Origin of the sequence: Campylobacter concisus (assembly GCF_002913225.1) — a bacterium.
In the GTDB taxonomy this organism is placed as follows: domain Bacteria; phylum Campylobacterota; class Campylobacteria; order Campylobacterales; family Campylobacteraceae; genus Campylobacter_A; species Campylobacter_A concisus_J.
On record NZ_PPAW01000023.1, the window covers coordinates 57,672 to 115,342 of the forward strand.

At 40.2% G+C, this 57,671-nt stretch carries 51 protein-coding genes and 1 tRNA gene (1 of these 52 only partly in view); 26 read left to right on the forward strand and 26 right to left on the reverse strand.

The window, feature by feature from the left end:
- A protein-coding gene (locus CYP26_RS05540) for an RNA polymerase factor sigma-54 (RefSeq protein WP_258031426.1) crosses the window boundary here: on the forward strand, nt 1-1,085 show its 3' portion. The gene continues 166 nt to the left of window position 1, outside the view; only the last 1,085 of its 1,251 coding nucleotides appear in the window; its start codon lies off the left edge, out of view; the stop codon is at nt 1,083-1,085.
- Here the strand turns inward: CYP26_RS05540 and CYP26_RS05545 are convergent, their stop codons facing one another.
- Complete coding sequence (locus CYP26_RS05545) at nt 1,086-1,853, reverse strand: hypothetical protein (protein ID WP_103630690.1); 768 nt, start codon at nt 1,851-1,853, stop codon at nt 1,086-1,088.
- A gap of 115 nt (nt 1,854-1,968) precedes the next feature.
- On the opposite strand from CYP26_RS05545, the gene CYP26_RS05550 reads away from it, so the two are divergent.
- On the forward strand, nt 1,969-2,703 hold the full coding sequence (locus tag CYP26_RS05550) for an imidazole glycerol phosphate synthase (RefSeq protein WP_103558067.1): 735 nt from the start codon (nt 1,969-1,971) through the stop codon (nt 2,701-2,703).
- Here CYP26_RS05550 and murG read toward each other — a convergent pair.
- Together murG and CYP26_RS05560 are read right to left on the reverse strand one after the other, a co-directional pair.
- On the reverse strand, nt 2,695-3,717 hold the full coding sequence (gene murG, locus CYP26_RS05555) for an undecaprenyldiphospho-muramoylpentapeptide beta-N-acetylglucosaminyltransferase (RefSeq protein WP_103630691.1): 1,023 nt from the start codon (nt 3,715-3,717) through the stop codon (nt 2,695-2,697). The genes CYP26_RS05550 and murG overlap by 9 nt on opposite strands.
- Nucleotides 3,714-4,874, reverse strand: coding sequence for a peptidoglycan glycosyltransferase FtsW (locus CYP26_RS05560; RefSeq protein WP_103567521.1), 1,161 nt, complete (start codon nt 4,872-4,874; stop codon nt 3,714-3,716). The genes murG and CYP26_RS05560 overlap by 4 nt, the downstream gene beginning before the upstream one ends.
- Before the next feature lie 91 nt (nt 4,875-4,965).
- On the opposite strand from CYP26_RS05560, the gene murI reads away from it, so the two are divergent.
- Entirely contained in the window at nt 4,966-5,754 is a 789-nt protein-coding gene (gene murI / locus CYP26_RS05565) for a glutamate racemase (RefSeq protein ID WP_103630692.1), read from the forward strand.
- 70 nt (nt 5,755-5,824) lie between these two features.
- Here the strand turns inward: murI and CYP26_RS05570 are convergent, their stop codons facing one another.
- On the reverse strand, nt 5,825-6,415 hold the full coding sequence (locus tag CYP26_RS05570) for a DedA family protein (RefSeq protein ID WP_103630693.1): 591 nt from the start codon (nt 6,413-6,415) through the stop codon (nt 5,825-5,827).
- Between the two features lie 335 nt (nt 6,416-6,750).
- Here CYP26_RS05570 and CYP26_RS05575 point away from each other — a divergent pair, with 335 nt between their 5' ends.
- Nucleotides 6,751-6,984: a hypothetical protein gene (locus CYP26_RS05575; protein ID WP_141090084.1), complete on the forward strand. Its 234-nt coding sequence runs from the start codon at nt 6,751-6,753 to the stop codon at nt 6,982-6,984.
- A gap of 83 nt (nt 6,985-7,067) precedes the next feature.
- Nucleotides 7,068-7,661 (forward strand): hypothetical protein, encoded by a 594-nt coding sequence (locus tag CYP26_RS05580; RefSeq protein ID WP_103630695.1) that lies wholly within the window; start codon nt 7,068-7,070, stop codon nt 7,659-7,661.
- Nucleotides 7,662-7,684: 23 nt separating this feature from the next.
- On the opposite strand, the gene CYP26_RS05585 is transcribed toward CYP26_RS05580, so the two are convergent.
- The 8 genes from CYP26_RS05585 to pbpC all read right to left on the reverse strand — a co-directional run bounded on the left by CYP26_RS05585 (nt 7,685) and on the right by pbpC (nt 22,413).
- Complete coding sequence (locus CYP26_RS05585) at nt 7,685-8,464, reverse strand: MetQ/NlpA family ABC transporter substrate-binding protein (protein ID WP_103630696.1); 780 nt, start codon at nt 8,462-8,464, stop codon at nt 7,685-7,687.
- A gap of 76 nt (nt 8,465-8,540) precedes the next feature.
- Nucleotides 8,541-9,323: a MetQ/NlpA family ABC transporter substrate-binding protein gene (locus CYP26_RS05590; protein WP_103630697.1), complete on the reverse strand. Its 783-nt coding sequence runs from the start codon at nt 9,321-9,323 to the stop codon at nt 8,541-8,543.
- 258 nt (nt 9,324-9,581) lie between these two features.
- The gene (locus tag CYP26_RS05595; protein ID WP_021086223.1) at nt 9,582-10,256 is read right to left on the reverse strand and encodes a methionine ABC transporter permease; all 675 of its coding nucleotides are present in this window, start codon (nt 10,254-10,256) and stop codon (nt 9,582-9,584) included.
- Nucleotides 10,256-11,212 (reverse strand): methionine ABC transporter ATP-binding protein, encoded by a 957-nt coding sequence (locus CYP26_RS05600; protein WP_103630698.1) that lies wholly within the window; start codon nt 11,210-11,212, stop codon nt 10,256-10,258. Before CYP26_RS05600 ends, CYP26_RS05595 begins: the two co-directional genes overlap by 1 nt.
- A gap of 30 nt (nt 11,213-11,242) precedes the next feature.
- The gene (locus CYP26_RS05605; RefSeq protein ID WP_103630699.1) at nt 11,243-12,229 is read right to left on the reverse strand and encodes a diaminopimelate dehydrogenase; all 987 of its coding nucleotides are present in this window, start codon (nt 12,227-12,229) and stop codon (nt 11,243-11,245) included.
- A 149-nt stretch (nt 12,230-12,378) separates the two neighbouring features.
- Nucleotides 12,379-15,000, reverse strand: coding sequence for a valine--tRNA ligase (locus tag CYP26_RS05610; protein ID WP_103630700.1), 2,622 nt, complete (start codon nt 14,998-15,000; stop codon nt 12,379-12,381).
- Between the two features lie 119 nt (nt 15,001-15,119).
- Nucleotides 15,120-20,243 carry an alpha-2-macroglobulin family protein gene (locus tag CYP26_RS05615; protein ID WP_103630701.1) on the reverse strand — a complete coding sequence of 1,708 codons (5,124 nt, stop codon included), beginning with the start codon at nt 20,241-20,243 and terminating at the stop codon, nt 15,120-15,122.
- A gap of 1 nt (nt 20,244) precedes the next feature.
- Nucleotides 20,245-22,413 (reverse strand): penicillin-binding protein 1C, encoded by a 2,169-nt coding sequence (gene pbpC, locus CYP26_RS05620; RefSeq protein ID WP_103630702.1) that lies wholly within the window; start codon nt 22,411-22,413, stop codon nt 20,245-20,247.
- A 65-nt stretch (nt 22,414-22,478) separates the two neighbouring features.
- On the opposite strand from pbpC, the gene CYP26_RS05625 reads away from it, so the two are divergent.
- From CYP26_RS05625 to CYP26_RS10175, 6 genes are all read left to right on the forward strand, one after another.
- On the forward strand, nt 22,479-24,512 hold the full coding sequence (locus CYP26_RS05625; protein ID WP_103630703.1) for an ATP-dependent helicase: 2,034 nt from the start codon (nt 22,479-22,481) through the stop codon (nt 24,510-24,512).
- A gap of 53 nt (nt 24,513-24,565) precedes the next feature.
- Entirely contained in the window at nt 24,566-25,762 is a 1,197-nt protein-coding gene (locus CYP26_RS05630; protein WP_103630704.1) for an efflux RND transporter periplasmic adaptor subunit, read from the forward strand.
- Nucleotides 25,763-27,691 (forward strand): MacB family efflux pump subunit, encoded by a 1,929-nt coding sequence (locus CYP26_RS05635; RefSeq protein WP_103630705.1) that lies wholly within the window; start codon nt 25,763-25,765, stop codon nt 27,689-27,691.
- A 1-nt stretch (nt 27,692) separates the two neighbouring features.
- Entirely contained in the window at nt 27,693-29,039 is a 1,347-nt protein-coding gene (locus tag CYP26_RS05640; RefSeq protein ID WP_103630706.1) for a TolC family protein, read from the forward strand.
- Between the two features lie 4 nt (nt 29,040-29,043).
- Nucleotides 29,044-29,535 carry a flagellar protein gene (locus tag CYP26_RS05645; RefSeq protein ID WP_103630707.1) on the forward strand — a complete coding sequence of 164 codons (492 nt, stop codon included), beginning with the start codon at nt 29,044-29,046 and terminating at the stop codon, nt 29,533-29,535.
- Between the two features lie 215 nt (nt 29,536-29,750).
- Entirely contained in the window at nt 29,751-30,005 is a 255-nt protein-coding gene (locus CYP26_RS10175) for a hypothetical protein (RefSeq protein WP_141090085.1), read from the forward strand.
- A gap of 460 nt (nt 30,006-30,465) precedes the next feature.
- Here the strand turns inward: CYP26_RS10175 and CYP26_RS05650 are convergent, their stop codons facing one another.
- From CYP26_RS05650 to CYP26_RS05665, 4 genes are read right to left on the reverse strand one after another with little or no spacing between them, the layout of a single operon-like run.
- A complete protein-coding gene (locus tag CYP26_RS05650) occupies nt 30,466-30,963 on the reverse strand; it encodes a SixA phosphatase family protein (RefSeq protein ID WP_103630708.1) in 498 nt (165 codons plus the stop codon).
- Complete coding sequence (locus CYP26_RS05655) at nt 30,960-31,772, reverse strand: ferritin-like domain-containing protein (RefSeq protein ID WP_103630709.1); 813 nt, start codon at nt 31,770-31,772, stop codon at nt 30,960-30,962. The genes CYP26_RS05650 and CYP26_RS05655 overlap by 4 nt, the downstream gene beginning before the upstream one ends.
- The gene (locus tag CYP26_RS05660; protein ID WP_103630710.1) at nt 31,759-32,334 is read right to left on the reverse strand and encodes a rhomboid family intramembrane serine protease; all 576 of its coding nucleotides are present in this window, start codon (nt 32,332-32,334) and stop codon (nt 31,759-31,761) included. The genes CYP26_RS05655 and CYP26_RS05660 overlap by 14 nt, the downstream gene beginning before the upstream one ends.
- Nucleotides 32,318-32,998, reverse strand: a complete 681-nt coding sequence (locus CYP26_RS05665) for an NlpC/P60 family protein (RefSeq protein WP_103630711.1) — start codon at nt 32,996-32,998, stop codon at nt 32,318-32,320. Before CYP26_RS05665 ends, CYP26_RS05660 begins: the two co-directional genes overlap by 17 nt.
- A 138-nt stretch (nt 32,999-33,136) precedes the next feature.
- On the opposite strand from CYP26_RS05665, the gene murA reads away from it, so the two are divergent.
- The 15 genes from murA (at nt 33,137) to CYP26_RS05740 (ending at nt 46,036) form a co-directional block, all read left to right on the forward strand.
- Complete coding sequence (murA, locus tag CYP26_RS05670) at nt 33,137-34,405, forward strand: UDP-N-acetylglucosamine 1-carboxyvinyltransferase (RefSeq protein WP_103567538.1); 1,269 nt, start codon at nt 33,137-33,139, stop codon at nt 34,403-34,405.
- A gap of 2 nt (nt 34,406-34,407) precedes the next feature.
- The gene (locus CYP26_RS05675; RefSeq protein ID WP_103630712.1) at nt 34,408-35,568 is read left to right on the forward strand and encodes a molybdopterin molybdotransferase MoeA; all 1,161 of its coding nucleotides are present in this window, start codon (nt 34,408-34,410) and stop codon (nt 35,566-35,568) included.
- A gap of 50 nt (nt 35,569-35,618) precedes the next feature.
- Nucleotides 35,619-35,693 (forward strand) — tRNA-Gly (locus tag CYP26_RS05680).
- 65 nt (nt 35,694-35,758) lie between these two features.
- Nucleotides 35,759-36,565, forward strand: a complete 807-nt coding sequence (gene flgA, locus CYP26_RS05685; protein ID WP_103630713.1) for a flagellar basal body P-ring formation chaperone FlgA — start codon at nt 35,759-35,761, stop codon at nt 36,563-36,565.
- On the forward strand, nt 36,562-37,113 hold the full coding sequence (locus CYP26_RS05690; RefSeq protein WP_103630714.1) for a UbiX family flavin prenyltransferase: 552 nt from the start codon (nt 36,562-36,564) through the stop codon (nt 37,111-37,113). Before flgA ends, CYP26_RS05690 begins: the two co-directional genes overlap by 4 nt.
- The gene (coaD, locus tag CYP26_RS05695; RefSeq protein WP_103630715.1) at nt 37,110-37,580 is read left to right on the forward strand and encodes a pantetheine-phosphate adenylyltransferase; all 471 of its coding nucleotides are present in this window, start codon (nt 37,110-37,112) and stop codon (nt 37,578-37,580) included. Before CYP26_RS05690 ends, coaD begins: the two co-directional genes overlap by 4 nt.
- A 1-nt stretch (nt 37,581) precedes the next feature.
- On the forward strand, nt 37,582-38,169 hold the full coding sequence (gene tmk / locus CYP26_RS05700; protein WP_103630716.1) for a dTMP kinase: 588 nt from the start codon (nt 37,582-37,584) through the stop codon (nt 38,167-38,169).
- Nucleotides 38,170-38,199: 30 nt separating this feature from the next.
- Nucleotides 38,200-39,426, forward strand: coding sequence for a histidine--tRNA ligase (gene hisS, locus CYP26_RS05705; protein WP_103630717.1), 1,227 nt, complete (start codon nt 38,200-38,202; stop codon nt 39,424-39,426).
- Nucleotides 39,423-41,258: a biosynthetic arginine decarboxylase gene (gene speA, locus CYP26_RS05710; RefSeq protein WP_021086180.1), complete on the forward strand. Its 1,836-nt coding sequence runs from the start codon at nt 39,423-39,425 to the stop codon at nt 41,256-41,258. Before hisS ends, speA begins: the two co-directional genes overlap by 4 nt.
- Before the next feature lie 11 nt (nt 41,259-41,269).
- Nucleotides 41,270-42,448, forward strand: a complete 1,179-nt coding sequence (locus tag CYP26_RS05715) for a pyridoxal phosphate-dependent aminotransferase (protein ID WP_103630718.1) — start codon at nt 41,270-41,272, stop codon at nt 42,446-42,448.
- Nucleotides 42,448-42,651 (forward strand): sulfur carrier protein ThiS, encoded by a 204-nt coding sequence (gene thiS, locus CYP26_RS05720; protein ID WP_103630719.1) that lies wholly within the window; start codon nt 42,448-42,450, stop codon nt 42,649-42,651. The genes CYP26_RS05715 and thiS overlap by 1 nt, the downstream gene beginning before the upstream one ends.
- Before the next feature lie 7 nt (nt 42,652-42,658).
- Entirely contained in the window at nt 42,659-43,510 is an 852-nt protein-coding gene (gene thiF / locus CYP26_RS05725; RefSeq protein WP_103630720.1) for a sulfur carrier protein ThiS adenylyltransferase ThiF, read from the forward strand.
- Nucleotides 43,511-44,275, forward strand: coding sequence for a thiazole synthase (locus CYP26_RS05730; protein ID WP_103630721.1), 765 nt, complete (start codon nt 43,511-43,513; stop codon nt 44,273-44,275).
- The gene (gene thiH, locus CYP26_RS05735) at nt 44,275-45,429 is read left to right on the forward strand and encodes a 2-iminoacetate synthase ThiH (RefSeq protein ID WP_103630722.1); all 1,155 of its coding nucleotides are present in this window, start codon (nt 44,275-44,277) and stop codon (nt 45,427-45,429) included. Before CYP26_RS05730 ends, thiH begins: the two co-directional genes overlap by 1 nt.
- A complete protein-coding gene (locus tag CYP26_RS05740; RefSeq protein WP_103630723.1) occupies nt 45,422-46,036 on the forward strand; it encodes a thiamine phosphate synthase in 615 nt (204 codons plus the stop codon). The genes thiH and CYP26_RS05740 overlap by 8 nt, the downstream gene beginning before the upstream one ends.
- A 717-nt stretch (nt 46,037-46,753) precedes the next feature.
- Here the strand turns inward: CYP26_RS05740 and mog are convergent.
- The 10 genes from mog to CYP26_RS05790 all read right to left on the reverse strand — a co-directional run bounded on the left by mog (nt 46,754) and on the right by CYP26_RS05790 (nt 57,669).
- Nucleotides 46,754-47,293, reverse strand: a complete 540-nt coding sequence (gene mog / locus CYP26_RS05745) for a molybdopterin adenylyltransferase (RefSeq protein ID WP_103630724.1) — start codon at nt 47,291-47,293, stop codon at nt 46,754-46,756.
- A gap of 13 nt (nt 47,294-47,306) precedes the next feature.
- Nucleotides 47,307-48,959, reverse strand: a complete 1,653-nt coding sequence (locus tag CYP26_RS05750; RefSeq protein ID WP_103630738.1) for an ATP-dependent metallopeptidase FtsH/Yme1/Tma family protein — start codon at nt 48,957-48,959, stop codon at nt 47,307-47,309.
- A complete protein-coding gene (gene mtaB, locus CYP26_RS05755) occupies nt 48,946-50,184 on the reverse strand; it encodes a tRNA (N(6)-L-threonylcarbamoyladenosine(37)-C(2))-methylthiotransferase MtaB (RefSeq protein WP_103630725.1) in 1,239 nt (412 codons plus the stop codon). The genes CYP26_RS05750 and mtaB overlap by 14 nt, the downstream gene beginning before the upstream one ends.
- Nucleotides 50,184-51,773: a mechanosensitive ion channel domain-containing protein gene (locus tag CYP26_RS05760; RefSeq protein ID WP_103630726.1), complete on the reverse strand. Its 1,590-nt coding sequence runs from the start codon at nt 51,771-51,773 to the stop codon at nt 50,184-50,186. Before CYP26_RS05760 ends, mtaB begins: the two co-directional genes overlap by 1 nt.
- Nucleotides 51,770-52,807, reverse strand: coding sequence for a 3-dehydroquinate synthase (gene aroB / locus CYP26_RS05765; protein ID WP_103630727.1), 1,038 nt, complete (start codon nt 52,805-52,807; stop codon nt 51,770-51,772). Before aroB ends, CYP26_RS05760 begins: the two co-directional genes overlap by 4 nt.
- Nucleotides 52,808-52,810: 3 nt before the next feature.
- Nucleotides 52,811-54,229 carry a COG3400 family protein gene (locus tag CYP26_RS05770; RefSeq protein ID WP_103630728.1) on the reverse strand — a complete coding sequence of 473 codons (1,419 nt, stop codon included), beginning with the start codon at nt 54,227-54,229 and terminating at the stop codon, nt 52,811-52,813.
- A 103-nt stretch (nt 54,230-54,332) separates the two neighbouring features.
- The gene (locus CYP26_RS05775) at nt 54,333-54,893 is read right to left on the reverse strand and encodes an ABC-type transport auxiliary lipoprotein family protein (RefSeq protein WP_103630729.1); all 561 of its coding nucleotides are present in this window, start codon (nt 54,891-54,893) and stop codon (nt 54,333-54,335) included.
- Complete coding sequence (locus CYP26_RS05780; protein ID WP_103630730.1) at nt 54,890-55,825, reverse strand: MlaD family protein; 936 nt, start codon at nt 55,823-55,825, stop codon at nt 54,890-54,892. Before CYP26_RS05780 ends, CYP26_RS05775 begins: the two co-directional genes overlap by 4 nt.
- Nucleotides 55,826-56,566: an ABC transporter ATP-binding protein gene (locus tag CYP26_RS05785; RefSeq protein ID WP_103630731.1), complete on the reverse strand. Its 741-nt coding sequence runs from the start codon at nt 56,564-56,566 to the stop codon at nt 55,826-55,828. It lies immediately after the preceding gene.
- Complete coding sequence (locus CYP26_RS05790; RefSeq protein WP_103630732.1) at nt 56,563-57,669, reverse strand: MlaE family ABC transporter permease; 1,107 nt, start codon at nt 57,667-57,669, stop codon at nt 56,563-56,565. Before CYP26_RS05790 ends, CYP26_RS05785 begins: the two co-directional genes overlap by 4 nt.
- Nucleotides 57,670-57,671 lie beyond the last annotated feature (2 nt).

A 57,671-nucleotide genomic window follows, 5' to 3' on the forward strand; every position in this document is an offset into this window, starting at 1 on the left:
GCGAAAAAAAGCGAAATTTTTTCGAGCAGGTTAGTAAAAACTCGGTTAGTGAGAGCATCGAGGCTTTAAGTATATATAAAGAAAGCCTCTATGAAAAGCTCGTTAGCCAGATAAATCCCCCACTTTTCCCCACGCAAAAGTCCCAAGATATCGCATATAAGATCATCGAGTGTTTAGATGATGAGGGCTATTTTTCTTACGATGATGAAATTTTTGTGGGTTTTAGCGAGAGCGAAGTAGAGCGGGTTAGGGCGAGATTTGCCTACCTTGAGCCATGTGGCGTGGGCGCAAAGGATGTGAAAGAGAGCTTTTTGTTTCAGCTAAGTGAGGCAGAGGCGAGTGATGAGATCATAGAGTGCGCAAGAAAGATCATCTTAAATTTTGAAAATATAGAGAAGCTTAGAAAGCTTAAATTTTACGACGATGCGCTAAAGATCATAAAGAAATTTAAAAATCCTCCAGCCATTGAGTATCTTGAAGATGAAAAAGAGGCGGTGCCTGACATATTCGTGCTAAGCACTAGTAGTGGCATAAGCGTGCAGATAAATGACGAGTACTATCCTGAAATTTCTATCGACACCGAGGGATTAGACGAGAAAGAGGCCTTTGTAAGCTCACGCATAAAAGAGGCAAGCGAGCTCATAGACGCCCTTGAGATGAGAAAATCAACGCTTTATAAGATAGGGCTTATGATAGTTGAGTATCAGTACGACTACTTTTTGGGTGGCGACATAAAGCCTATGAAGCTAAAAGACCTAGCAGACGAGCTAGGACGCAATCCTTCAACCATTTCAAGAGCAATCGCAAACAAATATCTAAGCTCTCCAAGAGGCACGGTCGCGCTTAAAAATTTCTTTGCAACTGGCTTTGACGAAGAGACTTCAAACGCTGCGATAAAGGAATTTTTGCTAGAGCTTATCAAAAATGAAGATCACAAAAAGCCACTTTCTGACCTAAAAATCCAAGAGCTCATCCAAGCTAAATTTAACATCCAAATCGTTCGCCGAACCATCACCAAATACCGCAAAATCCTAAACATCGGCAGCTCAAGTCAGCGAAAAAAGATCTATCATATAAACGGCTAGCTACCACTCATTTATGGCAAAAAGCAAGGCCTTTCGCATCTGGGTAAAAAGCTCACCGCTAAGCTCATCATACTCTTTGGCGCGTCTTTTATGCTGTGTCAAGCCTGCTGCGTCGTCGTTCCATGAGCCCATACCACCAAAGACATCAGCCGCACTTGCCGCAGTAAAAAGGGCTAAATTTAGCTTTGGCATAAGTGGAGCGTTTAGGATATTTTGCTCTATCTTTTCTGGCTCATTTAGCGCTTTTAGTCCTTTTCTAAAGCAGTCGCCAAAATTCTCACACTCTATCTCATCTGCAAATTTAGAGATCCTAGTTAGGATATCTTTAAACTCCAAAGTGTTATCGCTAAATTTTTGAATTTCTGGCATGCCATCTAGGCTAAATTCTTTATAGACTATCTCCCAGACATCCCAGCCCTTTTTATCTTCTTTAAAGCTCCAGCGGGGCACAAAGTAGCTCATCTTATCTTTATAAATGCAAAGAATCGACTTGTGGCTTACGTTTGAAAAGCCTTGCAGCGAGCGCTCCTCTGAAGAGACCGTCAAATTTGTGGTGTATCTCACGTCGCTTAGTCCAAGCTTTAAGGCGTGCTTAAACCACTCATTTATACTAGCTTGCTCTCTTTTTTCTGGCTCATCACCTAAGACATAGTCAAAAACTAGGCTTTTTATATATTTTTCGCTTTTGTAGTTTAGCTCTAAATTTGACTTTAATGCTTGCTTTATAGAGGCTACGATAATGCAAGAGTTAAAAACTTCACCATTCATTTTTGCTCCTTTTTTGAGATATTTTATTAAAAGAAGTATAAATATCTTTTTAAGAATTGCAAGCGAAAACTTCAGCTTTTTATAGTAAAATAGCCAAAAATTTCAAAGAGGCAAAATGGATTTTAATGAGATTGATAAGCTGATAAATACGCTTAAGAAAAACTTGGAAGTTATCGAAAACAACGGCGTTGTCGAGCCTGAGACAAAGATCGATGCGCTCACTTTTAATAAAAATGTCGAAGAGATCAAAAAAAGACTTTATAGTACAACAGACGAGGGCAGTTTTTTTAAAAATGTCTTTAACACTGAAGATTACTACGAAAACATTAGCTCATACCTCGAGCAGACAAACAAAAGCCTATACTACAAGATAGAAAAGGCTGGAGTGAGCCTAAAGACTAATCAAAATTTACAAGAGAGCCTGACAAACATCTCAAACATTATGCAGGTTTTAGTCGCTGAATATCAGATACAAAATAAAAAAAAGAAAAAGAGTATCTTTTCAAGAAGTGGCGATACAGCGATGATAAGAGGGCTACTTGCCGAGCTAATGGAACTACAAAATAGGATGAATAAAATTTTACATCTCGACTCTCAAATCGTCTCAAACGTCGTTTTGGAAAATTTTAAAACTATCTACACATTTTTTTATAACTGCATAAGGGTTGCCAAGCAAAGGGGTGACGAGCTACTTTTGGTTGAGATCGCAGGCATCACAGATAGGATCATCGAGATGATAAGACCAGTACTTTCAGGCAAGAGCCTAAAGACAAACGAGCTTATCTACCACTACCTTATTTACGAGCTACGAGAGCTAAAAGCCTACGCCATAGGCGAGGATCTAGCTTAAAATTTTATCCATTATCTCTTTTGCTCCGTTTGACAAAAGGATATCTTTTAGAGCTTTGCTGCTTTTGTTTAGATCAAAGCTCTCGATCATTTTTATGACTTCGTCTTTGTCTAAATTTTCGCCATTTTGCAGACAAATTTCAGCTATGCCTTTATCTTTTAGAAATTTAGCGTTATAAAACTGGTGATTGCCAGCAGCATAAGGAAATGGCACAAAGATAGAGGGCAGGGCATTTGCGCAAAGCTCCCAAAGCGAGCTAGCACCAGCTCTTGATATGGCAAGATCAGCCTCGCTCATCTTCTTTTCTATCTCTTTGCTAAAGTCAAAAATTTCTAAATTTGCCTCGCTAAAGCCAAGCTCATCATATCTCTTTTTCAGTTCATCAAGGGCGTTTTTGCCGCATTGATGAATGATCTTTATCCCTTTTTCTTTAAGATATGGGGCTAAATTTATGGCTAGCTCATTTATCGCCTTTGCACCTTGCGAACCACCTAAAAAGAGTATAGTTTTTAGCTCACCTCTTGTTCTTTGGCTATCAAAAAATTTCTTTGCTACAGGGTAAGGACAGGGCGAGAGCTCATCATAAGAGCTAAAAAAGCCCTTTGCGTATGGCTTTAAAATTTTATTTAGCTTACCAGTTACGGCGTTTTGCTCGTGTATGAAAAGCGGCGTTTTTGAGATGATGGCTGCTATGGCTGCTGGTGCTGCTGAGTAGCCTCCTACGCTGATGACTGCTTTAACGCCATTTTCTTTAAAAATTTGCTTGCATTTTAAAGCTAGGCTTATGATGTTTGTTAGTGATTTTAGCTTGGCTAGACCTCTTTTATTTACGACACCACTGCTTGGTAAAAAGAATTTCTTTGCAAATTTATCATCATTTTCAAACCAAAATTTATCCTGACCGCTAGTTGAACCGATGAAAATAGGCTTTATGCCTCTCTCATTTAGCTCTTCACAAAAGCTTCTAGCGATCGCTAAATGTCCGCCAGTGCCGCCACCACAAATAACTATCATAGTTTCGCCTTTTTACTAACCATCAAGACCATGCCGATGCCGATGCATATAGCAAGCACGGAGCTACCGCCATAGCTCAAAAATGGCACAGCGATACCTTTTATCGGCGTGATCGATGTGATGCCGTAGCTATTCATCAAAAATGAAAACGACAAGATAAGCCCAATACCAAGTGAGAATAGGTGATAGACCTTGTTTTCGCTCCTAGCTGAAATTCTAAATATCCTATAAAGTAGAGTGATGAAGATCGCTGTGATGCACAAAATGCCAAAAACACCGACCTCTTCAGCTATGCCAGCTAGCACAAAGTCCGTATGCACCTCGCTTAAAAAACCAAGCTTAAATATCCCAGCTCCAAGTCCCTCGCCAAAAAACTCACCGTGTTTAATTGCATTTAGTGAGTGAGAAATTTGATATGGCTCTGGTGCGTCTGCCACTCTAAGCACGTTTGCCACGCTATCTGGCAAGAAAGAAAGCACCATGTTTTGTATCGTGCCCCACCATGATTTTATACGTAAAATTCTGTGCTCTGAGCTAACTATCGCCACCGTCATAACAAAGGCAGCGCCAACAATGCCTATGCCAAAGAGCCTAACACTAGCCCCTGCAAAAAGAGCCATCGTCACAAAAGTAAGCGCCAAAACCACAACCTGTCCAAGATCATTTTGTAAAATAGCGATCAAAACAATGGCTACACAAAAAAGAATTAAATATGGAAAAAGTATCTTGATCTCATCCATCAAAGTTCTCTTGCCATCGCTAAATTTTCTAGTAAAACTCCATGCCAAAAAAAAGACAAAACCAACTTTGAAAAACTCAACAGGCGCAAGCGAAAAGCCTGGCAGTCTGATCCAGCGTCTAGCGCCGCCAGCATCAGTCACCATAGAAGCTGGCAGGGCATGCATAAGTATCATAGCGATGATGCAAAAGCCAAAAAGGCTAAACCCTATCCAGTTAAGCGCTTTGTCGGGATTTAGCCTAGAGAGCCACCACATGAGAAAAATTCCTATACAGCCGACTGCAAACTGGCGGATAAAAAAGTGAAATTCGTCGTAGTTGAAAAACAAAACTGTAAAAACTGGCAAGGATAGTGAGAAAATGATACTTATGGCGATCAAAGTCGCGCAAAGATAGAAAATAACCTTATCAACTGCCAAATTTAGCTCCAACTTTAAAATGAGCCAAAGTATAATAAAAAACGGCTTACAAAGATATTATTTGCTATAATTGCAGGCTTTAAGGATGGGCATGAAGATAGGTATATTTGACTCGGGGCTTGGCGGGCTTAGCGTCTTAAACGAAGCTTTAAGTAAGCTTAGCGGGCATGAATTTTTATATTACGCAGACGTGAAAAATGTCCCATACGGACAAAAGAGCAGGGATGAAATTTTAAAATTTAGCTTTGATGCGGTGAAATTTCTTATAGAAAATGGAGCAAAAGCTGTCGTGGTAGCTTGTAACACAGCTACAAGCGTGGCGATAAAAGAGCTTAGAGCAAATTTAAGCGTGCCGATCATCGGTATGGAGCCAGCTGTAAAAAAGGCCCACGATCTAAGCCACAATGATGCCCTAAAAACGCTTGTCATCGCTACTCCAGTCACGGTAAATGGCGCAAAACTAAAAGAGCTAATCACAAATTTAAACGCAAAAGATAAAACTGAGCTGCTAGCTCTGCCTCGCCTTGTAAATTTCGCTGAAAAGGCTGAGTTTGAGAGTGAAAACGTGAAGTCATATCTAAAAGAAGAGCTAGCTAAATTTGATCTAAGTAAATTTGACTTTTTGGTGCTTGGCTGCACGCATTTTAACTATTTTAAAGATAGCTTAAGAGAAATTTTACCTCAAAATATAAGCATAATAGACGGCAACGAAGGGACGGTAAAGCGCCTCATAAGCGAGCTTGGACTTCAAAATTCAAATATAAAATTAACTCCAAATATAAAATTTTTCTACTCAGGTGACGAGGTATATGAGCAAAGTGAGCTAGAGAAAATTTCAAGAAATTTAGCTCGCCTAGAAAAAATGAGAGCGATCAGCTAGGCTAAATTTAGCTAAAAATTTGAGCCAAATTTAGCAAAATACACTAAATTTTATGTATTTTTATATGTATTTACCTCTTTCTTTGCTTTACTATATAGATAGCACTTATTGCCGCAACCACAGTTAAAAGAGCGATCGTGATAGTTAGAAGTGTCTGTTTGTCTGGATTTGAACCTAGAAAATAGCCAACTCCAAGCAAAACCGCGCACCAAATCCCAGCGCCAAGCGTGGTAAATAGGCAAAATCTAAAAATATTCATCTTAGCTAGCCCAGCTGGCAGGCTGATATACTGACGAATTCCTGGGATAAGGCGTGAGTTGAAGGTCGAAATTTCGCCGTGTTTATTAAAAAATGCTTCAAATTTATCCATCTTTTCGTGGGTGATGCCGACAAATTTGCCGTATTTTAAGATGATCTCACGTCCAAAAAAGTAGCAAAGATAGTAGTTAAAAATGGCTCCAAGTAAGCTGCCAAGCGTGCCTGAGATAAAAGCAAGCGCTAGGCTCATCTCGTCTTTATGAGCTAGATATCCAGCTGGTATCATCGCCACTTCGCTTGGAAATGGAAAAAATGAGCTCTCTAAAAACATCATCACAAATATACCAGCATAGCCCCAGCTGCTCACGCTTGAAACGATAAAATCAATAATGTCATGTAGCATTCTTACTCCGAAATTTATCTTAAAGTGAGGTATTGTAGCAAAGTGCCGCTTAAGTATTTGAGTATATATAATATAATTTCAAAACATCAAATTTTAAGGATAAAAACGGCATTTGAAAATGCGATTATCGCAAAAGAGGATGATGAAAAAGTATGGCCTTACTAGTATTTTTCTCAAATACAATCCATCCGATAAGGGTTTGCCCAACCAAATAGTATTGGGTTATAGACAAGGAGCGAGACTGCTGGCTTATGGAGAGTGGTTTTTTTCATGATTCAAAGGTAGATCATGGAAATCTTTCAAAAAGCCTATGGATACTTTATTATCAAGGTGAAATGTTTGAAATCATACTAGAAAATGAGCTATACAATAAAACAATAGACCATGTATCTTATGATAAAGTATGGCTTTTATTAGACGTAAAGCCAATTGCTTATAGCGCATTGGTCGTTGAGGAAATTTTTGCGCTATTAAAAGAAATTCTTATTGTTTATGGGCTGGGTGGTGCATGGAAAGGGGCTTATTCGCCAAAGTACAAAGTGATACTATTAGATAAATTAGAAAGATGATTTTGACAAAATACAAAGATGTAGCTCTCTTTGAAGTGTATAATAGCCAAATATAAGTAAAAAATAGAGAGGATTGTTTAGTTGTGAAAACCATTTTATTTTGGCTATTTACAGAGATACAAAGCAAAGAACTTGGATTTGTTGCTATTAGGTGTAGCGCGGTTTTAGAAAACTTAATAAATTTTAGTAAGCTTAAATTTCTAATCGCTTTGCTTTGTTTATTTTGTTGTCTTAACATTAGTATCACAAACAAATTTGATTATTTTGTATATAGCTTGGCCTATTTGAGCATTGAGATATCATTACCATTGTTTATTCTTTATATTTTCATAGATAAAAACAGCATTCTAAAAGATATCAATACCTTAAAAATAGACTTAACACCACATCTTATGATAATTCTTTCAGGCTGCTTTTTGATATTTATATACATATATGCAAAAGAATATTTTTTATATTTTTTATTGATAACGCCAATATTATTTTTTGCTTTTGTTATTAGAAGCATAAATTTTATTTTATTTCATATACCAATTTGTGCCAAATTTTTCTCTGATTTCATTGAAATGTTTGTTTATAGAGGCTTTAAATTTGATGTTCTTATATATCCATTTTTATTGATTTTAATGATATTTTTGTATGACAAAGAAAATAAAAATTTAACTCAAAAAAGATAGATAGGGCGAAAGCTCGCCCAGTTTTAAAATGCAGGTATAACCTCGCCTTTGTAGTGAGTGATGATGAAATTTTTAGTATCAGGGCTAAGAACCGCATCAACTAAAGCTTTGATCTTAGGATTGTTCTCGTTACCAGCTCTTGTGACGATGATGTTTGCATAAGGGCTGTTAGCGTCTTCAAGTAAAAGTGCGTCTTTTGCCACACTCATGCCAAGATCAAGGACGAAATTTGTGCTAATAGCAGCGATATCGACATCATCAAGTGTTCTTGGGATCTGAGCACCCTCAAGCTCGACAAACTGCAAATTCTTAGGATTTTTAGTTATGTCATTTACAGTTGCAACTTTTACGTTTTTATCGATCTCTATAAGACCAGCTTTTTCTAAAATTCTAAGCGCTCTGTTGCCATTTGACGGATCGTAAGCGATCGCCACTTTTGCGCCATCTTTTAGCTCTTTGATATCTTTTATCTTTTTAGAGTAAAAGCCAAGAGGTTCTACGTGCACGCTTGCAACGCTTACAAGATGCAGGCCTCTAGCCTTGTTTTGCTCCTCAAGATATGGCAAATGTTGAAAGAAATTTGCGTCTAAGCTACCATCTTCTGTGGCGACATTTGGTATCGAATAGTCTGAAATTTCAGAGATAACAAGGTCATAGCCCTTATCTTTTAGCTTTGGTTTTACAAATTCTAAAATTTCAGCGTGTGGCACAGGTGAGACGCCAACAGTGATAGTGTAGTCTTTGTCGGCTGCGTGAAGGCTTAGAGCAACTAAAGATGCGGTTAAAAGTTTGATAAATTTCATTGTTTTTCCTTTTTTGGTTTGATTTAAAGCGACGCTAAAAAGGTAAAAGCTTTTACGTCGCTTTTTATAAATTTAATTAAAACACTGGGATGATAGCGCCGTTATACTTTGTCTCGATAAATTTCTTAACTTCTGGTGAGTTGATAGCTTTATCAAGGGCTTTAGTTTTAGGGCTGTTCTCATTGCCAGCTTTAACAACTACGTAATTTACGTATGGGCTATCTTTACCCTCGATCACAAGCGCATCTTTTGTTGGATTTAAATTTGCATTTAGCGCGTAGTTTGTGTTGATAACTGCGATAGTAACGTCATCAAGCGTTCTTGGCACTTGAGCAGCCTCGATCTCTTCAAATTTAAGTTTTTTAGGGTTATCAACTATATCAAGCGGAGTTTTTAGCGGGTTGTCATTTAGCTTGATAAGTCCAGCGCTAGCTACGATGTCAAGTGCGCGGCTCTCGTTTGTTGGGTCATTTGGGATAGAGACCACTGCGCCATCTTTTAGCTCTTTTATGTCTTTGATCTTTTTAGAATAAACGCCCATTGGCTCTAGGTGCACGCCAACTGTTTTTACAAGGTGAGTGCCTTTATTTTTGTTAAATTCTTCAAGATATGGGATGTGTTGAAAGAAATTTGCGTCAAGGTCGCCGTCCTCTGTCGCAAGATTTGGCGTGGTGTAGTCGTTAAATTCCTTGATCTCAAGTGTGTAGCCATCTTTTGCCAAAATAGGCTTTACAACCTCTAAAATTTCAGCATGTGGGATAGGTGTAGCACCGACGATTATTGTTTTTGACTTGTCAGCAGCATTTGCGCTAACGCTAAGGCCTAGGGCAACTAGAGAGGTAAGAAGTAGTTTTTTCATTTATTATCCTTTTTTAAAATTTGCCAAGCACCAAAAAAGGATAAATTTAAGCTAGAAGGTTAAATTTCTTTTTAAGTACTTAAGCTATTTCTAAGCACTTAAAAAGAAATTCTGTGCTTAGAGATTAGTCTTTCGACGACGCGTTTTTTAGTAGGCGGCACATCTGGCACATATCTGATTTCATCTTTTGTCCTTTCAGCTAAAATTAATTTGGCAATTTTAGGGAAAAAAGCTTAAAATCAGATAAAAAATGTGGCCTTATTTTTTTGAAATTTTATAGAGATAGTTGCCTAAAACTTGGAAAATTTGCACCATAATGATTAGAATAACCACGGTGTAGAGCATGATATCTGGGCGAAATCTCTGATATCCGTAGTTTATAGCGACTGATCCTAGTCCGCCACCGCCAACTGCACCAGCCATCGCTGAAAAGCCGATATTTACGATAAGCGTTAGCGTAAATGCTGAGATGATGCCAGGAAGCGCCTCGACAAACATAACACGAAAAATGATCTGAAATTTCGAGCTACCAAAGCTTTGTGCTGCTTCGATGATGCCTTTATCAACCTCTTTTAGAGCGTTTTCAATGAGCCTTGCCACAAAGGGAGCCGCTCCTATAGTTAGCGGAACGATCGCAGCTGTGGTGCCGATGCTTGTGCCTACGATCATTTTTGTAACTGGAAAGAGCACGATGATCAAAATGATAAACGGAAAGCTTCTAAGCACGTTTATAACGATATCAAGCACAAAATAAAGCTGCTTGTTTGGCTTTAGGCCGTCTTTGTCTGAAAGGATGAGCAAAACCGCAGGTATGAGGCCTATGGCAAAGGCGAGTAGGGTAGAGACTATGCTCATATATAGCGTCTCGCCGATAGCTGGCAAAAGTATCCTAGAGAAAACATCAGGAAATTTAGAAAAATCAATACCAAACATCAAGCCACCTCCCACAAAACGCCACTTTGCTTGATATAGTTAAGCACGTTTTCTTTATCTTTTTCATCTATGTTTATGACAAGCGAGCCAAGGACGTTGTCGTTTAGCTTCTCAAGCTTACCCCAGACTATGTTAAAGTCGATATTTAGGCTTCTTGCCATGTGTGTGATCACGCTGTTTTGAGCCACTTCTTTTGGGAAAAATAGCCTTATATTTGTGCCAGTGTTTGGCAGAATTTCCACTTCACCCAAAAACTCTTTCATCTTCTCATCTGGCTTTAAAAATAGCTCCTCTATGCTTCCAGAGCCTATTATCTTGCCACCTTCTAGTAGTATCGCGCGTTTTGCGATCGATTTAACCACCTCCATCTCGTGCGTGACGATGACGACGCTGATGTCTAGCTCTTTATTTATCTTCTCAAGCAGCTCTAAAATTTGATTTGTCGTGTTTGGATCAAGAGCCGAAGTCGCTTCGTCGCTTAGTAAAATTTTAGGATTTAAAGCAAGCGCTCTAGCGATGGCTACACGCTGTTTTTGGCCGCCACTTAGCTCGCTTGGATAGCTTTTTGCCTTGCTTTCAAGACCGACTAAATTTAAAAGCTCTCTCACTCTTTTTTCGGTCTCGTCACTTTTATATCCCCAAAATTTAAGCGGAGTAGCGACGTTTTCAAAGACATTTTTTCTAGCCATCAGGGCAAAATGCTGAAATATCATCCCAACATCTCGCCTCAAATGTCTTTGCTGCGTCTCATCTAAATTTTTTATCTCTTGATCAAAGACTTTTAAGCTGCCGCCTTGATAGCTCTCTAACCCGTTTATGCACCTTAAAAGCGTTGATTTACCAGCACCGCTGTGCCCCACGATAGCAAAAATTTCACCCTTTGCAACCTCTAAATTTACACCATAAAGGATCTGTGTATCGCCATAAAATTTGGTTAAATTTTCTATTTTTATCACTAAATTTTCCTTACTTTTAACTGCCTAAATTTATAAAATTTCTCGCCTTAGCTCATCAGCGCTATTTGGCGAAAGAAGTGCTGGGGCGATGTCAAATACGCTAAATGCGCCACTCTCACCACTTTGTGCCAAGCGATATGCCGCACGAGCGTAGGCTACTAGCACACTTGCGGTAAATTCTGGATTTGAGTCAAGTTTTAGCGAAAACTCGATCAAGTGTTTGTTCTCGCCATGCTCTCCGCTCACTCCGCTTCGCAGTACAAATCCCCCATGTGGGATACCGCCATGCTCTTTTTTAAGCGTCTCCAGATCGATAAAATGCACGCTTGTGTCGTAGTCAGCAAAATAATTTGGCATCGTTTTTATCTCATGCTCGATGCGTGCCTTATCAGCGCCATCCTCTGCCACTACGTAGCAATCACGCAGGTGTTTTTCCCTTGTGGTTAAATTTGGATTTTCCCCAGCGCGAACTCGCTCCAAGGCGCTATCTATGGGCACTGTGTATTGGCGAGCATCCACGACGCCCTCGATCCTGCGGATAGCGTCTGAGTGGCCTTGACTCACGCCTTTGCCCCAAAATGTATAGCTGCTGCCATTTTCAAGCACGCTCTCGCCAAATAGCCTATTTAGTGAAAATAGCCCTGGGTCCCAGCCAACAGCGATGACACCCACATTGCCACCTTTTTTAGCAGCAGCGTCCACTGCGGCAAAGTGCTCAGGTATTTTTGCATGCGTGTCAAAGCTATCAACTACGTTAAAATTTTGTGCAAATTCTGGCGTTTGCGTTGGAAGGTCAGTTGCGCTGCCACCACAAAGGACTAAAACGTCAAATTTGCCCTTGTGCGATAAAATTTCATCCACGCTAAATACTGGTGCACCACACGTTTTTACTTCGCTTGGACCTCTTCGGCTAAAAACGGCCACAAGCTCTAAATCCTTGCTATTTCGCACCGCAAGCTCGACGCCACGACCTAAATTTCCATATCCTAAAACTGCTATTTTTATTTTTTCACTCATTTTTGATCCTTTAAATTTTAAATTTACATGCAAGATAGTGCAGGGCGATAAATTTCATTTTAATAAGACAATATATTAGCGCCAAGGGTAGCGTAGCAACTACAAGCTGCCAAAGATAAAACGCCACCCTTCAACTTTTGCCGCAAAACCTACTCGCCAAGAGCCTTTAGCTCCTCGCATACTTTTTTAAATTTAGCCTCAGCGCTCTGCAAAGCCTCTTTGTTTGTCTCTATGACCTCTTTTGGTGCGTTTGCCACGAAATTTTGGTTATTTAGCATACCTGAGAGTTTGGCTATCTCTTTTTCGAGCTTTGTCTTTTGAGACCTTAGCCTTGTGATGATACCACTCATATCAAGCCCTTCAAGCGGGACAAATGCCTCTAAATTTTCGCTCACATCTCTTATTGAGTTTTCTATTTTTTCATCTACAAAGCCGATCTCTTCGCATTTTGCAAGCAGTTTGATGTACTCTTTTACCTCGTCAAGGTCTATTTTTTCATTAAATTTAACAAAGGCTTTTGCGATCTTTGAGTTGCCAAGATCGATAGTAGCTTTTGCACGGCGAATAGCTACGATTGCCTCGATAACTAGTTCAAATTTCTTCTCAACCTCTAAATTTCGCTCTTTTACCTCTGGATAGCTCATCACCATTATTGATTTTGCATTTTCAAGTTGTGCGCCGCTAAGCTCTTGAAATAGATACTCTGAGAGAAACGGCATGAAAGGATTTAGCAGTTTCATAGCCTCTTTAAATATGCTTCCAAGCTCTTTTACGCTCGCTTTATCAGCCTTGCTAAGCTCGATGCCCCAGTCGCAAAACTCGTCCCAAAGGAATTTATAAAGTGTGTTTGCAGCGTCATTGAAGCGGTAGGCGTCGATGTTTTCACGCACCTCTCTCACGCACTCGTTAAAGCGGCTATTCATATAAATTCCAAGTTTTGTTTGAAGCTTGATATCCTCTAAATTTGGAAATTTGCTCTCATTTAACATGAGGTATTTGCTCGCATTATAAAGCTTGTTGGTGAAATTTCTTACCTGCTTCATCTTGGCGTCGCTTAGTTTGATATCGCGTCCTTGAACGGCTAAAAGTGTGAGCGTAAAGCGCAATATATCGGCACTATACTCATTTATGCTATCAAGTGGGTCGATGACGTTGCCAAGGCTTTTACTCATCTTTCTACCAAACTCATCCTTCACAAGTGCGTGCAGGTAGATGTCGTCAAATGGTAGCTTGCCAAGGGCGTTTTCACCCTGAAACATCATCCTAGCAACCCAGAAAAATAAAATATCAAAGCCAGTGATGAGAAGGTTGTTTGGATAAAACTCGGCTAAATCGCCTTCAAACCACTTTTCATTTTTTAGCTCATTTTCATTGCCCCAGCCAAGCGTGCTAAATGGCCAAAGACCAGAGCTAAACCACGTATCTAGCACGTCTGGGTCTTGGTGGAAATTTTTACTTTTACACTTTTTGCACTCGCACGGCTCGCCCTCGTCAGCCCACATGTGACCGCACTCGTCGCAGTAAAATACTGGAATTTGATGTCCCCACCAAAGCTGGCGTGAGATACACCAGTCTCTTAGCTCTCTCATCCACGCGTTAAAGCTGTTTATCCAGTGCGGCGGGTAAAATTTAGCAAGACCCTCTGAGACTTTTTGTATCGCCTCGTCTGCGATCTCTTTTTTGACAAACCACTGCTTTGAGATGTATGGCTCGACGACGTTTTTGCAGCGGTAGCAGTAGCCTACTTGATTTTCGTAGTCCTCGATTTTCTCGACATTGCCAAGTTTTTCAAGCTCGGCCACGACGATATCTCTAGCCTCAAGTCTCTCAAGACCTGCAAATTTATCGCACTTGTCGTTTAAAATGCCCTTTTCGTCAAATACAGTGATAAACTCAAGGTCGTGCCTTTTGCCAACCTCGTAGTCATTTTGATCGTGCGCAGGCGTGACCTTAACAAGACCTGTTCCAAACTCCATATCAACGTGCTCGTCTGCGATGATCTCGATCTCTCTATTTATGATAGGTAACACCACTTTTTTGCCGATTAAATTTTTATAACGCTCGTCGTTTGGATTTACCATCACCGCCGTATCACCGAAATATGTTTCAGGCCTGGTGGTCGCAACTACAACAAATTCATTTGGATTGTCTGCAAAGTAGTATCTTAAATGATAAAGCTTGCCCTTATTTTCTTTGTGCTCGACCTCGATGTCAGAGAGTGCGCCATCGTGCGTACACCAGTTTATCATGTAGTTTTTCTGGACAATTAGCCCTTTGTCGTATAAATTTACAAAGGCTTTTTTCACAGCTTTTCTTAAGCCCTCATCCATAGTAAATCTCTGGCGTGACCAAGCCGGAGTGATGCCAAGTTTTCGCATCTGATGGACGATCATGCCGCCGCTTTTTTCTTTCCACTCCCACACTTTTTCTACAAATTCCTCACGTCCAAGCTCTTCTTTTTTGATCCCTTGTGCTAGTAGCTGCTTTTCTACGACGTTTTGAGTGGCGATACCAGCGTGGTCAAGTCCTGGCTGCCAAAGTGTCTTGTAGCCGTCCATCCTCTTGTAGCGAGTCATGATATCTTGAAGTGTGAAGGTTAGGGCGTGTCCGATGTGAAGCGAGCCAGTCACGTTTGGAGGTGGCATCATAATGCAAAATTTACGTCCATCTTTTTGGATATCTTTGTTTGCGTCTATCTCGAAATATCCGCGTTCTTCCCAAATTTTATAAAATTTATCTTCTATCTCTTTTGCATTGTAAAATTCTGCCACTTTTGTATCCTCTTTCGTTTAAAAAATGCTTAATGTTATCTAAAATTTGTTTAAAAAAATCTTTGCAAAAGTGGGGAAATATGGGCTTGGGGCGATTAAACGCCCCGGAGTTTAAATAGCTATTTAACGTTAAAGCTTCTTTGAGCTAGGTCGTAGTCGTTTTGTCTTTCGTTGTACATATTTTCAGTTGTGACTGCACCAAGAGAACATTTTCCGCCAAGTCTTACACGATAAGGCGTATAAAGCACGGCATCTTTTTCGTCGCTACTTAGCGTGTAAAAGCTTAGCACGCGGTCATCTTTTATGCTTTTATACTCAACTTGCAAGCTGTTTTTTAAGCTCTTGCTAAAGTTGCTTAAATTTTCATTTATCGGCTCAAAGCAACTGCTTACGATCTCGTTTATAACGCCGTTTTTAACCATTGTTTTTGAGTTTATCACCACTTTTGAGTAGATGACGTCATTTACTTTTAGGCTGTTAATATCTAACTCTTTGCCTTTTTCATCGACAAAAACGCGGTAGATATCAAGCTCTTTTGGCTCGATCTTATGCCTAATATCAAGCGGCAAGTAAGCGTAGCTTAATATAGTTGCGTAAAGCTTGTTTGAGCCTAGTGGAGCGATGCTAAATTCGCCATTTTTTGTAGTAAATGACGTGCTTAAAAGACCGTCAAATTCTTTACTTTCGCCGTTGTAGCTAAGCTTAAATTTATTATTTTTCTCGCCGTTATCTTTGCCAAAGTATGCATTTAGCGCTCTTAGCGTAAATGCACGCTCCTGCGTTGAGCTTAGCTCATTTAAATTTACTATCAAGAAATTTGCAAGGTCGTCTGAGTAGTCGTTTTTCTCAAAGTATTTTGCGTGCAAGTATAAGATAAAGGCGTTATCTCTTACTTTTGAGCTAAAATCAGATGGATTTTCTTCGCTTGTTTTAGCATTTTTGATATCTTTTAGCGCGACCTTTGCCTCGTCATTTAGGCCATTTAGCTTTAGAGCTGCTGCCATTAGGTATTTACTTAGTGCTGTTTTATTGTAGGCTTTGTCGTCGTAAATTTTATTTAAGATTGACCTATCAGCCATATTTGCACGTGAGCTTACATAAAGGGCGTAAAGTGTCTCAAGGTCGTTGTTTGTGTATTTTAAGAGAGAGTTTAGCGCATTTTGTTTGACGCCTTTGCTTACCTCATATCCAGCCTCGCTAAGATCAAGTAAAACATCAGTTGCAAAGATGCTTGCAAATGCATTTGTCTCGCCTAGATCGCTCCAGTAGCCAAAGCTGCCGTCTGGTTTTTGCATCTTAACTAGCTCATCTATGCCACTAACGATAAATCTCTTTTGGTCGCCCTTTTCAAGCTCATCTTTTGGTTTTAAATTTAAAAGCGCAAGCAGTCTTGAGCTCCTTTGCTCCGCACATCCATAAGGATACTCTACTAAATTCTTTGAAGCTGCCAAAAGCACGCTTGAGACCGAGCTTGACGCATCAACGCTCACATCGTGATAGCCTTTTGGAAGCGAAATTTTACTCTCTTTGTCAAAGACACTGCTCTTTGCGTAGGTGCTGATCGTATAAGGGCTAACGACATCTAGTAAATTTTGAAGCGTTTTTGAGCTATTTTTGTCGCTTACTGTTATATTGTATTCGCCAGCACCTGTTTCAAGGGCTGAAATTTTAAGCACAAACGCCTTGTTTTCAAGCGGCTTTAGGTTGGCTTTTTCTTGCGTTTTGATGTTTAAATTTTTACTTGTTACTATGTTTATAGTAAGGTTTTTGTCGGCATTTGTTGTATTTATAAGCCTTAAATTTGCGCTTAATTCATCGCCTTTTAAAAGATAAACTAAAGCGCTTGGCTTAATGATCACATCATCTTTTACTTTTATCTCGCTATTTACGGCGTTCATTGCAGTTGTGTCATTTGCCACAGCATCTACTCTAATGGCGCCGTTAAAGCCATTTGGCGTTTTAAATTCGTATGAAATTTCGCCTTTGTCGTTCGCTTGAAGGCTCACTAAATTAGCATAAGTTTTTACATTTTTGCTATCAACTGGGCTTGCATGCTTTGCCATTTTTGCCGCCACAGCCATCGCCGCAGCATCACCGCCAAAGCTTAGCGTTTTGCCCTCGACCTTGTAGTTTGTAAGCATATTATAGATGTCGTAGTCAAAGACGCCATCAGGTAAAATTTTGTCAAAAAACTTAAGCGGATCGGCTGGTTTTTGCGATGTGATATCAAGCACGCCAACATCTGTGATAAATAAATTTACGTAAGCTTTTGGCTTTGTTTTTAGTGAAATTTTGATATTTTCATCGCTCTTTGCACTTTTTGGCGCTTCTAGGCTAAGCTCTATCTTTCTTGAAGATTTATCACCATTTGCATAGACCTTGCCGTAGGTTCTAAACGGAGTTAGTCCAGCGTCAGTCATGCGGTAGATATTTGCGCTCACATAAAGGCCGTTAAAGTCAAAGTCGAGCTTAAATTTAACGTTTGCTGAGTTGTTTTTGATCTTGACGACCTTGTAGGCTTTGACACCTGCATCTTCAAGCGTGACAAGTGCGATGCCTTCTTTTATGGCTGAGCTTATGTCTGCGCTTAGCTCGTCGCCTTTTTTATAAACGCTTTTGTTTAGTTTTATCTGAGACTTGCTAAGCTCTTTTGTAGGGGCTAGGGTTGAGTAGTTGTAGCCGCTCACGTCCATATCAAGGCTCGTGCTCGCACCACTTACTAAATTTGTAGCAGTGATGACGTATGAGCCACTTTGCGTAAATTTATAGCTAAACTCGCCACTATTTTTATAAAAACTATCCACATCTTCAAGTGTTTGGATCCATTTTATATAGCCGTTTGCGTCCCTTTGATACTGCCATGAGACACGTTTTATATCAAATTTCAAATTTGACTTCACTGCCTTTTGGCTTGGCATATCAATAACTACTGTTCTTATCTTTACATCTTCGTTTGGATCAGCAAATGCCGTGCTAGCAGCGATGCCAACCATATCTTTGTAAGGATAGAGCGTAAAGCTTTTAGCGTCACTTACGTTTTTGCCATCGTCATTTACGTTGAAATTTATGACACCTTTTATTATTGATGGTGCGTTTTTGGTGTTAAAGCTAAGATCTATCATTTGGCTTGATTTGCCATCTTTTGAAAGAGTTAGATCATTTTCTATGCTTGGATAGGCAGCCGCTTTTAGGGTGTCATTTTTAAATTTATACTCTTTAAATTCGCTATTTTTATACTCATCATCAAAGAAACTAACCTGCATACTGCCAGCTAAGTCGCTAGCTGCTCCGCCAAAGAGATAACTACTTGTTAAATTTACCTTTACTAGCTCGTTTGCAAAGAATTTATCCGCGTCTATGGCTATGTCATTTTTTATCTTGTTTGGCACGAAGCTCTCGACGTAAAATGGCACACTCGCTATCACTTTGCTAGCGTAGATTATCTGCATGTTAAATCTACCGCTTAGATCGCTTAAAATTTCTTTTTCAAAATTTATCATGCCAACATCATTTGTATTTTGCGTGATCTGGGCGCTACTTTTGCCTTGCGGATCGATAAATTTGATCTTAACTGGCATATTTTTAAGCGGGTTAAAGTCCCTATCTCTTAGATAAATTGCTCCTTTTAAGCTCTCGTTTGGTCTTATGATATTTGAGGCAAAATGCGTGTAAGCATCGATGCTCTCGCTTGGATTTTGACTGATGAGCTTTGCCTCATTTAGCGCTTCGCTATCTTTTATGATGAGGAAATTTTGCTCCTTGCCAAGTGAGACGACGACTGATGAGATCTCTTTGTAAATATCTTTTTTGTTAAATTTAAAGACGCCAACATCATTTGTCGCGCCAACTGCGATCTCTTCGTTTCTTTTGCCATAAATTTTTACATTTGCGTTTGGCAGCATTGTGTTTTCGCCAAGGCGGTTTGCAAAGACGAAAATTTCGTCCTTACCAAGCTTTGCATTTATGGCGATGTCGCTTAGATAGACGACCTTTGAGACGCTCTTATCTTTGCCGTAGTTTAAGCTTATCTTATAAACTCCGTCTCCTGCTCCTGCAAAGTCAAGCTTGATCTTGTTTAGTGAAATTTCGTTTAATGCACCTTCTAGCTTGTAGCTTTTGCTTGCTACTTTTGAGCTAAAATTGCTTAGATCTTCGCTATTGTCGTTGAAATTTAAAAAGTATCTAAAATTTTGATCGCTTAACTTTTCAACGCTCACATTTAGCTCAGGTAAATTTGCACTTCTAATGCCGATCTCGCCCACACTTGAGATATATGGCTCTTCGTTTGTGAAATTTGCAAATGGAGTGAAGTTGCTAGCGACCACCTCGTAGGTTTTGGCCTCTCTTACGACATTTCTATCGTCTCCAAAGCCTGGCTTTATCGTGATCTCGTAGCTATTTTGCGGTTTAAACTCATCGCTTGTGATATCGATGTAATAATCATACCCCTCAAGCTCAGAATTTGGCGCGCCATTTTCATCGTCATTTTTATATGCCACGTCGCTTATACTAAAGCTTTTTACGCCTTTTATCTTTATAAATTTCTTTAGATTATTATCATCGCTTAGCCACTCTTTTAGATAAATTCTAAAAGCTAAGATGCCATTATCAAGGCTTGTCGGATAGATTTTAGCTATCTCAAAGCTTTTAGCTTCGGCATTTATATTTACGCTCTCACTGCTTGCTTGCTCACTAAATTTCACCACGCCATCGCCTGCAAGCTTAGCGCCAAATTTACTCTCAAAATTTTCTCCAAACTCAAAAACAGGTTCGCTTATATTTTTATCAAGATCAAGCTCAAAGCTGTTTTGAGAGAGCTGCAAGGCATTAAAGCTTGCACCTTTTACGGCTATTTTTTTTACAAGCTCTTCACTAACTTCGTCATTAAATTTAAGGATAAATTTGCTATCAGTGAGCTTTTCTATCTTCTCAAGCGCAAATTCTTTCGTCTCAAAGCTAGCGCTGCTGCCATTTTCTAGCTTACAGCTATACTCTACGCCTGCGTGCATATCTTTTGTAAAGAGCGTAAGGCTTTGAGCGTTAAATTTCACCGTGCCACTTAGCGCTGGCTCACATGAGATGAGTTTTTTCTCGCTTAGCGTGTCTATGAGATTTTTGCTAACATCATCTTCTAGTCCAAATTCCACGCTTAAAGGCGACTTTACCTCGACATTGCCATTTAGGCTTAAAGCATATAAATTTACTGCTCCTAAAAGTGCTAGAAGTAGCGCTTTTTGCTGCATTTTATCTCCTTAGTTTTATTGTTATTTCACTTTGATTTGAGTTTTGATCAAGGCATTTTAAAGTGTGCTCGCCAAGAGTTAGATCTAGCCTTTTTTCGCTTGCATTTTCTATCTTAGAAAAGTTCAAATCATCCACTTTTAAGTAAATTTCATCACCTAAAAACGCGTAGCATTTTAGCATAATTTGTGTTACATTTTCATCTGTCACGATCTCTTCGCCGTTATACGGATAGGCAAAAACTGGCTTTTTGTCTTTAAAAACTTCAGCACAAGGGCTATTTTTGACCTCGTTCTTGTCTAAAAAGCCATTTTTTATCAAAAACTCAAGCTCCTCGCCCCTTAAACTCTCGCACTTATCTTGCAGTTTAACTCCAACTATCCTATCATCAAGTGCCGTTTTTTTGCATGTTTCATAATTAAAAGCATCAAGGCAGGTTGGCACTTTTTCGATGCCCTCTGGCTCGCTCATAAAGCTTAAATTTCTTTTTTGAGCGATGAGCTTAAACATATCAAAAACGATCTTTGAAACGTCATTTAGTCCAGTTAGCTTGTCGGTTTTTTCGGCGTTAAAGTTGCCCACCCAGACGGCTATTGTGTAGTCCTCATCAACTCCAATAGCGTAAAGATCGCGTGAGTTTGCACTTGTGCCTGTTTTAAAGGCGATTTTTGGTGTGTTTTGCGCGTATTGCCAAGCATTTTTTAGATATGACCTTGAGGCCTCGCTCATCATTTTGGCGGTTAGATATGCGCTTTGAGGCGAGATGAGGGTTATGTTTTTGTCCTCATTTTTGTAGTTTTTGCCCGCAAACTCAAGCGGCCTATAAACCCCGCCATTTGCGTATATCGTATAAAGATGCGCAAGATCAAGTAGGCTCATCTCAGCGCTACCTAAAACTATCGAAGAGCCGTAAAATTCCTTGTTTTCATCAACTAAATTTACCTTTTCAAGCAGCTCATAAAGCGAGTTATCTTTTAGCTTTAAGTCTAAATTTATAACTGGGATATTGAGGCTAAAATTTAGAGCGTCCTTTGCGCCTACAAGCCCCAAAAAGTCGTTACTAAAGTTCTTTGGCACATATTCATTTATATAAATTTGCGTATCGATTAGCTGCGAGTTTGGCGTGATGAGACCACTATCAAGCGCAAGCGAGTAGATAAAAGGCTTTAGCGTGCTGCCGGTGTTTCGCTTCATATTTAGGGCTGAGTTTTTGCCGTCGCGTGCGCGCTCATCGTGCGAGCCTATGAAGGCAACAACGCTCATTTTTTTATTGTCAATGACCACGGCTGCGGCGTTATTTGCGTTTTTAGCCTTTAGCGAAAACATCGCATCTTTTAAAATTTTAAGCATATCTTTTTGTAAATTTAGATCCAAGCTCGCCTTTGAAATTTGGTTTTTAAAAGCGACATTTGAGTAGTCGCTAGCATTTACGACAGCTCTTATCCTTACATTTTTAAATGGCTCAGCTTGTGCTCTTTTAAAGGCGCTAAGATCAATTAAATTTGCCTTATAAAGCATCTTTATGACCCTGTTTTTTAGGGCATTTATGTTTGAGACGCGGTCAAGTCTATTTTTATTTGGATTTTTAGGGATCGTGCTTAAAAGTGCCGCCTGAGCGTAGCTAAGCTCGTTTAGCTCCTTGCCAAAGTAAAAGAAGCTTGCTGCCTTTGCACCCTCGATATTGCCGCCATAAGGGGCTAAATTTAGGTATAAATTTAAAATTTCATCCTTGCTAAAGTGAAGTTCAAGCTGAAATGCTCTAAAAATTTCTTTTATCTTATTTTTATAGCTCCTATCACTTGGCTCAAGCATCCTAGCCACTTGCATCGTGATAGTGCTAGCGCCTATGCGGTTGTCGCTTCTTAGGTTGTGAAAAAATGCCCTAAAAATGGAGGCAAAATTTACGCCAAAATGGTAGTAAAAGTACCTATCTTCAAAGAGAACGACGCATTGTTTTAGCGAGTTTGGGAAGCTTTGCTCGTGAAATCTCCAAATTCCGTCGCTACTAAGCTTCATATTTATGATCTCGCCATTTTTATCAAGCAAAATTTTGGCTTCGTCTTTTTTAAGCGCATCTAAATTTAGTGGATAAATTTGATCAAGTATCAAAAATATAGCGACCATTAGAGCAAAAAATAGGGCAAGAAATTTTAAAAATTTAAACTTTTTCATCGGCGTGATTATAGCTGTTAAAGTTTAAGTAGCTATAATTAGGCCTTTTTAAAAAAGAGGAAACAATGCCCTTATCTAGGTTAAACAAAGAACAATACACCGCCGCAACTGCGCCATTTGGACACAATCTCATCATCGCTTCAGCTGGCACTGGCAAGACTAGCACGATTGTCGCTCGCATCGCATATCTTTTAAATTTAGGCGTAAAGCCTGAGAAAATTTTGCTTCTAACTTTTACAAACAAAGCAGCCAGCGAGATGATAGAGCGCTTAAATAGGTATTTTGACAAACAAATCACCTCTAAAATCACTGCAGGCACCTTTCACTCGGTCTCATTTTCGCTTTTAAAAAGCCTTGATAAAGGCGTCACGCTAAAGCAGCCAAGCGAGCTAAAGACGCTTTTAAAAAGTCTTGTTGAGAGGCGTAAATTTTACCATTTAAGCGACGTCAAGCCTTATGGCGGGGCATATCTATATGATCTTTACTCGCTCTTTCAAAACAGCGAACAAGGCACAACTTTTGGCAAATGGATAAGTGAGAAGAGCGAAGAGCAGGGCGTTTATGCTGAAATTTATGAAGATGTTTTAGAGGAGTTTGAGGCTGAAAAGGCTAAATTTTCTTACGCTGATTTTAACGACCTTCTCATAAAAATGCGCGATGAGCTAAAAAAGGGGGCAAATTTAGCTTATGATGAAATTTTGATCGATGAGTATCAAGATACAAACACTCTTCAAGGCAGCCTCATAGACGCATTTAAGACAAAGAGCCTATTTTGCGTAGGCGATTTTGACCAGAGCATCTACGCATTTAACGGCGCAAATATCGAGATCATTGGCTCATTTAAAGATCGCTTCCCAAACGCAAACATCTACGCTTTAAATGTAAATTACCGCTCAAGCTCAAGCATCCTTGCCCTTGCAAATAAGGTGATAAATAACAACCCAAGGCTTTATGAAAAGCACCTCACAGTTAGCCGAGATGGAAATTTCAAGCCTCCAAGGCTGCTTGTCTATAACGAGCTTTTTGATCAGTATCAAAATATCGCTGATATCATCTCGCTCTCGCCATTTAATAGAGAAAATATCGCCATAATTTTTAGAAATAACTCATCAGCTGATGGCATCGAAGTCGCGCTAAAAGAGCGAGGCATCGGCTCAAAGCGAAAGGGTGGGGTGAGCTTTTTTGAGAGCCGTGAGATCAAGGCGCTCATCGACATCATGGGAATTTATGTCAATCCAAAAGATATAATGGCATTTATCCACATCTGTGAATACGCAAAGGGCGTTGGCAGCGCAGTTAGCAAAGAAATTTTTGATGCACTTCTTAAGCTTGGGCATGGAAATTTGATAAAAGGGATAGTTGAGCCAGATGAGAGCGTAAATATCTCATCAAACAAAAGGCGAAACTATCAGCTGGGCCTTTTTGACGACCTTGACGAATTTGCCGAAGTTTCAAGGTTTTCTAAGCTTGGCTTTAGCGATAAATTTCTAGGCCACCCGGTGCTAAAACTACAAAAGCTAAGCGAGAGTGGGGCGCAGTTTTTATATGAAATTTACAACTTTTTACGAGGCATGAGAAATATCTCAAAGCCAGCCACGATGATAAATGAGATAAAAACTAGCAAAATTTACTCGTTAATCGTCGAAAACATCAGCACAAAAAGGGCAACTCTAAAAAATGGCAACGTCGATCTTGCGCTCAAAGAAGAGGTCAAAGAGCGCATAATGGCAAAGAGCGTGGTGTTAAGCGAGCTAGCTAAAAAATATCAAGATATCAGTAAATTTTATAACTTCTTAGCCCTTGGAAGCAACGAGATGAGCGAAGGGCAGGGCGTTAGCTTGCTTAGCGTGCATGCGAGCAAGGGGCTTGAATTTGATCAAGTTTTCATCGTAGATCTCGCGCAAAATCGCTTTCCAAATTTAAAGCTAATGAGCATGGGTGGTAGCCTAGAAGAAGAGAGGCGGCTCTTTTACGTAGCAGTAACCAGAGCAAAAGACGAGCTATATCTTAGCTATGCAAAATACGACAAGATAAAGAAGGTCAATTATCAGCCAAGTAGGTTTTTGATAGAGGCTGGCATGGCAAAAGAGGAAGCTTAAAGAGTATTTACTCTTGTGAAGTAGAATTTATCAATTTTTTACAAAGAGAAGCGATGAAAAAAACTAAAATTTTAATAATCCTGCTTATTTTAGGCGTTGGCGGATACTTCGTCTATGATAAATTTTTCAATATAAAAGATGAAAAGGTGGAGTTTATCACTAAAAAGGCAAAGAAGGGCTCATTTAGCAAGAAAGTCGATGCGACTGGAGAAATTTTCGCCACCGAGCTAATCGACGTGGGAGCTCAGGTGAGTGGTCAGATAAAAAAGCTATACGTTAAGCTTGGAGATCAGGTAAAAAAGGGTGATATGATCGCAAGTATCGATAGCTCGACCCAGCAAAATAGCATTGATAATAAAGAAGCACAGCTTGCCATCTACAAAGCCCAGCTAGAAAGCGCAAAAGTGGCTCTAAATATCGCTAAAACGCAGTTTGATAGAGAAAACGCACTATTTTCTAAAAACGCCACTTCAAAGCAAGAATTTGAAAGCGCAAAAAACACATATAGTGCAAATAGCGCCAAGATAAAAGAGCTTGAAGCACAGATTAAGCAGACAAATATCGAGCTAAGCACCGCTAAGATAAATTTAGGCTACACAAAGATCACCGCACCAAGAGACGGCACCGTAGTAAGCGTGCAGGTCGAGGAGGGTCAGACTGTAAATGCCAACCAAACTACGCCAACTATCGTAAATATCGCTGATCTTAGCCATGTAAAGATGAAGATGCAAATAGCAGAGGGCGACATCACAAAGATCAAAGTCGGCACGCCGGTTGAGTACTCGATCCTCTCTGAACCAACGAAGAAATTTCAAACGACTGTTAGCTCGATAGATCCGGGGCTTACTACGCTAAGTGATGGCAGCTACGGCTCAAGTAGCAGCAGTAAGTCTTCATATTCAAGTAGCTCAAGCAGCAGCTCGGCGGTTTATTACTACGCGCAAAGCATTGTTGATAATAAAGATGGAATTTTAAGAATAGGTATGACCACACAAAACGAGCTTTTAATAGCAAATGTCGAGGACGCCATCATCGTGCCAAGCATCGGCATCAAAAAAGATGAAAACGGCACTTTTGTCTATGTGCTAAAAGATGGCAAGCCAGTAAAAACAGCGGTCAAAACCGGCATAAAAGACAACCTCGATACGCAGATCATCAGCGGCATAAACGAGGGCGATGAGATCATCACATCTCAAGGCTCATCAAGCGAGATCGCTAAGATGATCGCAAAAGAACATAAGAAGTTTTAAGTGATAAGCCTAAAAAACATCACCAAAAGCTTTAAGCTAGGCGAAAATGAGATAGAGATCTTGCATGGCATAAATTTAGAGATAAAAAAGGGTGAGTTTATAGCCATCATCGGTCAGTCTGGCTCTGGTAAATCAACCCTGATGAACATCCTTGGCTGCTTAGATAGCCCAAGTGGTGGGCAGTACCTGCTTGATGGCAAAGAAATATCAAAATTTGATAGCGACTCGCTTGCCAAGCTTAGAAGGGATAAATTTGGCTTTATCTTTCAAAGATATAACCTGCTTAGCACGATGAATGCCCTTGAAAACGTAGCGCTGCCTAGCATATACGCAGGGGCAAACAAGAGCGAGCGAGAGAAAAGAGCTAATGAGCTTCTTGGCTCACTTGGACTTAGCGAAAAAGCAAAAAATTTACCAAATAAACTTTCAGGCGGACAACAGCAAAGGGTCTCCATAGCAAGGGCGCTGATGAATGGCGGCGAGATCATTTTAGCAGACGAGCCAACTGGCGCGCTTGATAGCAAAAGTGGGCTAAGAGTGATGGAAATTTTGGTTGATCTTTACAAAAAAGGCCACACTATCATCATCGTCACACACGACCCAAAGATCGCCGAATACGCAAGCAGGGTGATCGAGATAAAAGATGGCAACATCGTAAGCGACAATGTAAAAAATAGCAAAATTTACGAAACCGTAAAGCAAACTCAGCCAGAAAAGAGCAAATTTACCTACTATAAAGACCAGCTCATAGAGAGCTTTAAAATGTCGGTAAATGCGATGCTAGCTCATAAACTAAGATCGCTTTTAACCATGCTTGGCATTATTATCGGCATAACCGCAGTCATTAGCGTCGTGGCCCTTGGCAAAGGCTCGCAGGAGCAAATTTTAGCTGGTATCAGAAAGATCGGCACTAACACGATCGACATCATGCCCGGTAAAGGCTTTGGCGATATGCTCTCAGGCAAGGTAAAAACGCTCTCCATAAGCGACGCAAACATGCTTGCTAAGCAGTCCTTTCTGGACTCAGTCACACCAAATACAAGCACTTCAGGCGTGCTAACCTATGAAAATATCTCGCTAAGTGCGAGCCTAAAAGGTGGTGGAGTAGGGAGCTTTGACGTAAATGGGCTAAAGCTAGAAGAGGGCAGAATTTACGATGAAGACGAGGTTTTAAACTCTGATTCAGTTGCTCTAATCGATCAAAACACCAAAAATAGTATCTTTAAAAATGATGATCCTATCGGTAAGATCATACTTTTTAACAAAAAGCCACTTCGCATTATCGGCGTTTTGCAAAAGGATGATTTTAAGATTGGCGACGCCAGCACGCTTAAAATTTACGCCCCTTACACGACTGTGCTAAACAAGGTCACAGGGGATAAATTTATAAGCTCGATCACAGCTAAAGTAAATGAAGGTGTCAATGCGCAAATCGCCGAAAAGAGCCTAAGCGAGCTTTTAGAGATCAAGCACGGCAAAAAGGACTTTTTTACAAGAAACTCAGACAGTATCAAACAAACGATCGAAGAGACCATCTCAACCATGCGCCTTCTCATCTCAAGCATAGCCGTCGTTTCGCTCGTAGTTGGGGGCATAGGCGTCATGAATATCATGCTAGTCTCAGTCACCGAGCGCACCAAAGAGATAGGCATAAAAATGGCGATCGGAGCCAGACAGAGCAACATCTTGCAGCAGTTTTTGATAGAGGCGGTGCTACTTTGCCTAATAGGCGGTGCCATCGGCATCGTCCTATCCTATGCTATTGGCTACATCTTTAACAACTTCTTAAACGGCTTTAGCATGATCTTTTCAAACGGCTCGATCGTGCTTGCACTTGTCACATCGATGGCGATTGGCATCATCTTTGGCTACATGCCTGCCAAAAACGCCTCAAAACTAAATCCAATAGATGCGCTTTCAAGGGAGTAATATGAAATTTCTAAGTCTAGCTTTAGTGCTCGTTTTAAGCGGTTGCGCTGTTAAAAATATAGATGAAAACTACAAGCAAATTTTACTTGAAGATAACGCCAGTGACGAGCTAAATTTAGACACTTCTTGGTGGAAGCAGTATGAGCAAAACTATCTTGATGAGCTTGTAGCGCTTGCGCTTAAAAACAACACCGACCTTGCAAAAGCTGCGATAAATGTAAATAAAGCGCTCGCTCAAGCTGGTGTTTTGCAGGCAAATTTAATACCAAGCTTTAACGCTGGCGTCGAGGCTGGAAGTAGCAAAAATATAAAAGAGGGCGGCGCTTCTAGTAGAAGTTTTGGCTCAAGCATAGGGCTTAGCTACGAGCTTGACCTTTGGCAAAAGCTAGCAAATAGCAAAGACGCAGCGATGTTTGAAGCAGATGCTAGCAAATTTGACCTAGAAGCCGCCAAACTAAGCGTAATAAACTCCGTAACAGATGCTTATTTTCAGATCTTATATCTAAATGAGAGCATTAAAACTTATGAGCAAATTTTAGAAATTTATAACAAACTAAACGAGATAGTTGAGCTTAAATTTAAGCTTGGCAAAGAGGAGGCACTAAGCTTAAAACAGATAAACTCACAGCAACTAAACGCTCAAAATAAGATAGAAAGCGCCAAAAAAGAGCTTGTGAGCGCTAAAAAAACGCTTAGGATTTTGCTAAATAAGAGGCCAGAATTTGAGCTTAAATTTGAAGCTCTCACGCTAAGTCCCGTTAAAAGAGTGGGCGTTGATCTTGAAGTGCCAACAAGTGCCATAGCAAACCGACCTGATCTAAGAGCGGCCATTTTCCGCATAGAAGAGGGTATCTTAAACTACAAAGCGAGCCAAAAAGAGTTTTATCCAAGCATCACGCTAGGAGCCAGCCTAAAAAGTAGCACCGACAAAAAAGAGGAAGCCTTTAGCCTTAAATTTCTAAATGGAAACATCGCTTTAAATTTGCCATTTTTAAACTACCACAAACTAAAGTCAAATTTAAAGGTTAGCGAGGCGAATTTCGAGCTTGCAAAGCTAAACTACATAAGCACTCTAAATAGCGCGCTAAACGAGATAGACGCATTTTACAAAGGCTACTTAAATGACGAAGCACTACTTACAAACTACCAAGAGCAGATAAAAAACTACGAGGAAATTTCAAAAATTTATGAGCTAAAATACTCTTACGGCAAGGTCGAGCTAAAGCAGTTTTTAGAGGCGAAAAACAGCGAGCTGGAGGCCAAAATAGGGTTACTAAAAGCAAAATACACGCTTTTACAAGATGAGCTAAATATCTACAAAGCGATGGCTGGCAAATTTAATAGGTAAATTTATGAGCTTGGCTTGGGACTACGAGGCAAACGCGTGCAGCAAGGATGGCAAATTTAGCGCTAAATTTGAAGGCTACGAGGTCGCTATGGGCGCTCCAACCCTTGGTGAGCTACGGCTTTTTATAAATGGCGAGCACTATCTAAATTTAAAAAACGAGCTCTTAAACCACGCAAAAACGCTATCAAATTTGGATCAAAATTTAGTTAAAGATGGCAGCACTCATCAAATTTTACTTAGCGAGAGAGCGACTGCTTGCTTTTTGTTTTCAGACGACTCTAAATTTCTAGCTTTTTCTGAATGGACGGCAGATAAAATGCAGATCGTAAAGATACTTCGCCTAGCCGATATCAGCATAAAAACTGACAACAAACGCAAAAGAGTAGTGGAATTTCTCTCATTTGATGACGGCGTGCTTAAAATTTTAGACTCACCGATCTTTATGCCCAAAAACTATACACTAGATATTCGCACACTTTTTAATGATAAAATTTAATTCACGCACTTTGTCTTTAAAAATAGTTTTCAGGTGTGTTTTCATAGTAAATTTAACTACTAGCTCTTAAATTTAGCACGAAAGATCACTCAAATCTAAAAATTTAACGCAAAAGATAACTCTTTGATATACAAAAACAATTTTTTAGTTTTATAAGTTGCCTTTGAATGGCAAAATTAACTCCTTGCTTTAAAATTTAACGCGCAAGATAATATTTGGCGCATAAAAACAGATATCACGCACTATTCTTATTTTTAGCACGTATAAGATTGCCTTATCGGCTTTTAAAAAACACTCGCTTTGGATTAAATTTGCTTTCAAAAATGCCATCTCAAGCAAGTACTTTATTTACATTTATCGCGGCTTTTCAAGGGTTGTGCTACTTTTTAGAGCAAGAAGCACAAGCACTCAAGGTAACTCTCGCTCGCCATTTTCAAAATAGGGTAGATCAAATTTTAAGTTATATATAAGATAAATGCAAATTTCACAATTTTTGAAAAGTGTAAAATTTAACTAATTTTCTTACAAATTTTTTTACGCCAAATTTAATGGATAAATTTTGATCACACAAAAGATAAAATGCAAAACCTAGCCAAATCTAGCCATTTAAAACTTTTAAACGAGTAGAATAAAGATTTTAAAATATCAATTTGAAAATTATAGTTTTCAATACAAAATATATAAAATATCTTGCATTTTACCTTTTGTCATATTTTGGTATTGCAATTATGGTTGATTTTAAATTTGCTTTTATGCTTGGTGATTTGAGCTTGAAATGGTTAAATTTTCAAAAATGGAGCAATAAATTTTAAAATTTGAGTAGAAAATGTTTTTGGTTCAAAAGCAAAACTTGCATTTGAAAATTAAATAAGCAGATATCCTTTGTGCCTATCAAATCACAATAAATGAATTTGCGTTTTTTTCTAAAACTTATCTTTGATGTTTCTTTGGGTGATCAAAGAACAAAGCTTTTGCACTGCCCTCTTTTAGCTCTTTAAATTTACACTTAAACTCTATACAAAAAATCCCTGAAGTTGGGATATTATCGATCGATGAGTCGCTTAGATATTCGCAAATTTCAGTTATGCTTGGATTGTGCGTGATGATAAAAATTTCATCTAAATTTTTATCCAAATTTCTTACAAACTCTAAAAGATCCTCAAAGCTTATGTCATAAAGCTCGTCTTTTATCTCTATGGATTTTTCTTTAAATTTTAAAGTTTTAGCGATGATTTTTGCTGTTTGCTCGCATCTTTTAGCACTGCTTGAAAAGATAGCTCCTGGCATCACATCATACATTTTTAGCCTGCTAGCCATAAATTTAGCGTCTTCTTTTCCTTTTGGGCTAAGCTCTCTTGAAGCGTCTTTTGCGCCGTCTTTGTTCTCATCGACTGCTTTTGCGTGCCTTATGAAGTAAATTTTGCTCATGATCTCTCCTTTGAGAAATTCTTTATCCAACTAAGTTCTTCCTCGCTAAAACCTGCCTTTAAGCGGTCTTTTTCGTTGATCTCTCTAATGCTTTTAAATGAATTTGGATATAAATTTAATATGATGTCAAAGTAGCTTTTCTCATTGACACCCTCTTTTTTACAGGCAAATTTAAACCATTTATCGCCCTTATAAACGTGAGAAACTTCCTCTTTTAAGATGACTTTTAGGCACTCAATAAGCTCCTCATTGCCACCCTCGCCCTCTAGCCTTTTAATGATGTGAGCGTTTGCGTCAAGGCCGTTTGCCTCCATATATCTTGGTAGCAGTGCCATGCGGCTAGTGAGCTTGTCTGAAGTCTTTTGAAGTGCGATAAAAAGGCCGTCATGTACGCTTAGCTCGCCGTATCTGCCGCCTTGTTTTGTGAGTAAATTTTCTATCATACAAAAGTGCCTGATCTCATCCTCAGTCACCTCCAGCCAGTCCTCGTAAAACTCCCTTGGCAGCCCTCTAAACCTATAACAAGCATCAAGCGCGATGTCAATGGCACTAAACTCGATGTGAGCGACTGAGTGGATGAAATTTAGGTTTTTATCTTTTGGCTTTACCTTTTTGTTTAGCTCTTTCATACTAACGACGTCGCAAAATTTAGCGTAGCATGGGGTAGTTAGCTCATTTGGCGCAGAAATTTCATCAAAACAAATATCCAAATTTGATCTAAATTTCTCGTAAAACAGCTCAAATTTTAAAAATTTAAGCCCCACATCGCCTTCGTTTAAAATGTCCCAGATCTCATCAAAAAATCTCATCTGCTCTCTTTAAGTAAAATTTAGCATACAAACAGCCGACAGTCCAGCCTATAAAGTGCGCGTACCATGCGACATTTATGCCCATAAATAGCGGCAAAAAGCTCATGGCTATCAGGGTGGCAAAGTATCCAAACCACGCCTTTTTATCCGAGTAAAGTAACGAGGTCGCCAGCATGCCAAAGAGCATAGACAAAGCGCCGCTTGCACCGACTAAATTTATAAATTTCTCATTTTCAAATGCAAAATATATATAAATAAAGCTTAAAATTTGCGTCAAAACGCCACCAACGATATAAAAAATGATAAATTTTTTCGTACCAAGATATAGCTCGCTCACCGTGCCAACTTGATATAAAAAGAGCATATTCATGAGCAAGTGACCTGCGCCTGCGTGTATAAAGATAGATGTGAGAGGCTGAAATAGATAGAATTTTTCTAAAAAATAGATATTTAAGCCAAGCGCGAGCCATAACTCACGCGAGTGCAGAAAGGTGATACCAAAAAATGCAGCTAAATTTAAAAGGATAAGTGCAAATGTAGCTGGGCTACTTAGCTTTGCCATATCCAGCAAATCTATTTGCCGCAAGGCAGCTAGCGTTTGAGCATCTTACGACGTAGCTGTTTATCTCTTTGTCGCCCTTTAGATGCGTGTTTTTTTGTTTTAAATTCATATAGCTGTGGATGATCCTGCCACCAGAGTTGTGGATAAATTTCACCGTCTCGTCTGGGAGTATAGCTGTTACGATGCCGACGTGAGTGACGTTTTTCTTGTCTTTATTTTTTTGTATGCCTTTACCAAGGGTGTTTGAAAAGAAGATAAGATCGCCTTTTTTTGGATTTTTATGAGTAATTAAATTTTGGCTTTCATAGAAGTTGTAGATGGCTTTTGACTTTCTGCCACCCTTGCTGTAGTAGTTATTGATGGTTTTTTCATCAAAATACATATTTTTATATTTTGCATTTACGATAGAGACAAAACCTGAGCAGTCGCCCCCTGCTCTAGTGTTTAAGTATTTTTTAAAAAATGAACCAAATTCTTTATCTGCTCTGCCGTCATCTTCGTCTAAAAGCTCACTTGAAGTTTGCCTGCTAAAGTCTTCGTTTATAGAGGTAGTTTGATTATAGTCATTTTGTGGGATTTTAGGCTCATTTGAGGTGAAAGAACAACCTGTAAAAAGCGCAATGCAGAGTGCAAAAAATATTCTTTTATTTATTAAACTTAACATATTTTTATCCAAAATAATTAATTTTCGTAATTTTAACTCTTAAATGTAAATAAAGCGAAAATAGCGCCCTGTTTTCTTTACTCTAAGTTTAAAAACAATATAATCGGCAAAAAATATATTTTCTTAAGGCAAAAAATAATGATGCACTATCTAAAAATAGAAGGCAATGCCAAATTAAGCGGCGAAGTAAAGATCAGCGGAGCCAAAAATGCCGCCCTACCTATCATCGCCCTAACCCTACTTGCTAAAAATAAGATAAATTTAACAAATATCCCAAATGTCGCTGACATAAAGACGCTTTGTCAGTTGCTAGTTAATCTTGGCGCAAAGTGCGAATTTAAAGATGAAAACTCACTAAGTATCGACACGAGCAGTGTAAATTCGACCACGGCGAACTACGACATCGTTAGAAAGATGCGTGCTTCTATCTTGACGCTGGGTCCGCTTCTAGCGCGCTTTGGACACTGCGAAGTGAGCCTGCCTGGTGGCTGCGCGATCGGACAAAGGCCAATAGATCTGCATCTAAGCGCACTTGAGAAAATGGGCGCAAATATCGAGATAAAGCAAGGCTACGTTGTCGCAACCGCACCAAATGGCCTAAAAGGCGCAAAGATAGTTTTTGATAAGATCACCGTAACTGGCAGCGAAAACATCATCATGGCAGCGGCCCTAGCGCACGGCACGACAGAGCTTTTTAACGTCGCACTTGAGCCTGAAGTGGTGCAAATTTGTGAAATTTTGGCAAAAAGTGGCGTAAAGATAGAAGGCATCGGCACGAGCGAGCTAAAGATCACTGGTAGCGGTCAAAAGCTACTTGAAATTTGCGATATCGAGGTCATCCCAGATAGGATCGAGGCTGGCACATACCTTTGCGCTGGAGCTATCACAAATAGCAAAATTTCAGTCACAAGGGCGAATGCTGCGCACATGACAGCCATTTTAAATAAATTTGAAGAGATGGGCTTTGGTATTGAAGTGGATGGCGATAAGATCACGATTTTGCCGACAAATGAGATAAAACCAGTCGAGATAAGAACGACTGAATATCCTGGCTTTCCGACCGATATGCAGGCTCAGTTTATGGCGCTTTGTCTAGCAGCAAATGGCGTTAGCACGATAGATGAGAGGCTTTTTGAAAACCGCTTTATGCACGTTAGTGAGCTAGCTAGGATGGGCGCAGATATCCGCCTAAATGGCCATATCGCAAGCGTTTATGCCCCTGCAAATTTAAACGCAGCTGATGTTATGGCGACTGACCTTAGAGCGAGCTCAGCGCTGATACTAGCTGCTCTTATCGCAAATGGCGAGAGCTTGGTGCATAGAATTTATCACCTTGATAGAGGCTACGAGAGGCTTGAGGAGAAATTTAAAAGCCTTGGGGCAAAAATAGTTAGGCTTGAGGAGTAAAAATGCTAGTAAATGACGCACTTGAGGCTTTAAGGGCTAAATTTAGACCAAAAAATGAGAGTGAAATTTTACCTCTTAGCGAGGCTCTTGGCAAAACCTTAGCAAATGACGTGATAGCTGTTAAAGACCTGCCCTGCTTTGATAACTCAGCGCTTGATGGTTTTGCGGTTAAATTTGATGAGAAAGATGAGCCTTATAAGATCATCGCATGTGCCTTTGCGGGCGATAAAGAGCAGCTAAGTATCGGCAAAAACGAGTGTGTGAAGATAATGACAGGCGCTAAGATGCCAAAGGGCTCTGATACGGTCATGAGATTTGAAGATTGCGTCGTTGAGGGCGAGTTTGTAAAAGCGCCAGCTAAGCTTAAAAAAGGCGAGGCTTACCGCTTTAAGGGCGAAGAGACAAAGGTTGGTGAAATTTTACTAAAAAGTGGCGAAATTTTAGACACAAGAAGCGTGATGATGTTAGCAGCTCAGGGCATAAGCTTTATAGAAGTTAAAAAGCAACCTAGTGTTGGAATTTACTCAAGCGGAAATGAGATCATCGAGCCTTGGCAAAGAGCGAGCGAGGATGAAATTTACAACGCAAATGCCTTTGGCATAGCTGCACTTCTTAGCTCAATCGGTCAAAAAAGCTCATATCTTGGCATTATAAAAGATGAGCTTAGCGCCGTAAAAGAGGCATTTTTAAACGCTACAAACTACGACATCGTTATCTGCTCTGGCGGAGCGAGCGCTGGCGAGGCTGACTTTATGAAGATAGCCTTAAGCGAGCTTGGATACGATGAAATTTACTCACACCTTGACATAAGACCTGGCAGACCTTGTAAGGCTTACGAAAAAGACGGCAGACTTGTTTTTATCTTGCCTGGCAACCCTATGGCTGCTTATCTTTGCACGATGATGCTTGTTTTGCCACTTCTAAAAAACGAGTGCTTTGTGACGCAAAAAGCTATAAATAGCGAAAATTTAAAGGTAAAATCGGGCAGAGCAAATGCTGTTTTTGGCAATATAACTGATGGTAAATTTATAGCAACTGATGGCGGAAAATATGGCTCAGGCATGATAAATCATATATTAAAGAGCGATTTTGTGCTGATAACTAGCCCTGATCAAAGTGAAATTTCACAAAATAGTGAAATTTTAGTCATAAAACTTCCATAATCCTTGACAAATGAAAAACAATCTGATAAAATGCGGACTTCATTTTGATTGCGGGAATAGCTCAGGGGTAGAGCACAACCTTGCCAAGGTTGGGGTCGCGAGTTCGAATCTCGTTTCCCGCTCCATCTTTTTTATATTCATTCTTTTATTTTCCACAAAACTTTTTGCAAATGAAGTCAGCATCTATCCGATGTATTGTGTCGTAAATGATCAAATTTCACTCAGTACTTTTGGCTTTGAAGGCGAAGATAATGAAATTTTAAACTTAGAGGGTAAAAGAGCAGCCAAGATAGATAGCAAAAAACTCTATGAAATTCTAACAGCAAATTTTAAAACATATAATGACAAAAGCGGCGGTAGCGTGGCTTTTGTGAAAAACTGCTCTATCATGGATGAAATTCAGATGCAATTTCTAAGAGAGATCAGCAACGAGTATCCAGGCATCAGTGTGAGCGATCTTAGCATCAGCCCGCAAAACAAACTCCCTGCAAATTTTAAAGACTTAGTCTTTAAAAATATCTTTTTAAACGATCAAAATAGCCAAAAAGGCGTTTTTAGAGCCTCATTTGAGGATGTTGATCTAAGCTTAAAGAGCCTTTATTTTAAATTTAGCTTTAACGCCAAAATGCCAGTTTTTATCGCTATAAATTCAATGAACACAAACCACATTTTAAGCCTGCTTGATTACCAACCAACGATGATTGAGTTTAGCAAATGGCCACGTGACGCGCTTTTTGGACTTAGTGCCTCAACACTTGTTACAAAAGTACAGATAAGAAGCGGAGAAATTTTAACCAAACGCCAGTTTAACGCCATAAGTTTAGTCAAAAAAGGTCAAATGCTAAATGCAGTCTTAAGCGAGGGTGGTGTCAAGATAATCGCTGAAGTAAAAGCGCTTGAAGATGGAAATTTAGGCGATATGATAAAGATAAGAACAAGAGAAAATAAAATTTTACAGGCCACAGTTTCAGGCAAAGATGAGGCGATTATCAGATGAAAAAAGTAGTTTTTGCAGCCACCGGAGCAAGTGGAGCTGGGCTTTTTCTAAAGCTAATAAATGCCGCCAAAGATAGCTGTGAGGCGCACGTCATAGTTAGTAAAAACGCCATGAAAGTTTTGGAGGCTGAAGAAAATTTGAGGCTAAATTTAAATAATCTTGGCGTGAAAATTTATGATGATTTGGATCTTAGCGCTGGTCCAGCATCTGGCTCATTTGGCACGGATGCTATAATCATAGCGCCCTGCTCTACCAACACTCTAGCAAAGGTTGCAAATGGCATAAGCGACACGCTCATCACAAGGGCTGCAAGCGTCGCGCTAAAAGAGAGGCAAACCCTAGTTTTGGGCGTTAGAGAGATGCCGTTTTCTGCGATCGTACTTTCTCAGATGCAGCTACTCTCATCTCTTGGAGCTACCATCGCTCCGCCAGTTTTAGGCTACTACGCAGGCATAAAGAGCCTTCATGATATGGAAAATTTCATCATCGGCAAGTGGCTTGATGCCTTAAAAATCCAAAATAATCTTTACAAAAGGTGGCAAATTTGAAAAAATCTTGCATCTATCCAGGGACCTTTGACCCCATCACAAACGGCCATTTAGACGTCATCATAAGGGCTACAAAAATTTTTGACAAAGTAATAGTCGCAGTCGCAAAAAGTGATAGCAAACAGCCGATGTTCGCACACAAAAAGCGCATAGAGATGGCAAAAGAGGCAGTCTGTGAGCTAAAAAACGTAAGCGTGCTTGGCTTTGATAACTTGTTGGTTGATTTTGCTAAGTCGCACGGCATAAACACTGTCATCAGGGGGCTTCGCGCTGTTAGCGACTTTGAATACGAGCTACAAATCGGCTACGCAAACGCTGCGCTTTGGGACGAATTTGAGACAGTTTATCTTATGCCAAGCTTAAATAACGCTTTCATTTCAAGCTCGATCGTCCGCTCAGTCTTGCGCCACGACGGTGACGTGAGCAACCTAGTGCCAGCAAAAATTCTTAAAAATTTAAAGGCGTAAAATGTATGTTTTGTTTGAAGGCATTGACGGCGTTGGCAAGAGCACGCAGATAGAAATTTTAGCCTCTAAATTTAGTGATGTCATCGTCACAAAAGAGCCAGGCGGCACGCAGCTTGGTGAAAATTTACGTGAAATTTTACTAAGCTCAAACATAAAAATAGGCAAAAGGACTGAAATTTTACTCTTTTTAGCTGACAGGGCTGAGCATTTTGAAAAGCTGGTTGCTCCAAATTTAGGTAGGCTCATTTTAAGCGACAGAGGCTTTATCTCGGGCATCGCCTACGCTTTAGCAAATGATGAAAACTTAGATGAAAACGTGCTTTTAGAGCTTAATAAATTTGCACTAAATGATAAATTTGCAGATAAGATCATCTTTTTTGAAGCAAGCTCTGAGCTTATAAGCTCGCGTCTAAAAAATAGAGGCACTAGCGATAAGATCGAGGCTCGAGGGTTAGAGTATCTTTTAAAAGTGCAAAGCCTGATGAAGCAAATTCTTATCAAAAATGGCTTTGAAACGCTTTTTATAGACGCGTCTAAAAGCATAGAGCTAATTTCAAAAGAGATAGAAAATTTTATAAATTTTAAGTAAAATCACAAAAAAATAAAAAAGGATAATGCGATGATAACGGCACTTCGTGGCATGAAAGATATGCTTCCAGCTCGCGCAAAACTTTACGCACAGATAATAAAAACCTGCGAGGAAGTCGCAAAAAACTACGGATATGAGCAAATTTTGACCCCGCACCTCGAGGAGACGGCGCTTTTTAAAAGAAGTGTCGGCGAGAGTAGCGACATCGTGGGTAAAGAGATGTATCAGTTTGAAGACAAAGGCGGCAACGACGTTTGCTTGCGTCCTGAGGGCACAGCTGGCGTTGTTAGAGCGTTTATCGAGGCAAAACTCGACAGAGCAAACGTGACAAAACGCTGCTTTTATCACGGCTCGATGTTTCGCTATGAGCGCCCGCAAAAAGGCCGTTTAAGAGAGTTTCACCAGTTTGGCTGTGAGTGCTTTGGCGAGGGCAGCGTCTATGAGGATGCGAGCATTATCTTAATGGTGAGCGAAATTTTTAACAGACTAAATATAAAAACAACCCTAAAGATTAACTCGCTTGGCGATGAGAGCTCGATGAAGTCTTACAAAGCAAAGCTTGTTAAATTTCTAGATGAAAACGATGAAAAAATTTGCGAAGACTGTAAAAGACGCAAGCTTTTAAACCCTATCCGCGTGCTAGACTGCAAGGTCGAGAGCTGCCAAGAAATTTACAAAAATGCCCCAGTCATCACTGATAGCTTAAGCTGCGAGGCGCAGGCTGATTTTGCAAAGCTGCAAGAAATTTTAACAGCAAATGGCGTTAAATTTGAGATAGATACCAAACTCGTTCGCGGCTTAGACTACTACTGCAAGACGGCGTTTGAGTTTATAAGCAACGAGATCGGCTCACAAAGTGCAGTAGCAGGGGGTGGCAGATATGATAGGCTGGTTGAATATCTTGGCGGTAGAGCAAGTTACGGCGTTGGTTTTGCGATGGGTGTTGAGAGGATAATGGAAATTTTAGGTGAGACCCAGGATGAGCGAGCTGGAGTTTATCTTTGCGCGCTTGATGCGCCAAATTTAGACTTTGTCTATGCGCTTGGCTCTAAACTTCGCAAAAAATATCAGGTTGAAATTTCTTATGAAGCCAAAAAACTTCAAAAACATCTGCAAAATGCCGACAATAAAAATGCAAAAATTTTCCTTTGTGTGGGCGAAAATGAGATGAAAGAGAATAAAATTTGGTATAAAAATTTAGAGACCAAAGATGAAAAAACGATAAATTTAGATGAGCTTGAAAAGGAGCTGGGATGAATGATTTTGGACTTAGCATTTGGGGCAATTCAAATTTTGTGATAGAAGACGGCAAAGTCTGCATAAACGAAGCTAGCAAGCCAGCTATCATTGACATCGTGCGTGATATCAGGGACGACGGATATAGAGGACCACTACTACTTCGCTTTCCGCACCTTATCCAAAAGCAGATCGAGCAGATCCACGCAAGCTTTGCAAAGGCAAAGAAAGAATTTGCCTACAAAGGCAGCTTTAACGCCGTTTTTCCGCTTAAAGTAAATCAATATCCAGGCTTTGTAAAAAATCTAGTTCGCCTTGGCAAGCCCTATAACTACGGCCTTGAGGCTGGTAGCAAGGCTGAGCTACTTTTAACGATGGCTTATAACAACGACAAAGCGCCTATAACGGTAAATGGCTTTAAAGATAAAGAGATGATAAATATAGGCTTCATCGCCGCAGAAATGGGGCATAACATCACACTAACGATCGAGGGTTTAAACGAGCTTGAAGCGATAATCGCCATCGCAAAAGAGCGCTTTAAACCAAAACCAAAGATCGGACTTAGAGTGAGACTACACTCGACAGGATCGGGGCTCTGGGCAAAAAGTGGTGGCATACACTCTAAATTTGGCCTAACATCAACCGAGCTAATAGAAGCTGTAAAGATGCTAAAAAAGGCAAATTTACTTGAAAACTTCACGATGATACACTTTCACATCGGCTCTCAAATAAGCGAAATCCACCCTCTTAAAAAGGCACTCATCGAGGCTGGCAACATCTACGCTGAGCTTAGAAAAATGGGTGCAACAAATTTAAAAGCGATAAATTTAGGCGGCGGTCTAGCGATTGAATACTCGCAGTTTAAAGAGGAGAGTAGCAGAAACTATACGCTAAACGAATACGCAAACGACGTTGTTTATATGCTAAAAACCATAAGCGAGCAAAAAAAGGAGATCGAGCCAGATATTTTCATAGAGTCAGGTCGCTATATCGCCGCTTCTCACGCGCTTTTGGTCGCTCCTGTGCTTGAACTTTTTTCTCAAGAATACACCGAAGAGAAGTTAAATTTAAAGAAAAACAATCCAAATTTAATAACCGAGCTAGTTGATCTTTATAAATCAATCAAGCCTTCAAACGCCCTAGAGTACCTGCACGACGCCATCCATCACACCGAGAGCATCCTTACGCTCTTTGATCTAGGCTATGTCGATCTGCAAGATAGATCAAACGCAGAGGTGCTTTTAAGGCTCATTAGCAAAAAAGCTGTCGTGATGCTTGGCAACAAGAGCAACTCAAGCGATCTAACCAAAATTCAAAAAGAGGTTCAAGAGAGATACTTGCTAAATTTCTCGATCTTTCAAAGCTTGCCAGACTTTTGGGGGCTAAAGCAAAATTTCCCTATCATGCCGCTTGACAGGCTTGATGAGCGCCCTACTCTGCCAGCTTCGATCTGGGATATCACTTGCGATAGCGACGGCGAGATCAGCTATGATGACGAGAAAAACCCACTACTTTTGCACGATGTGGATGTGGAGAAGGAGGATTATTTCTTGGGATTTTTCCTAGTTGGCGCATATCAAGAGGTAATCGGCATGAAGCACAACCTCTTTACTCATCCGACAGAAGCTACCGTGGAGATAACAAGTGACGGCTACAAGATCACAAATTTACTAGAGAGCCAGTCGATCCTTGATATCATGGAGGACATGGACTACGATATCTACGAGATCCAAGACACTCTAAATGAACGCTTAGAGAAATCAACTCTGATAAACGAAACACAAAAGAAGCAAATTTTGGGCGAACTTTATCTATTTTTAAATGACAATAGCTACTTAAAGACAATCAACTAAAAAGGACGAAAATGCAACTAGCAAACAGAATGCAAACATTAAGCGAATCAATCACAATCGCGATCAGCACAAAGGCCAAAGAGATGAAGGCTGCTGGTATCGACGTGATCTCGCTTTCAGCTGGTGAGCCTGACTTTATGACTCCAAAAAAGATAAGAGAAACTGTAAAAAACGCACTTGATAATGATAGCAAAAGCGGCAAATACACGCCAGTGCCGGGCCTGCCTGAGGTTATAGACGCCATTAGAGCAAAGCTAAAAAGAGATAACGGCCTTGACTATAAAGCAAATCAAATCGTCACAAACATCGGCGCAAAACATTCACTTTTTAATGTTTTCCAAGCGCTTATCAACCCAGGTGATGAAGTCATCATCCCCTCTCCATACTGGGTGAGCTACCCTGAGATCGTTAAATTTTGTGGTGGCGTGCCTGTTTTTATCGAGGCAGACGAGAGCACAAATTTCAAAGTCACAGCCGAGCAGCTAAAAAAAGCGATCACACCAAAGACAAAAGTCTTTTCGCTAAATCACCCGACAAACCCAACCGGAGCTGTATATACAAAAGATGAGATTGCGGCATTTGGTGAGGTTTTAAAGGGCACTGACATCATCGTCACAAGCGATGAAATTTATGAAAAAGTGATCTACGGCAAGAAATTTCACGCAGTAGCTTCAGTGAGCGAAGATCTTTTTAAAAGAACGGTCACGATAAACGGACTAAGCAAATGTGGCGCGATGCCTGGCTGGAGATTTGGCTACATAGCAAGCTCGATGGACTGGCTAATTGCTGGCATCAAAAAGCTTCAGAGTCAAAGCACAAGTAACATCAGCTCGATCGTGCAAATAGGCGCTATCCCGTCACTTCTTGGCGAAACTGACGACGATATCGAAAACATGAGAAAAGAGTATGAGAGAAGACGCGACGTGGCAGTTGAAATGATAAACGCTATCCCTGGGCTAAGCGTAGTTAAGCCTGATGGCGCGTTTTATCTATTTGTAAAATGCAAAGATGTAGATGGCGACTCGCTTAGATTTTGCAAAAAGATGCTTGAAGAGGCAAACGTAGCAACCGTGCCAGGTGTGGGCTTTGGCATGGAGGGATACTTTAGAATTTCTTTTGCAACAGACATCGAGAGCATAAAAAGAGCGATCGAGAGGATCGCAAATTTTGTAAAAAGCTACAAAATTTAATGATCAAATTTAGAGTAAATGGCAAAATTTTCGAGCTTGAAAACGATATAAATGTTTATGAATTTTTAGCTCAAAATGGCTATGAGCTTAAATTTATAGCCCTTGAGCGAGATGGAGAAATTTTGCCAAAAAAGTTTTGGCGTGAGCGCTTCATGAGCGAGGGCAAAGCTTATGAGATCGTCACTTTAGTTGGCGGTGGATGAGGAGAAAATGATAGAGATAGTACTAAATGGCACAAAATTTAAAGTGCCAGTAAAAAGCCTTGGCGAGCTAAAAGAGCTTGCGCTTGGCGATAAAGAGAGTGAAATTTATAAATTTTTAGAGAAATTTAACGCGACAAAGCCAGACATTTTTATCGTTGATGGATTTGCTATAAAAGAAGATAGCGGGCTAAAAGATGGCTCAAATGTCGTATTTATAAGGCGTGGCGTGATGCCTGAGCGTGAAGTTTTACGCGCGATGATCGCCTCACGAAACAGCCCTGAGCTAAATTTAGCCCTAAGCAAGGCAGTGATCGGCGTGGCTGGACTTGGCGGCCTTGGCTCAAATATCGCGCTAAGCCTTGCAAGAGTTGGCGTAAAAAAGCTAGTACTTGCCGACTTTGACGTCGTTGAGCCAAGCAACTTAAACCGCCAGCAGTATTTCGTCCGCCACATCGGCATGCAAAAGACGCAGGCGCTTAAAGAGCTGATAAATGACGTAAACCCTTTTGTCGAGGTCGAAACTCACGATATATTTTTAGATGAAAAAAACGTGGCTAGCGTCTTTGGCGAGTGCGAAATTTTATGCGAAGCCTTTGACAACGTCGCTGGCAAGGCGATGATACTAAACGAAGCTGGGGCAAGCTTAAAAGATAAAAAGATCATCGGCGCCTCTGGCATGGCTGGATACTTTAGCTCAAATCTCATAAAAACTATAAAATTTGCCAAAAATGTCTATCTTTGCGGCGACCTCACAAACGAGGCAAAGATCGGTCAAGGGCTAATGGCGCCGCGCGTTGCAATCTGCGCAAACCACGAGGCAAATTTAGCCATTAGACTACTTATGGGCTTGGAGGCGTAAGTGCAAAGTGATAGTTTGATCCTTGGCGGTAAGGAGTTTCAAAGCCGCTTTATCCTTGGCTCTGGCAAGTACTCACACGAGCTCATCGACTCAGCTATAAACGAGGCTGGCGCGCAAATTTTAACCCTTGCTCTTAGGCGCATAAACGAGAGTAAAGAGCGAAATATACTTGACTTTATCCCAAAAGGCGTGACGCTTTTGCCAAACACAAGTGGCGCTAGAAACGCCAAAGAGGCCGTTCGCATCGCCCAGCTCGCACGTGAGCTTGGATGTGGCGAGCTTGTTAAGATAGAGATTATAACTGACTCTAAATTTCTCTTTCCAGACAATATTGAAACGATAAAAGCATGCGAAGCCTTGGCAAATGATGGCTTTGTGCCAATGCCATATATGTTTCCTGATCTAAATGCCGCAAGAGCGATGCTAAGTGCAGGAGCTAGCTGCATAATGCCTCTAGCTGCGCCCATTGGCTCAAACCAAGGGCTAGTTTTTAAAGATATTATTGAGATTTTGATAAACGAGCTTGATACGCAGATCATCGTTGATGCTGGCATAGGCAGGCCATCACAAGCGTGCGAAGCGATGGAGATGGGAGCGGCTGCTATCATGGCAAACACCGCCATCGCCTCATCTAAAAATATCCCGCTCATGGCAAGAGCTTTCAAAGAGGCCATCATCGCTGGTCACAACGCCTATCTAGCAGGGCTTGGCGCAAAGAGCAAAAGCGCAAATGCCTCATCTCCGCTCACTGGATTTTTAGACTGATGAAATTTACAAGAACCGACCACATGCAGCTGCTGCCACACATGCAGGACGTTGGTAGCGACATTATGGATGAGATTTTAAAAGAGCGAGCGAACTATAAGCCAGAAATTTACAGCGAGGCAGATGTAAAGGCAGCATTTAATGCAAAGCACTGCTCGCTTGAAAATTTAAAGGCCTTACTCTCGCCTGCTGCAACGCCATTTTTAGAGCAAATAGCCCAGCTAGCTCAGGCAAAGACAAGGGCAAATTTTGGCTCAAACATCACGCTTTTTACGCCGCTTTACATAGCAAACTACTGCGATAATCTCTGCGTTTATTGCGGTTTTAACGCCAACAATAAAATAAAAAGGGCAAAACTAAGCGACGAGGAGATCACAAGGGAGTTAAGAGAAATTTCAAAGAGCGGCTTAGAAGAAATTTTGATCCTAACTGGCGAGAGCGAGACTAACTCAAGTGTCGCTTACATCGCAAACGCCTGCGCTTTGGCAAAGAAATTTTTTAAAGTCGTTGGGGTTGAAATTTACCCACTAAACTCTGAGGACTACGCCCTGCTTCACAAAAGTGGCGCAGACTACGTGACCGTCTTTCAAGAGACCTACAATCCCACAAAATACGAAAAAATCCACCTTGGCGGCAATAAAAGAATTTTCCCATACCGCTTAAATGCGCAAGAGCGAGCGCTTCTTGGAGGCATGAGAGGGGTCGGCTTTGCGGCACTTCTTGGTATAGATGACTTTAGGCTTGATGCCTTTGCTACGGCACTTCACGCAAGCTTAGTTCAAAAAAAGTATCCGCACGCCGAGATCGCATTTTCATGCCCAAGACTTCGCCCTATCATAAACAACGACCGCATCAATCCACGCGACGTGGGCGAGCGCGAGCTTTTGCAAGTGATCTGCGCTTATAGAATTTTCATGCCAACAGCTAGCATAACGATCTCAACCAGAGAAAAGGCGAAATTTCGCGACAACGCCGTAAAGATCGCCGCAAACAAGATAAGCGCTGGCGTAAAAGTAAGCATCGGCGCTCACGGCGAAGAGAAAAAGGGCGACGAGCAGTTTGAGATAAGTGACGATAGAAGCGTGGATGAGATAAAAGCAATGATAAAAGCAAACGGCTTAGAGCCCTTGATGAGCGAGTACGTATATGTTTAAAATTCTCTGCGTGGCCGACTTTGAAAGCTACGATGGTGATGACTTTTTAAAGAGGATACAGCTACTTTGCAAGGTTGGCGTGGATGAAATTTTGCTTCGTGCAAAGGGACTAAGCGAGGCTCAATTTTATGACCTTGCTAGGGTTGTGGCTCAAATTTGTGAAAACTACCGCAAGAAATTTATCATTAATCAATTTTTTGACGTAGCTTGCAAGCTAAAGAGCGACTTTTGGCTCACTTCGGCGCAGCTTGATTTTTTTAAAAATCACGGCGTTTTTTTAGAAGAATTTAGAAAAACAGCTAAAATTTACGCCCCAGCTCACGACCTAAAGCAGGCTAAAATTTCAGCCTCTATCGCTGACGTGCTTGTTGCTTCTCATATATTTGCCACCTCTTGCAAGGCGGGCTTAGAGCCAAAAGGGCTAAATTTTATAAGCGAGCTAAAAAGCCTTTATAAAGAAATTTACGCACTTGGCGGACTAGATAGTGGGAACTACAAAGAGGCCATAAAAGCTGGCGCAAACGGCATTTGCTTTATGAGCCTAGCGATGAGCGGCGATCTGGAGCTTATAAAAAAGATAGTAGAGAGCAAAAACGAGCAAATTTAGCTTTATTTACATAAAATTTTACATATTAGTTTATGTGAAATTGGCAAATTTAAGTTAAATTTGACTAGCCGTGTCTATCTTTTAAATTTACCTTTATTAAACATTGCTTTGCAGCTCTGGCTTATTTCTTCATCTGTTTTTATATAAATTTAGAGTTTTATCAAATTTAGAAATTTTATAGCTTTTGCCACAAAAAACATGCTTTTTTGTAAAATTTGACATTATCCAAAGAGCAAATTTCAGATACAGATTTTGTTATTGTCGCATTGATCTATTTTATTAAAAACACTTGCATAAAATTAGCACTTTCAAAATAAAGCTTCTGATGTCTACGCCAGCCAATTTATCATTTGGCACTGATTGCAAATAAATTTATTTTTACCAAATTTAACATTTGCTCTAAATTTTGCATTTTTCACTATTTTGTCAAACTTAGCATTACTAAAAGCAAAATAGCAAATTAGGATACATATATTATTTGCCAAATTTGTTGCCGATACAGTAATCTTTTTGTTAAAACAACTTGCTTAAATTTAGCTTAGTAAAAATATATCTGTTGCCACTTAGTGCACCAGTCAGTTCATCATCGGTTATTGCAGTATTCTATTAAATTTTATTAATTGTCACCAAATTTGAATATATAAATTTAAAATAGTGAGCAAAAACCTAAATTTAGCCACCCGTAAGGGCAGCTGGCTTAAATTTAGGCCTAAAAGATTAAGAAATTTTCTTTTGTTTTGGGCGGAAAACTTTCATCACGTTTTCATCAGTCTCGATAAATGCACCCTCGATCAGGTCTATGCAGTATGGCACCGCTGGAAATACCGGCTCTAAGCACTCTTTTATTGCCTTTGGCTGACCTGGTAAATTTATGATGAGCGCGTGGCCTCTGATACCTGCTGTTTGGCGTGATAGGATCGCTGTTGGGACGTATTTTAAGCTTGCAGCTCTCATTAGCTCGCCAAAGCCTGGCATCATCTTCTCACAAACCGCCTCAGTAGCCTCTGGCGTGACGTCTCTTACAGCTGGTCCTGTGCCTCCAGTCGTTAGCACAAGGTCGCATCCTAGCACGTCTATCATGTGCACTAGTTTCTCTTTTATGAGATCAAGCTCATCTGGGATCACCTCGTAAAAATACTCTCTCTCACTTACTATCCAACCGTCAAGCACCTCTTTGATCGCTGGACCTGATTTGTCCTCGTATGTGCCCTCACTTGCGCGATCTGACATAGTTAGAATCCCTATTTTTGCTTTCATTTCTTCTCCTTTATTAGTAGTTTTCATTTAAAATTTTAGCAAGCGTCTCTTTATCTACGCTCTCATAAGCAAGCAGATATGAGCTTATCCTTGCGATTTGTTCGTTTGTACCCTTTAAAAAGGACATTATCTCATCTTTTGCTTGTTTTAAAATTTCTTCCACGTCGTTTGGATTTGGCACGAAAGAATTTCCCATGCCGTATTCATAAACCATCTTTGAAGCGATCTCTTTTGCTAAATTTAGATCGTTGCTTGAGTTTGAAAAGATGTCATTCTCATCTATCTCAAGCTTACACATGCCAGAGATAAGCACCTTTATGCGTGAGAGCATCTGTGACTTTGACTCGATCTCTTGCTCAGTCGCCATAAAGCGGTCTTCTATGAGAGAAATTTTTTCAAATTTCACATCAAACCAGTAGGCACTTAGCGCCTTTGCGCCTTGATAGATAGCTTGAATTTTCTTCTCGCTCTCGCTGTAGCTTAGCACCTTTTTCTTGCCGAGCAAAACCTTGTTTAAAACAGCTTCAAAGTCCCTCATCCTAAGCACGCTCTCGCCGTTTCTTAGGGCATTTATCGCAGCTTCATTTACAAGCGTGCTAAGTGCTGCACCAGAAAAGCCAACACTCATCCTAGCAATATCCTCAGCCGGCACTTCGCAATTTTTATCTTTTAGATATGTGTTTAGGATCGCCACCCTGTCGTTATAATCAGGCATTGACAAAAATATACGCCTATCAAAGCGGCCCGATCTAAGTAGCGCCTCGTCGATCATCTCGATCCTGTTTGTAGCAGCTATGACGATGACGCCAGAGTTGTCCTCAAAGCCGTCCATCTCGGTTAGTAGCTGATTTAGCGTGGCTTCTCGCTCGTCGTTTCTAGCCCCACCCCTACTCTTGCCAACGGCGTCTATCTCGTCGATAAAGATGATTGAAGGTGCGTAGGATTTGGCTCTGCTAAATAGCTCTCTAACTCTTTTTGCGCCCATGCCAACGTAAATTTGCACAAAACTCGCGCCATTTTGGTAAAAAAACGGCACATTTGCCTCGCCAGCAACCGCCTTTGCCACAAGCGTCTTACCAACGCCCGGAGGGCCTATCATTAGCACGCCTTTTGGCATTTTGATACCAAAATTTCTATATTTTTGCGGATTTTTAAGAAAATCAACTATCTCACTAAGCTCGCTTTTGACCTCGCTAATGCCTGCCACATCGCTAAATCTCACGTTTGAGATAACTGGCATCGCATTTTGGTTTAGCACGCTTTCTATCTCAAAAGCGCCGTCTTTTTTGTTTAAAAGGCTCTCCTCTTTTTTCTTAATAGCCCTAAAAATATAGGAGTACCAAAGCACAAGGCAAACAAAAATGATGCTTCCCCAGACCATGCCAGGAGTGATATACTGCACGCTTCGCTCGACTGGGACCTTTTTGATGAGCTCTTTTATATCTATACCCTCTTTTATGATGGCAAAGCGGTTATTTTGCGCATAGAGTATGACCTCATCTTCGTCGATGACCGCTTTATCGATGAAATTTCCATCCATTAGTTGCATATATTGTGAGTAGGTGATGTTTCGTGGCTCTTTGCTCACAGCAAAAAGTAGCGCTATTATCAGAGCCACAGCGGCTATTATCAGGATGTTTTTCTTGTTAAATTTAAATTTTTGCATAATTGGCATCTGGCTTAATTTCATATTCGCTTACCTCCAACCACTCTTTTGTTATGTCGTTTTGACTAGAAATTTTAGCTTTGTTGTAAAACTGATCAAAGCCCTCGTAAAAGTCGCCGTTTTTTTGCTCGACTAAAATTTTTAAAGTCCCGTTATGTTTTTTTCTAAAATTTTCATTATTTTGCAAAGCAATGCCTTGTAAAATTTTGAGCCTGCTCTTTGCCACGTCGCCACTAACGTCGCTTTTTAGCGTTGCTGAGTGCGTATCTCGCCTTGGCGAATAGACAAAAGCGTGCAAATGCGTGATAGGAAATTTCTTGAAATTTTCCACCGCCTCTACCCAAATTTCTTCACTCTCACCTGGATGGCCCACGATATAGTCAGTCCCCAAAGCAAAGCCAAGAGAGCTTAGCTCATTAAAAAGCTCTAAGTCGCTAAATGCGTTGTTTCGCCTGCGCATGATCTTTAACATCGCTTGGCTCGTGTGCTGAAGTGCGATGTGTAGATGGCGCTCCAGCCACTCCTCTTTTAAAATTTCTCTAAAGCTCTCATCTATCTGGCTTGGCTCGATACTGCCAAGTCTTATGCGTCTGATGCCTGAAATTTTGCCTAAATTTGCTAGCAGTTTGCCAAGAGAGCTATTTGTATCTTTGCCGTAACTGCCTATGTTTGTGCCAGTTAAAACGAGCTCATTATAGCCATTTTGAGCTAAAATTCTAGCTTCTTTTAATATCATCGCCTCGTCCAAACTCCTAGCTCTGCCGCGCACTGATGGGATGATGCAGTAGCTGCAGTTAAAGTTGCAGCCCTCTTGAATTTTTATAAATGCCTTTGTATGATTTTCGTAGTTTGTGACGATGTTTTTATCTACTGAGTTTAAATTTCCAAGCTCGAAAAACGGCTTTTCTTGTTTTAAAAGCTCGTTTAGATCACTCTTTTTGCTAGCTCCCAGCACGCCAAAGACGCCGCTACTAAAAAGCTCTTTGCCCTTACTAACTGCACCGCATCCTGTTAGTATAACCTTTGCGCCTCGCCTTTTTACGCCGTTTATATAGTTTCTAACGCCGCTATCAGCCGAGTTTGTCACGGTGCATGAGTTTATGACTACGATATCAGCGACCTCTTCGTTGTTTGTGATCTCGTAGTCTTTGATGTAGCTCTTTAACAGCTCGGTGTCATAGATGTTTGTGCGGCATCCAAATGTCTTAAAAAATATCTTTTGCATTAGATATTTTCGCCCTCTTGCTCAGCGTGAGCTACATGATCGCTTGGCGTTTCTTTCTTGCCTATAAACATAGTTTGCGTTGGGTAAGCTATCTTTATATCATCGTGAGCCAAAAATGCCTCAATTATCTCAGCGCTTATCGTGCTTCTTAGAGCGAGCGTGGCGTATGAGTTAGACATATACCAGCATGAGATATTGATGCCATAAGGCTCAAAAAATGTATAAATTCTTGGCTCTACATTTGGATTTTTGATGCTGTACTGGCTTCTTAGCTTGTTCATCTGGCGTTTTGCGATGTCTGTATAGCCTTTTGAATATTTTTTTACTATATTTTTTGCTAGATAGGCTGCCTTTTTATGATTGCTGTCAAAGCTTATCACGACATCTATGCCGTCCCAAACCGTCTTCATACCGTAGTGCGAGTAGTTTGCGATGAGGTCTGTAAAGATATAGTTATTTGGCACAAAGATGATCCTACCTGCACGGCGGTTTGTCTTATAAGTTGAGTAGCTAACGTCTTCAAAAACGGTTAGGCGAAGCAGTGAAATGTCTATCACATCGCCCACAAATTCGCTCCCGTCGTGATAGACCCTGACGCGGTCGCCCACGTGGATCGTGCCGCCAAACATGATAACCATCCAGCCAAGCATACTCATAAACATATCTTTCATCGCGATGGCGATACCAGCTGAGGCAAAACCTAGCACGGTGACTAGATATGTGACGTTTTCGATGTATGAAAAGAGTAAAATTATGATGATAACTGTGATGTTTAGCACGTTTAAAAATTTATTGACCGTGTAAAATCTCTCGTTATCCGTGATCGTTCTTTTAACGATAAATTTAGCGATAAATGTTAGCCCGATCGTTAAAAGGATGACGATAGCTGTGTAGCCCATGCTTAAAAACTGAGCCTTGATGTCAGAGGTTGTCAAATTTATCGCTTCATCAGCCCTTTTTTCATAGACGCTATAAGTGGTATCAGCGATCTGTTTTGCTGCTTTGAAGTCGCCTATCTCTTGTTTTACAAGGTTTAAACTTGCTCTATTTTGCTCGCTATCATCTATCAAATTTAGCCTATTTAGCAAATTTTCTTTTGCTTCAAGCTTCTCAAGCAAGGTGTCAAGCTCTTTGATGTGCCTTTGGTACTCGATCTTGTCGCTTCTTATCTTTTTGATGTATGAAAAGCCAGATATTAGCGCAACTGGGCTATTTATCCTAGGCGGCGTCTCCATTTCTGGGGCTGCTAGCATATTTGAAAATGGCGTTTTCTCATACTCTTTTAGCAAATTTATCTGCTCTTTTAGAGTTTGACTTCTCTTTATGAGATCGCCACCTCTTTTTGAGCCTTTATCAAGCTTTTTAAGCTCATTTTCATTTTGCTCTAGCTCATCAAGAAGCTTTTGATAGGTGTTGTAGTTGGCGTATCTTGTGATCCAGATGTTGTTTTTTAGGGAGTTATCTAGGTTTGAAATTTCTTTTATAAGCTCGCTATTTTGTAAATTTTGTGATACATTTTGCTCAAGCGTAGCGTTTTCTTCAGCATAAAGCGCAAAGCAAAAAACTAAAAAAACTAGGATCTTTTTCATTTAAATTCTCTCAAAGTTTCTAAAACGTCCTCTTTTTTGACGTCATTTTTGATGATCGCACTGCCGATTTTATCTGCGATGATGAAATTTATCTTATCACCTTTTGTCTTTTTATCCATAAAAAACGCCTCGTAAAATGCATATTCATTTTCTATTTTGTAGCTTACAGGCAGATCAAATTTCACTAAAACCTGCTTGATCTCTTCTGCCTGCGCCTCGCTCATGAGGCCTAGTCTAACGCTTAGGCGATTTGCCATATTTATACCTATCGCTACCGCTTCGCCGTGCAAAAACTCTTTGTAATTTGTCTCGTTTTCGATGACGTGAGCGAAGGTGTGGCCGTAGTTTAGTATGGCTCTTAGCCCCTTTTCTTTCTCATCTTGCTCGACCACTCTAGCCTTTAAATTTATTGACTTTTCAACCAGCTTAGCTAAATTTTCATCGTCCAAATTTACGCTCTTTAGCCAGTCAAACATCTCTTTATCAAAGGTTATCGCCATTTTTAAGGCTTCTGCCACGCCAGCTGCAAATTCTCTCTTTGGCAATGTTTTTAAGAAATTTATCTCGCAAAAAACTGCCTTTGGCTGATAAAATGAGCCGATCAAATTTTTACCAAATTTGTTATTTACGCCCGTTTTTCCGCCCACACTTGCATCTACCTGCGCTAGAAGCGTGGTTGGGATATTTATGAAGTTTATCCCTCTTTCATATAAGCTTGCCGCAAAGCCAGTCATATCGCTGATGACGCCACCGCCAAGGGCTATGAGCGTGGATGAGCGGTCAAATTTACTAACAAAAAGCTGCTCTAAAATTTGCTCTATCGTTGTTAAATTTTTATACTCCTCGCCGTCTGGCACGCTTATGATAAATTTCTCATCGCACTTTAAAACGCTAAGTAGCTTTTCAAGGTGAAGCCCTGCCACTTTGGCATTTGTGACGATGCCAACCTTGCCTTTTAGCTCCAACTTCTCAAGCTCATTTATATAAATTTTATAGCTTGAGCCCTTTTCCTTAAGGTTTAAATTTATCTGCATTTTCTACTCACTTACTGGCACAAAAAGCTGTGCGTTTTGGCTTAGTTTTTTATAAAGTCTATTTAAATTTGTCGATAAAAAGGCAAAAGCACTACCATTTGCCACGCTCTTGCTAAACATCACAAAATGAAGCAGATCATTTGTGCCTTTTAGCTTCACTAGCGGGTTTTTGAGGCTGTGATTTTCTATCTTTATGCGCTTTGAAAAGAGCGTGCTAATGCTCTCAAAGTGCTCTTTTAGCGCCTCATCGTCGCTATGCTTGTTATCAAAATAGTAAAATCTCATCTCCAAATCAAGCTGCGCGCAGCAGTCTGTGATGACAGCTGATTGATTTTCTACCTCTTGGCTTTGATCGCCTAGTATCACGCCCTCTTTTACCTTTGAGAGCAAAATTTTACCCGTTTTTAGCACTGGGATTTTAAGCTCGTAAAATAACTTTTGAAATTTAAAAAAGTATCTATCGTCGCTTATGATTAGTCCGATATCGTGTTTTAAAACGTCATCTTTTATCGATTTATTATCGCTGTTAAAATAATCCATCAAAACAAGGATATTTTTCTCTTTTATCGCCTTTAGCGTCTCTAAATTTTCGCCTAAAGTTGGGTTTATCACCCTAAAGATAAGGCGTTTGTTATTTAGCTTTGAATGCACATATAGGCTATCTTTTATGAGCTTGCTAACGCGCTCTTTGCTCATCAACTTCATATCTATTAGCGTGTAGATGTTGCTACCAAATGGACTTGGAAACTGCCCGCTTTCGCGTTTTATCGAGCGATAAACGTTTTGAAGCACGTTTGTATCGCCAACGATTAGCAAGATATCGCTTGGCTGGATCATTGTATTTGGCTTTGGCAAGATGATCTCAGCGCCTCTGTAAATGAGCGCTATCCGCCATCTCTTTTGAGCGATCGAGCTTACATGGCGATACATATATGAGCTGCCAATAGGCACCTTAACCTCCATGATCTCGCCCTCGCTAAAGCCGATATTATCAGCATATACAGGCATGTCTGGCAGATAGTCCATGAGCCTTGAAGCTGCGATATCTCTTATATCAACCACGCTTAGGTGCTTATCACTCGCGAAAGTCTCCTTGCACTTTTCATCTAGCTCCCATGAGTTCATAAAAATGGTCTCTGTCTTTGTGCTGATCTGTCTTAAATTTTCATAAACAGCAACCGCCTCTTTTTCGTTGTCGCTCACTATACAAAACTGGCTAAAATAGCCGTCGCTTATGCTCTTTAGCTTTGAAAGGCTCGTTGGGTCAAACTGATAAAATGTGAAATTTTCATAATTTGCCTTTTGACTAAAGTCTTCGCTCGAAACGACTATATAGTGGTGTAAATTTGATTTTGCTCCAAGAAGTCTGCTTAAAAAATTTCTAGCAAAAGCTCCATCTGCGATTATTAAAATTTTCTTCATTAATTCTCCGTATTTTAAAGCCACATTATAACAAAAGGTCTTTAAAATAAGCTATTTTTGGCTATAAATTTAAGCTTTCACAGCCAAAAAATTTAAGAAAATTTTAGTAGATTATTTCAGAGATTAAAGTATCGATAGCTAAATTTGCAGCCTTATTTATCGTTTCAAAAATAGTGCTTGAGCTTGGATCTGGGCAGAAAATTTCTTTTGTTATCATGCCTGATTTTAGCGAGGTGTTTGCGTTAAATAGCTCATAAGCTAGCGAAACTTCGGCCTTGTCGCCTCTTATCTGAAGCGAGATGATGCTAACTTTTAGCCTAAGATCCTTTGCATTTGGCGAAAATATCGGCTTTGCAGCGCAGTTTGAGTAAAACCCTTTTACGAGCGACTTATAGATCATCTCGCTTGGTTCAGAGACAAATTTAGCATCGCTCAAATATCTTATCTTATTATTTTCAGCGACGATTAGTATCTTTCTGGTATCGACCATATCAAGGGCGCTCACGTTTTCGATGAAGACATTTTTTAGCTCTTTTTGCTTGTTTTCAGCCGAGCACTCCTTGTTTGAGTAGTGTATCTCATACATCGTGGCTTGTGGTACATCGGTCTTTAGCGAGCAGCCAAGAAACAAAAATGCAGCCGCAGCGTATATCAAATTTCTCATTTTTTGTCCTTTTTATCTGTATTTGGCACTGGATTTGTGAAGAAAAACTCGTAAGGATTGTCCTCAAGTCTTTGAAGCGCACCTCTAAACTCACGTAGCGTCTTGTCAAATCCATTTAAAAACTCGCTAGCTTCTCTAAGAAGCGGAGAGACCGTGTTTCTAAGGTCATACTCGCCGTTTTTTACCTTTTGAGTGATGATATCTTGAAGCGAGCTATATCCAGTGACGGCTGAATTTGCTGATTTGAAAACTGAATTTGCACTTGCGATTAGCGTGTTTAAATTTTTAGCAAGTTCTTTTGTGTCTGTTTTGTTTAAGCTGTCGGTGAAATTTTTTACATTTTTAACGATACTATCAACCTCGCTTAAGCCATTTTCATCGGTTAAAACCTGAGTAAATTTATCGATATTTCTTAGGATTGATTCGATGTGAGAGATATTTTCAGCTGAGAAAAAGCCATCAACCTTATCAAGGGTTTGATTTATCTTTAAAGTGATGTTCTCAGCGTTGTTTCCAAGCTTTGAAAGAAGGCTCTCTTCAAGCTTTAAGATAGGCTTATCGCCTGGTTTAAAATCCTTAGTGCCTCGGCTTATATTGATACTAGCCACGCCACTAATAGCCTGAACTTCGATGCTAGCCACGCTATCAGCCTTGATAGGCAGATCCTCTCTTATCTTCATCGTGATGTTTATAAGAGCGTTTTTGTCATCGACAAAATTTATATCGCTAACGCTTCCAGCTGGCACGCCGATAAATTTAACCGTAGAATCAACCTTTAGGCCGCTTGGCAGCTCGCTTGTGTGGATGTAATACTCCTTAAAATCAACTTTCGTATTATTTTTGCTAGTCATCCACCAGATAAATATCGCAAATGCTGTAAGGCAGGCTATGAAAAACATGCCAACAATGGTATAAGAATTTCTATTTTCCATCTATTTTTTCCTCATTTTAAATAGCTCTTCAAGCGGGTTATTTTCAAGATGTTCAAGCTCTTTTATATCTCCCTCAAAGGCTATTTTTTTGTTATCTATTATCAAAAATCTATCCAAAATATCAAAAATACTATCGGCATCATGCGTCACCATGACGACTGTTACGCCGATGCTATCACGAAGCTCTTTTATGAGCGCGTCCATCTGGCGTGAGCTAACTGGATCAAGGCCGCTGTTTGGCTCGTCCAAAAATAGCACCCTAGGACTTAGCACTAAGGCTCTTGCAAGCGCGGCTCTTTTTTTCATACCGCCACTTAGCTCGCTTGGATAGAGCATTGAAACTTCTTTTTTAAGCCCAACTTTTTGTATCCAAAACATCGCTATCTCATCGATCTGACGCTTGTTAAATTTAGAGTACTCATGAAGCAAAACGCCCACATTATCAAGTATCGTCATCGAGCTATAAAGCGCTCCAAACTGAAACATCGTCCCACTTTTTAGCTTTATCTCTTGCTGCTCTGCTTGACTACTTTTCCACATATTGACGCCATCAAAAAATATATCGCCCTTATTTGGCTTTTTTAGATATATCATCGTCTTCATAAGCGTCGTTTTACCAGCGCCACTGCCGCCTAAGAAGCCATAAATTTCAGCCTCTTTGATGCTCCAGCTCACGTTATCGTGCATTATCTTATCGCCATAACTTGTCGTTATGTTTTTTCCAACTATTATCTCGTTCATATCTTTAGCCACATAAAAATTATCGCAAAAAATGCATCAAGCGCGATGACCCAAAATATCGCATTTACAACGCTAACTGTTGTCATAGCACCTAGACTTTGAGCGTTTTGACTAACACCAAACCCCCTCATACAGCCAATGATCGCTATTACAGCGCCAAAAAACGGAGCCTTTATCATGCCAACAGCAAAGTGCCTAAGCTCGACCATCTCGCGAAATCTATTGAGATAGTCGCTAAAGCTAATATCAAGAATAGTTTGGCAAATGATCATCTGCCCTAAAATGCTTATGCCATCAGCTATAAAGATGATGACAGGCACGCAAAGCACCATGGCGATGATGCGCGGCAAGACCAAGAAGTTAAATGGCTCAAAGCCCATCGTCTTCATCGCGTCTATCTCCTCAGTTAGCTTCATAGCACCAATTTGAGCGGTAAAGCTGGAGGCCGACCTGCCCGCCACGACGATAGCAGCGATGAGCGGGGCCACCTCTCTAAGCGTTAGCATGCCCATGATCTCTACTATAAATATACTTGCCCCAAAGCTTGCAAGCATCGCACTACCAAGATATGCAAGCACGACGCCTATCAAAAAAGCGGTGAGCGAGACGATAAAAACGGCATTTACACCGCCATCTTTTATGTAGTTACTAAATTCTCTAAACCTTAAATTTGCAGGATTAAGGAAAATTTTGACGCTTTTTATCAAAAACTCACCCAAAAACGAGCCAAACTCAACTAAATTTACAAAACCTTCACAAATTTTCTCTCCCAAGCGTGAGAAAAAATTTAGGCTATTGTGCGGTGGCATATATCTAAAGTCAATCTTCTCGTCATTTAGCAGCTCGCCCATCGCTTTTACCTTCTCGTCGTTTGTAACGATCTCAAATTTCTTGCCATTTAGCGTGTTTTTTAAAAGGATCAAAACAGCGTAATCAATGCTCTTTAGCTCGCTAAAGTCAAATTTAACATTGCCGTTAAGCTTTTGGATTTTTTTAAAAATGCTTTGTAAATTTTTAGCCTCTTTGTAGCTAAACTCGCCTGCAAATTTTATGGTCGCAGTGCCGTTTGCTTCGGTAAAAACGATATCATTTCTCTTTTGCAAAA

What these genes read in the sequence shown, in the direction of transcription:
- CYP26_RS05785 (WP_103630731.1), bottom strand. Translation starts at nt 56,566, where the DNA reads ATGAACGAGATAATAGTTGGAAAAAACATAACGACAAGTTATGGCGAT.
- CYP26_RS05655 (WP_103630709.1), bottom strand. Translation starts at nt 31,772, where the DNA reads ATGAGATTTTTTGATGAGATCTGGGACATTTTAAACGAAGGCGATGTG.
- CYP26_RS05645 (WP_103630707.1), top strand. Translation starts at nt 29,044, where the DNA reads ATGAGCTTGGCTTGGGACTACGAGGCAAACGCGTGCAGCAAGGATGGC.
- CYP26_RS05585 (WP_103630696.1), bottom strand. Translation starts at nt 8,464, where the DNA reads ATGAAATTTATCAAACTTTTAACCGCATCTTTAGTTGCTCTAAGCCTT.
- CYP26_RS05590 (WP_103630697.1), bottom strand. Translation starts at nt 9,323, where the DNA reads ATGAAAAAACTACTTCTTACCTCTCTAGTTGCCCTAGGCCTTAGCGTT.
- thiS (WP_103630719.1), top strand. Translation starts at nt 42,448, where the DNA reads ATGATCAAATTTAGAGTAAATGGCAAAATTTTCGAGCTTGAAAACGAT.
- hisS (WP_103630717.1), top strand. Translation starts at nt 38,200, where the DNA reads ATGATAACGGCACTTCGTGGCATGAAAGATATGCTTCCAGCTCGCGCA.
- CYP26_RS05615 (WP_103630701.1), bottom strand. Translation starts at nt 20,243, where the DNA reads ATGCAGCAAAAAGCGCTACTTCTAGCACTTTTAGGAGCAGTAAATTTA.
- CYP26_RS05625 (WP_103630703.1), top strand. Translation starts at nt 22,479, where the DNA reads ATGCCCTTATCTAGGTTAAACAAAGAACAATACACCGCCGCAACTGCG.
- CYP26_RS05740 (WP_103630723.1), top strand. Translation starts at nt 45,422, where the DNA reads ATGTTTAAAATTCTCTGCGTGGCCGACTTTGAAAGCTACGATGGTGAT.
- CYP26_RS05665 (WP_103630711.1), bottom strand. Translation starts at nt 32,998, where the DNA reads ATGTTAAGTTTAATAAATAAAAGAATATTTTTTGCACTCTGCATTGCG.
- CYP26_RS05650 (WP_103630708.1), bottom strand. Translation starts at nt 30,963, where the DNA reads ATGAGCAAAATTTACTTCATAAGGCACGCAAAAGCAGTCGATGAGAAC.
- flgA (WP_103630713.1), top strand. Translation starts at nt 35,759, where the DNA reads ATGTATTGTGTCGTAAATGATCAAATTTCACTCAGTACTTTTGGCTTT.
- CYP26_RS05575 (WP_141090084.1), top strand. Translation starts at nt 6,751, where the DNA reads ATGTTTGAAATCATACTAGAAAATGAGCTATACAATAAAACAATAGAC.
- CYP26_RS05640 (WP_103630706.1), top strand. Translation starts at nt 27,693, where the DNA reads ATGAAATTTCTAAGTCTAGCTTTAGTGCTCGTTTTAAGCGGTTGCGCT.
- CYP26_RS05775 (WP_103630729.1), bottom strand. Translation starts at nt 54,893, where the DNA reads ATGAGAAATTTGATATACGCTGCGGCTGCATTTTTGTTTCTTGGCTGC.
- CYP26_RS05570 (WP_103630693.1), bottom strand. Translation starts at nt 6,415, where the DNA reads ATGCTACATGACATTATTGATTTTATCGTTTCAAGCGTGAGCAGCTGG.
- thiH (WP_103630722.1), top strand. Translation starts at nt 44,275, where the DNA reads ATGAAATTTACAAGAACCGACCACATGCAGCTGCTGCCACACATGCAG.
- murI (WP_103630692.1), top strand. Translation starts at nt 4,966, where the DNA reads ATGAAGATAGGTATATTTGACTCGGGGCTTGGCGGGCTTAGCGTCTTA.
- CYP26_RS05545 (WP_103630690.1), bottom strand. Translation starts at nt 1,853, where the DNA reads ATGAATGGTGAAGTTTTTAACTCTTGCATTATCGTAGCCTCTATAAAG.
- pbpC (WP_103630702.1), bottom strand. Translation starts at nt 22,413, where the DNA reads ATGAAAAAGTTTAAATTTTTAAAATTTCTTGCCCTATTTTTTGCTCTA.
- murG (WP_103630691.1), bottom strand. Translation starts at nt 3,717, where the DNA reads ATGATAGTTATTTGTGGTGGCGGCACTGGCGGACATTTAGCGATCGCT.
- CYP26_RS05770 (WP_103630728.1), bottom strand. Translation starts at nt 54,229, where the DNA reads ATGAAGAAAATTTTAATAATCGCAGATGGAGCTTTTGCTAGAAATTTT.
- CYP26_RS05760 (WP_103630726.1), bottom strand. Translation starts at nt 51,773, where the DNA reads ATGAAAAAGATCCTAGTTTTTTTAGTTTTTTGCTTTGCGCTTTATGCT.
- CYP26_RS05675 (WP_103630712.1), top strand. Translation starts at nt 34,408, where the DNA reads ATGCTAGTAAATGACGCACTTGAGGCTTTAAGGGCTAAATTTAGACCA.
- mog (WP_103630724.1), bottom strand. Translation starts at nt 47,293, where the DNA reads ATGAAAGCAAAAATAGGGATTCTAACTATGTCAGATCGCGCAAGTGAG.
- CYP26_RS05630 (WP_103630704.1), top strand. Translation starts at nt 24,566, where the DNA reads ATGAAAAAAACTAAAATTTTAATAATCCTGCTTATTTTAGGCGTTGGC.
- CYP26_RS05780 (WP_103630730.1), bottom strand. Translation starts at nt 55,825, where the DNA reads ATGGAAAATAGAAATTCTTATACCATTGTTGGCATGTTTTTCATAGCC.
- CYP26_RS05605 (WP_103630699.1), bottom strand. Translation starts at nt 12,229, where the DNA reads ATGAGTGAAAAAATAAAAATAGCAGTTTTAGGATATGGAAATTTAGGT.
- tmk (WP_103630716.1), top strand. Translation starts at nt 37,582, where the DNA reads ATGTATGTTTTGTTTGAAGGCATTGACGGCGTTGGCAAGAGCACGCAG.
- aroB (WP_103630727.1), bottom strand. Translation starts at nt 52,807, where the DNA reads ATGCAGATAAATTTAAACCTTAAGGAAAAGGGCTCAAGCTATAAAATT.
- CYP26_RS05660 (WP_103630710.1), bottom strand. Translation starts at nt 32,334, where the DNA reads ATGGCAAAGCTAAGTAGCCCAGCTACATTTGCACTTATCCTTTTAAAT.
- thiF (WP_103630720.1), top strand. Translation starts at nt 42,659, where the DNA reads ATGATAGAGATAGTACTAAATGGCACAAAATTTAAAGTGCCAGTAAAA.
- CYP26_RS05595 (WP_021086223.1), bottom strand. Translation starts at nt 10,256, where the DNA reads ATGTTTGGTATTGATTTTTCTAAATTTCCTGATGTTTTCTCTAGGATA.
- CYP26_RS05715 (WP_103630718.1), top strand. Translation starts at nt 41,270, where the DNA reads ATGCAACTAGCAAACAGAATGCAAACATTAAGCGAATCAATCACAATC.
- CYP26_RS05750 (WP_103630738.1), bottom strand. Translation starts at nt 48,959, where the DNA reads ATGCAAAAATTTAAATTTAACAAGAAAAACATCCTGATAATAGCCGCT.
- CYP26_RS05550 (WP_103558067.1), top strand. Translation starts at nt 1,969, where the DNA reads ATGGATTTTAATGAGATTGATAAGCTGATAAATACGCTTAAGAAAAAC.
- speA (WP_021086180.1), top strand. Translation starts at nt 39,423, where the DNA reads ATGAATGATTTTGGACTTAGCATTTGGGGCAATTCAAATTTTGTGATA.
- murA (WP_103567538.1), top strand. Translation starts at nt 33,137, where the DNA reads ATGATGCACTATCTAAAAATAGAAGGCAATGCCAAATTAAGCGGCGAA.
- mtaB (WP_103630725.1), bottom strand. Translation starts at nt 50,184, where the DNA reads ATGCAAAAGATATTTTTTAAGACATTTGGATGCCGCACAAACATCTAT.
- CYP26_RS05690 (WP_103630714.1), top strand. Translation starts at nt 36,562, where the DNA reads ATGAAAAAAGTAGTTTTTGCAGCCACCGGAGCAAGTGGAGCTGGGCTT.